Raw genomic sequence first — 57398 nt, forward strand, 5'->3', positions numbered from 1 at the left:
CAGTTGGCTAGAGCAGAGTGCGCCTAACAAGGGTGACCTGCTTTTACAAATGGATATCGAATGTGGGGAATACGATGTTCTTTTTGATAGCGATCAGTCCATACTCTCCCGATTTAGAATAATAGTCATTGAATTTCATGATTTGCCTTCGTTGCTGGACCCTATTGCCTTCAAACTTTTCTATCATATCTTCAGGCGGCTGTTAGAGAACTTTGAAGTTGTCCATATTCATCCGAATAATTGTGCGTTACCTGTTCGATCCAAAAATGGATTTGCTATACCACCGGTAATGGAATTTACATTTCTGCGGAGAGACAGAATAGAGAACTCCCGCCCTGCAAATACTTTTCCGCATCCACTTGACGAGGCAAGCACAGCAAAATCCGACTATGCTTTACCGAGTTGCTGGTATGATTTTTGATGTGATTAATAATAGGCTTTTCTTAGGAAGATAAAATGAGATAGCAGGTGCGCTGTCACAAAGTTTTCTGGCAAAACCACTTAAGCTAGAAAAACGAATTCAAGTTTTACCGCCATGACAAATCTCTGCACGGGATTATCAATGCAGAATGAATATTAATAAGTGCGGTTGTCGAATTTTTCAAACTTTGCAGGTCGGGTTCAACGGACGGTGACTGTGCTGATGGTGATGTGCGGGGTTTGGGTCAGTTCTGTGGGTGTTATTTCCAGGAGTTTGCAGCGTGATGTGGTTGCACTGAAAACAGCACTGCGGCATAAGCGTGGATCGAGTTTACTTTTGAGAAGCGTTGCTGGAAGACAGAGCATGGATGAACGTTTAAGACCCTTCCTCGGAACCTGGATTCTGGATCCTGATGTCTCAAATTATGAGCAGGGGTCTGTGCCGTGGGGCGGCAGCATGAAGATTATCGAGAAGGACGGCGAGATCGGCTTCTTCATGAAAACCGTCGAGAGCGAAGGTGAGACTGTTGAGGCGAACTTCTCCGGTATTCCGGATGGGGAAGATCGTCCGATGCCGCAAAACCCATTTGCTGACACGCTTTCTCTTTCATTGAACACGGACGGTGATCTGGTGTCTGAGGCAAAGCGCGGTGGGCTGACCATCATGGTCGCCAAGCGTGAGCTGAGCGTAGACGGTTCTCAGCTGACGATCTATCAGACTGTCCACCTGCTGGATGCAGGGTCGTTTACCAACGAAGCGGTGTATGTGAGAGCGCAGTAGGTGGCGTAAACCTGCTGGGTTTTGATGATTGAGTGAGCCAGACAGCATGGGTGTGCTGGACTGGCTCTCTTTGTTTCAGGCGGTGGGTGAGGCTTTAGAGATAGCCAAACATTCTGCCGCAGGCGAGCACGCCCAGCCAGCTAACTAGTGAGATAAAGCCGGCGGATTTGAAGCGCGGGATGGTGCCGCGGGAGTCCACCTGTGCCAGGTAGCGCCAGGGTTTGTTGAAGCGCAGGAACAGGGCGTTGAGCAGAGCGAGCGTGAAGAAGCCTGCCTTTGCCCAGAAGATCGGGGCGTTGATGTAAACGCTGGCTTTGACCGAGAGCAGGAATACGCCGGTTGTAATCGCGATCAGGGCGCCCAGCAGAGCAATGCGGGTGAGGGGGCGTGCCAGATCGTAAAGCGGGATGGAGCGCCATAGGCCCATCATGCGCAGATCCAGCGGAACAATGGAGCCGAACAGCAGGGCCAGACCGATGATGTGGGTTGTGTTGACAGCTGGATAGACCCACCATGCATACTTGAAGATCTCGGGAAGCTGTGAGCGTTCGAGATCGGCAGCAAGTGCTTGCAATTGAACTAGTAGATCCATCATTATTCCGTTGTGTTTGATTGCTGCGCTCAGACTGGGTGCAGACGCGATGCTATGCAAGAATAGATTGGCACTCTTTTTCAGGTGCCCACGGTTTTATCGGTTGGGGTGAGTATGGTTGATTTTGTGCATATGGAATGGGGTAGGAACGCGAGTAGTGATGGTTTTGCCGCCACTGTGATTGTGGACTGCCTGAGCTTTTCGACAGCGACCTCCGTTGCTTGTGGCAGAGGGGCGCTGGTGGTGCCGTTTGCGGATTGGGACGAGGGGAAGGCGCTGGCGACGGAAATTGGCGGGGTTTGTGCGGGGAAGCGTCGCGAGGGTGGTTATTCTCTGTCGCCGCCAACGCTTGTGGGGCTTTCTGCTGGTGATGTGCTGGTGTTGCCCAGCCCCAATGGCTCGACGCTTTCGGCTTTGCCAAGAGAGGGGCGGGTGTTTGCCGGGACGCTTCGCAATGCGGCGGCGGTTGCGGGTTATCTGAAGGAGATTTCCGGAAAGGTTCTGCTGGTTGCTGCCGGGGAGAAGTGGCCGGATGGTAGTTTGCGTCCTGCGCTTGAAGACCAGCTGGCGTGTGGAGCGATTGCACATTTGCTTGGGTGTCCGATGTCGTCAGAAGCTGCCTTTGCCAAGGCTGGGTATCTGGCCTGTTCTGATGATTTGCCAGAGGCATTGCAGGGCTGTGCAAGCGGGCAGGAGCTGACGCACTATGGTTACGCTGCTGATGTAGAATGGGCGGCGGAGATGGATTCGGAGAGCTGTGTGCCCGAGTTGGTGCAGGTGGAGCGTGGTGAGCAGACACTTGTAGCTTTTGCGGATGTTGAGCAGGTGCGTGAGGCGGAATCAAAAGTTGAGCTTACATCAGGGTTTATTTTGTCTGAATGAAGCTTCTTGTGCCAGACCTCCTGTAATTCCTCGGTTTTGCTGGTGCGGTGCCGCCACGTCTTTGGGATGCTATCGTTCCCCCAGCGCAAAGAGTATTGACAAATCTTTCGTGTGAAGGCATGAAACTCGCAATCTATTTATTGGGAAAGAGTTACGCGGAATGTTCCTTCGCAAGACCGACACAACGAAATTCATGCGCACTGCGGCGAAAACCGCAGGTATGATGTCGGCTGCAAAAGTGATCGCGAAGACTACCAAGACAATCACCACGAAAACGACCAAGACCACCGTCTAAGGTGCCTCTCTTTCCCGCGCTCTCCCCCGGGACGGAGGGCGCCAGAGGGCTCACCGGGTGCAGTCAGCCTCCGGAGCCAGCGGGGGAGACGAAGAGGACAAAACCAATGGGTTATAAGATTGCGATTGCAGGTGCTACCGGCAATGTAGGTTCGGAGATGCTGGATATTCTGGCAGAGCGTGGGTTCCCGGCAGATGAAGTGATTGCATTGGCATCTCGCCGTTCTCAGGGCAAAGAGATTTCCTTCGGTGACAAAACACTCAAAGTTCAGGCGATGGAGAATTTCGACTTCTCTTCCGTTGATATCTGCCTGATGTCTGCTGGCGGTTCCATCGCCAAAGAGTGGGCGCCGAAGATTGCTGCTAAGGGCTGTGTTGTCATCGATAACTCATCCGCATGGCGCTATGATGCAGATGTTCCGCTGATCGTGCCTGAAGTGAACGCGGATGACATTGTTGACTTCAAAAAGAAGAACATCATAGCAAACCCGAACTGTTCCACCGCGCAGCTGGTTGTAGCTCTGAAGCCTATTCACGAGCAGGCTGGCATCAAGCGCCTTGTCGTGTCCACTTACCAGTCCGTATCCGGCGGCGGTAAAGAAGCGATGGACGAGCTGTTCAACCAGACCCGCGCTGTATATGTGAATGATCCGATCGTGCCTGAGAAGTTCACCAAGCGCATTGCGTTTAACGTGATTCCGCACATCGACGACTTCATGGAAGATGGTTACACCAAGGAAGAGTGGAAGGTTCTGGCCGAGACCAAGAAGATGCTCGACCCGACCATCAAAGTTACTTGTACTGCTGTTCGTGTGCCTGTGTTCGTTGGTCACTCTGAGTCAGTTAACATGGAGTTGGAGAACCCGCTTTCTCCTGAAGAAGCACAGGACATTCTGCGTGAAGCACCTGGTATTCTTGTTGTCGATAAGCGTGAAGACGGTGGCTACGTCACTCCTTACGAATGTGCTGGTGAAGACGCGACTTACGTTTCCCGTATCCGCGAAGATGCAACCGTTGAGAATGGCCTGAACATGTGGGTTGTTTCCGATAACCTGCGTAAGGGTGCTGCTTTGAATGCTGTTCAGATCGCTGAGGTTCTGGTGAACCGTGGCCTGATCACACCAAAAGCAAAAGCAGCTGCATAATCTAGTCTGTTACTGACATGATGATGAAGGGCACCTTTTCAGGTGCCCTTTTTGTTAGAGGCTGCTGAAGGTAATGCTGGTGAGGTGGCCATTCCAGAACGGCAGTATTTTGCCTTTTGCCGCGCGGGCGATGATGAACTTGTGGGGGATCATCATGCCGGAAACTTCCTTATAGTCTGTGCGGTAAACGTGCTCTCCTGAGCCGTGATAGGGCGATGTGAGATCGCCGTCTTCTTCTGCATCAAAGCGTTCCAGACTTCCGTCTTCTCTGAAGGTTGCAACAAGAGAGGCTGAATATCCGCTCATGGTGACGGTTGCTCTGGCTCGGGTGTCATCGATGGCTTCCCACGTTACCGGACCGCCCGGCATCAACGCGACGGGGTAAAGCGGGCTTTCCAAAAGCCAACGGCGCAGCGAAGTGGCGTTGAGTTCTGGTGTTTCCTTTTCGTCGACAACAGTGATCGTGGAGAGGATTTTTGCTTTCATCTCCATTCTGACATCGGCGTAGGCATCATAGGCCCTTGCCCAAACTCCCGGAATGATTGGGGTTGTTGCCGAGAACGCCAAGGCAGGAGTGTTTGCTGCCACGACCTGCTCTGCTGTTGTTGCTGCAAAGCCTTCCGTCTGAGGTCGCCGGAACTGGCCTTCCATTTCCATTGAGACGTGGGAGATGTTTGTCGGGCCATTGGGGAAGGAGAACTGGAGATACCGTTGAACGACTTTGGGTAGCGTTGACAGTGCAGCGTTATCCCAGTTCGGACCTTCGGTCTGTTGGGCCAGTGCAATGACGTTTTGTCGGTGGGCCTTGATGTCAGCTTCTGTCTGCCAGGTGGAGTAGGCGACATAGGTTGAGGTCAAAGCGATGGCTGAAAGGGATAGGGCAAATGAAATTTTGAGTATGCGCATTAGGGTCTCCGTGAAAATAGAAAAGCGTAATTATGTGTACGGATTGATTGCAACCGTATTCTTGTGTACGCTTTATGTCAACCAGGAGGCCTGACGTGCGGAATGAGAAGAAAACTGAGCGGCAGAAACAGATCACTGAAGCGGCCTATAGCGTGTTGGCTGAGAAGGGGTATGTGGGTGCCTCCATGCTCAGCATTGCTAAGAAGGCAAAGGCTTCCAACGAAACACTGTATCGCTGGTACGGCAATAAGCAGGGGCTGTTTCGGGATCTGGTAGCGCAGAATGCAGAACTGGTTGCCGCCCAGTTGGAAGAGGAGTTGGGCAAGACAGGGCACTCCCTCAAAGTACTTGAGGTTGTTGGCGAAAGGTTGCTTGCCATGTTGCTCAGTCCACGTGCAGTGATGCTGAACCGGGCAGCAGCGGCTGATGCTGAAGTTTCCGGCGAGTTAGGGCAAGCACTGGCTGAGGCCGGACGGAACCGTGTTTTTCCGCTGCTGGTGCAATTGCTTGAGCAGCTGAAGGAAGATGGTTTTCTTTGCTTTGACCATGTGGTGGAAGTTGCTGAGCTTTATGTGGCCTTGCTGGTTGGGGATATGCAGATACGCCGGGTGACTGGTGTTCTTGCTGAGCCGTCTCCTGACGATATCCGGAGGCGCGCGCTCCGGGCCAGTGAGCGACTGGCTGCGATCTATGGGCCAGTTGCGCGCGGTGCCTCCTAAACTTATCCCCCTCGTTTTTCCTCGTTACAGTGAATGCATACCTACGTAACGGGCTGCTGGCGGACCGTCCGTCAGTTGGTCGTAGGTTGGGCGGAGCTACTTTGAGAGGTAACGTATTTCGCAGTAGGTCTGTAGAGATTGCCCTGGATCCCTGATCAAGTCAGGGATGACGGCGGTAACGGAAGCGATACAATAAGAACCTCAACTACGTCATGCCGCACAAGCGCAGCGCGATGCGGTATCCAGAGCCAGCAATACAGGCATTAGAGCGTATTCCCGAAAAGCGGGTCCGGTTTTCGGAGAAGAATACGTGTGAAAACAAACGCTTAGAGCTTGGCGCGTGAATTCATATGAACGCAGCATGCTCTAGAAATCTTCGCCCTGTCCCTACAACACATTGCGTTCTAGCAAGAAGACTAATCCTTCTTGCCAAAAACTTATCCCCCCACATCAAAACACAGGTCATACTTTCTCCCATGCCTACGTTACGGGCTGCTGGTGGACCGTCCGCCAGTTGGGCGTAGGCTGGGTGGGGCTACTGTGGGAGGTAACGTATTTCGCAGCAGGTCCGTGGAGGTTGCCCAAACGCCATGAGTGTTGGGGCGGGAGGATGCGCGGCCAAACCAGAGGGCGTCAGCACTGGGAGATATTCTGTAACAGGAGTGCCTTCTCAAAGCGTCTTTTGGAGCTTGGCCATAGCCTCCTACAAAAACGCCCGGGCAAGGCGACAGCCAATGCCGAAGAAACTAATTTAACAAGTAGCGCAGGCACTGCCTGCTCGCCTTGCTCATCCCGTTCCTCGGGACACTCTGGTTCAACACTGCATGGATGCCATGCGGTGCTCTTCGTGTTTGCTGGATACTTTTTGCAGGGGCTATGCTAGGTTTTTGCCAAAATATGGGGGGACTATGCAGAGGTTTGAAATCAGAGCGGCGCGGCATGATGAGTTGCCGGAAGTTGCGCGCATGTATCGGCATTCACGGGATCAGTGCCTTTCGTTTTTACCAAAACTGCATACACCGGCAGAAGACCTTTGGTTTTTTCAGAATATTGTTTTTAAGAGCAATGAACTGACAATAGTCATAGGAGATGAGCAAATCATCGGTATGATGGCCACCAAAGATGACTGGATAGAACAGCTTTATCTGGATCCGCGACACCTGCGGAAAGGCATTGGCTCCAAGCTCTTGGACCTGGCAAAAGCTCAATCTTCCGGGAATCTGAAGCTTATGTGCTTTGTTGAGAATACGGATGCCAGAGTATTTTACGAAGCGCATGGCTTTAAGGAAGTGAAGCGGACAAGCGGTTCAGAGAATGAAGAAGGCGCACCGGATATCTTGTATGAGTGGCAGGCCTAGTCTGCCCAGCAAGGTTGATGGTTCCGTGTGTTGGTCAAAGGCGGAAGCGGGATAATACCCCCAAAATATCAGGGGGCATATACGGTGAGTTCCGTCTAGCACAGCATGACTCTGAGTGGCATTGTTCAACGTAGATGTACTCTAGGACCATGTGTTGGGAGGCGCACGAGAATGCTGAACACTGCAAGTTATGCCAATTACAAGATCACGCATACGGATGAGACTTTTACGGATTGGCTTGTGAAATCCGCAGGGCCCAAGTGGGATGCGGCAGTCAATCATCCATTCACGGTTGCGATTGGCGATGACACGGTCAGTTCCGAGGCGGTTAAGCGCTATCTGCTGGAGGACTATCACTATATCCTGGATCTTGCGTCTGCGCTTGGCTTTCTCATTGCCAAAGCACCAACAATGACGGCAAAAGCGCATTTGGCAAAGTTTGTTGATGGATTGACCTCGAATGAACTCAGTTTTTTCCAGCGGGCTTTCAAGGAGTTGGGTGTTGAACCCGAGGTCTACGAGAACACGGAACCGAACTCCGTTACTCGTGCGATTGGGTCAATGCTTCTGTCCACGTCAGGTAAGGGCCATTACATTGATGGTATGGCTGCGCTGCTGGCTACAGAGTGGATCTATCGTGAATGGGGACATCGTGAAGCTGCGAAGCCGACCCCCAAGCGCCCCTACCTTGCTGAATGGGTTGAGTTTCTGGCTTGTGATGAGTTTGGTGAGTTCATAGAGTGGCTCAAGCAGGAAGTGAATGTGCATGGCGAAGAAGAGCGGGCGCAACGCCAGAGCGAGATATCAGAAAGCTTCACTTACATGTGCAAGTTGGAGGCGGATTTCTTTGATATGGTGAGCTGATTAACAGGCCATATTTTTGGTGCGAAATGCTCTCTGTTTTGCAGGGAGCATTTTTTTCCAGTTTAGTGAGTCCTGACCCAGACCTTTCGCCTAAAATCAGGGGGCAAGTACACGTTTCCATGTATCTGCTCTGTGATTTTGCCCGATAATTGAAAGAGAGCGCAAACTGTTCCTAAACTAGATTTTGTTAACCTATCCCTTCTGGGAAGTATTTTTTATTCAATTGGTGTTTTTTGATGATGTTTTCTAATGCTGGCTGCTTTTAGTAGTTTATCTGACTTAAATGGGCTTTTTGCCCGCTTGATTGTAGAAAATTTTCCTCATTCTGGTAAAACACGGTCAACAAAGAAACACGAATAAGGAATAGATATGTTCTCTCGTTCTACTGTTGCTGCCCTTGCCCTTCTCGTGGCTGTTCCTGCTCAGGCTGAAACAATCCGCGTGGGCATGTCTGGTGGGTATTTCCCATTCACTTTCGTCAAGCAGGATGTTCTGCAGGGCTTTGAAGTTGACGTTGCTCGTGCAATTGGTGAGCAGACCGGTGATGACATCGAATTCGTCACCATGAGCTTCTCCGGTTTGGTTGGTGCTCTGGAAGCTGACCGTATTGACACTATTGCGAACCAGATCACGATTACACCTGAGCGTGAAGCGAAGTACGTCTTCTCCCAACCGTACGTTTACGATGGTGCGCAGGTTGTTACTAAAAAAGGCAACGACGACGTCAATGGCGTTGAAGACCTGAAAGGCAGAAGCGTTGCGGTTAACCTCGGTTCCAACTTTGAAGACCTGATGCAGGATCTGCCATACGCGAATGAAATCGACATCCGCACCTATGAAAGCAACCTGGCTCAGGATACTGCTCTTGGCCGTGTTGATGCGTTTGTGATGGACCGCGTTAGTGCTACTCAGCTGATCAAAGAAACGCCACTGCCGCTGGAGCTGGCTGGTGCACCGTTCTCTGAAATTCGTAACGCAATGCCGTTCCGCAATGATGAAGAAGGTAAAGCTTTGGCTGCTAAGGTAGATGCTGCTATCACTGAGCTGAAGGCTTCTGGCAAGCTTGCCGAGATCTCCGACAAGTGGTTTGGTGCGGACATCACTAAAGCTGACTAAGCCGTCTGTTTTTAAATAACTATAATAAGACCTGAATATGCGCGCCTTAAATCTGGATTATATGCTCGGCCTTGTGCCGGTCCTCTTAAAGTACCTACCCCTAACTTTGGGTATGGCAAGTTTGTCCATGATTTTGGCGCTCATACTTGCATCGCTGTTTGCGATTATCCGTGTGGTTCGCTTCCCAGTTCTGGATGCGGCCACGCGGCTCTTTATCAGCTTCTTCCGTGGCACACCGCTGCTGGTGCAGCTGTTTCTGTTTTACTACGGCCTGCCGCAGTTGTTCTCGTTTCTCACCGCGATTGACGGGGTTACGGCAGCGATTATTGGTCTGACGCTGCACTTTTCCGCCTATATGGCAGAGAGTATTCGTGCTGCGATCCTCGGCGTTGACCGCAGCCAGTGGGAAGCGGCAAAGTCGATCGGAATGTCGACCGGTCAGATGATGCGTCGGATTATTCTGCCGCAAGCGGCGCGTGTTGCTGCGCCGACTCTGATCAACTACTTCATTGACCTGATCAAGAGCACCAGTCTGGCCTTTACACTAGGTGTGACCGAGTTGATGGGCGCTGCGCAGAAAGAAGCTGCGGGAAGCTTCCTGTACTTCGAGACATTTATTGTTGTTGCAGTGATCTATTGGGCTGTGGTCGAAAGCCTCGCTTTCATCCAGACCCGTATTGAAAACCGACTTTCAAAGGCTGTTTCCAGATGATCCAGATCCGCGGGCTCACAAAAATCTATAATGGTGTTCCTGTGTTGAACGGGATCGACCTGGATATCGAAAAAGGCGAACGTATCGCCATCATCGGACCGTCCGGAACCGGTAAGTCGACCTTGCTGCGCTGTCTCAACTTTCTTGAGACGCCTGAAAAGGGCGAATACATTCTTGATGGCAAAACCATCGATGTTCAGAAGGCTAATGCGGCTCAGATCAAAGAGATGCGTCTGAGAACGGCGTTTATCTTTCAGAACTATGCGCTATTTGCCAACAAAACTGCTCGCGAGAACATTGCTGAAGGGCTGATTACTGTTCGTGGTGAGCCCAAAGAGGCTGCGTTTGAGCGTTCGGATGCGATCCTCCGGGATATCGGCATGGCAGAAAAAGCTGATGCCTATCCGGCTTCCCTGTCGGGCGGTCAGCAGCAGCGTGTGGGTATTGGCCGGGCTATGGCCAGCGACGCAGAGCTGATGCTGGTAGATGAGCCGACCTCAGCGCTTGATCCAGAGTGGGTGGATGAAGTGCTGCAGTTGCTGACGCGGGTAGCGCAGGCTCATCAGACCATGCTGATCGTGACCCATGAGATGGCGTTTGCAAAAGAGATTGCCGACCGTGTTCTGTTCATGGAAGGTGGCCGGATCGTTGAGCAGGGTCCGCCTGAAAAGATCTTTACCAGTCCGGATGACCCGAGGACCCGTAGCTTCCTGCGCAAAGTCCTATAAGGAATTTCGAAAGCGGTACCTCTTGATGGAAGTACCGCTTTTCTTTTATCGGCCTTTCAGGGCATCATTGACCTGAATGAGTTCTGCATTGCCGCCGCAGAGTAGGACACCGACGCGCTCGCCGTCTGCTGGCTTGTAGGCGCCGGAAATGAGCGCTGCCAATGCGGTGGCTCCGCCGGGTTCCACAACCAGCTGCATCTCTCTCCAGAGGCAGCGTTGTGCGGCCAGGATGGCGTCGTCTTCCACCAGAACGGATTGTGCAATATGCTTGCTTGCCACCTCAAAGGGGTATGTGCCGCACCGCTTTGCACCAAGTGCATTGGCTGCAATGCTGTTGAGCTCCACGTCTACCGGCTCTCCGGCTTTGAGGGCTGCGTGCAGGGAGCATGAACCAGTTGGCTCCACGGCGATAATCTTGGTTGGGGTATCGGCGTAGTAACTTGCAATGCCTGCGGCAAGGCCGCCGCCACCAACAGCGACGAGGATAGTATTCAGATCAGGGTTTTGCTCTGCCCACTCCAGCGCCACTGTGCCCTGACCATTGATTGTATCAATCGCGTCGTAGGGGTGAATATCAATTGCGCCGGTCTGCGCTTGGTATTGAGAGCAAAGAGCTGCAGCGTCTGCATAAGTTGCGCCTTCTATGTGAAGATCAGCCCCAAAGCTGCGGATCTTGTCGACCTTTGCCGGGTTTGAGATCTCAGGCACGAAGATCTTGGCAGTGAGCCCGAGTGCATGAGCTGCACACGCGACTGCGGCACCGTGGTTTCCGCCAGATGCGGCTGTAACTCCAGCCTCGGGAATACGGCTGTTCAGTAGTGAATTAAAAGCTCCACGGGCTTTGAAAGAGCCAGAGTGTTGCAGATGCTCCAGTTTCAAGGAAATGGAGTATTTCAAGCCGAAGGTTCCGTTACCGCTCACAATACACGGGGTCTTGCGAATGTGTTTCTGGATCCGTTCGTAAGTGAATTCAATTTGTTGCTTCGATATTTGCACGCGAATGGCCTAATTTATTTTTTGATATTGAGAACCTCGGGAAACCTCGAGGCTCTGGAACTTGTGGCAATGACCTCAGGTCGCAGGCATTGCGGTTTCAACCAATTTGATGAAATAGGAGCAACCGTAGGGTATTACTTCGTCGTTGAAGTCATATTCTGGGTGATGTAGGCCAGCGCTATCGCCGTTTCCGAGGAAGACAAAAGCCCCAGGCTTTTCTTCCAGATAATAGGAGAAGTCTTCGGCTCCCATGATTGGTGCTAGGTTCTTGTCTACCTTATCTATGCTACCCGAGATTTCTGTAGCAATTCGTGTTGCGAAGTTGGTTTGCTCCGGGTGATTAACTGTGGTCGGGTAACCCTCTGAAAACTCCAGCTCCACGTCCGCGCCGTTTGCTGCACATATGCCTTCAACGACTTGCTTTATGCGTTCGGCAGCCTGTTTGCGGGTTCCTTTGGCGAGCGTTCGGATTGTTCCGCCAAGTTTTACGGTCTCCGGAATGATGTTGTATGCGGTACCGGCCTGAAAGAAGGTCACGGAAACTACGATGGATTGCAGCGGATCGACATTTCGGGATGCGATTGATTGCAAGGCGGATACGATTTGTGAGCCAACAATAATCGGATCGATTGTCTTGTGTGGGTAAGCAGCGTGACCTCCCTTACCTTTCACGGTGATGGTAAACTCATCGGAAGAGGCCATTAATGCACCGGGCCGGGTCCCAAAGTGGTTGAGCGGTGTGCCTGGCTGGTTGTGCAGGCCGTAAATTTCGTCAACGTGCCAGCGTGTGAACAGGCCGTCGTCCATCATTGTTTTGGCGCCCCCACCACCTTCTTCAGCCGGTTGGAAAATGAGGATAACGGTACCGTCAAAATTACGGGTTTCAGTCAGGTATTTTGCGGTTCCCAGCAGCATGGCGGTGTGCCCGTCGTGGCCACATGCGTGCATGGCGCCTTCGTTTTTGGACGCATACTCCTTGCCGGTTTCCTCGGTCATGGGAAGGGCGTCCATGTCCGCACGGAGGGCAATGGATTTTCCGGTACCGCCGTTGCGGCCTTTGATGACACCGACGACGCCTGTGCGGCCTACGCCTGTTGTGACTTCATCAACGCCGATCTCAGTAAGGATTTCGGCTACTTTTGCTGATGTGCGGTGGGTTTCATAGAGAACTTCGGGATATTCGTGAAAATCGCGGCGCCAAGCGGTGATTTCATCATGCATTTCTGCAAGCCGATTAATGGTTGGCATCAGACTGCTCCCTCAAATACTTCGGATTTTTATTGCTATGAAATAATGCGTCTCACTTTGGCCCAGTGCAGTGAAATATTGCAAGAGCAAATCAATCGCAAAAAGGTCAGTTGAGTAAATTTAAATGGACTGCTCGTCGCGTTTGTTTACCAACCCCAAAACTGCTTCATCACGACAGAGTATAGCTGTCGTCAGAACACATATTGCACTTGGTTCAACTTTAGCAACAGCGAGGCAGTATGGCGATTTATCTGAGTGTTTTTCGGAATGTCACTGAAGAGAAGCAACACTGGATGTTTCTTAACAAAGCCAATCGATATGTCAGCCTTTTGCCTGCTCGCTCTGAGTTTGAAACCGGGCCTTTTGACTTCCGCCGGAATGCCTCAATCAATCTGCTTGTGAACGGTGGCTTGTACGGTACATCGCTGCGTTACAACTCGTTGCGTGACAGCTGGAGCCTTTGGCCTTTGACCAGTGACTTTTCGCTGCAGGTAGAAAAGCGCACCGTTGTTGTCGAATGTGCTCTGACCACCCCTTATGCTGCTGACGCGAATGTGGCCTCTCTTACTCGGTTTTATGAGGAAATGAGCAGGCCGGGCGGTTGAGCCTTGCTGCTGGTGGTTACGCGAAGGCGTAGACGGCGGTCTTTTTTGTCTCGTTGTCTTCCAGCTCTCGCTGAACCGGAATTTCGTAGGTTTGCAGGTGTGTGAGTCGTGATGCGGGGAAGTAAGAGCGCTGTGGATCGCCAACCAGTACGGGAACCGGTTTGATTTGGCGGTTTGCATCAAGCCAACCTAATACACTTGCTGTCATCTCCGGATCATAAAAGACGTCACCGCAACAGATCAGGTCATATTGGGCAAGAGAGCTTTTAAGAAGGTCTTGTGTGGTGACTTCAATTGTAACCTGATTCAGGTCTGCGTTGATAAGTGCAGAATCTGCAGCAAACAGGTCAATGTCGGCAGCGACGGCAGAGGCTGCGCCAGCTTTCATGGCTGCGATGGCGACGAGGCCGGAGCCGCTGGCAAAGTCAAGGATGTGCTTGCCTCTGACCGTTTCCGGGTTGTCCAGAATGTAGCGTGCCAGTGCTTGCCCGCCTGCCCATGCAAATGCCCAGAAGGGGGAGGGAACACCGAGCTTTTCCAGCTCCTCTTCTCCCATACGCCACAGATCGACGCTTTCGTCGGCCAGGTGGAGGGAGAGGGACGGCGCATGTGGGACAGGGTGAATGCGTGTCTGTTCCAGAATAAAGCTGCGCCGATCCGTAATTGCCATAGCAGATCAGACCTCGGAAGGGTCCATGCCTGCCATCTCCAGAACCACAGCCCATTCTTCTGGCTTGACCGGCTGAACGGACAGGCGCATGGAGGTTACTAGAGCCATGTCGGAGAGGCGTTCCTCGGCCTTGACCTGCGCCAACGTGACTGTCTGCGGCAGGTCTTTAACGGCTTTGATATCAACGCATTCCCAGCGCGGATCGTCGGTTGTGGAATCCGGATGCACCAAGGCACACACTTCTACAATGCCGACGACTTCCTTGCCGATATTGGAGTGATAGAAGAAGCCGCGGTCGCCGATTTTCATATCGCGCATGAAGTTGCGGGCCTGATAGTTGCGTATGCCGTCCCACTCTTCGCCTTCTTCGCCCTTGGCTTTTTGTTGTTCCCAAGACCATTTGTTAGGTTCGGATTTGAACAGCCAGTATTGCAACGCTTCCTCCATGTAAACTGTATGTGTGTTTTGATCGAAGTGATCGAGTCGATGTTTCGGGAACACACAGTAAATGGAGCACCAGCTTTTCGAAACATGGCGTGTGCTCCAGTTTAGATATGTTGTAAAACGTAACTTACAGCAAAATTACATTTCCGGGTTCTTTAATACCCAGTTCCATGGGCGGATCTCAACAGATTCAAACAGGCCTGCGAGAGCGTATGGGTCTTCGTTCGCCACTGCCAGTGCTTCGTCGCGGTTTGCAGCTTCAATAATGACCAGCGAACCGGTTGGGGACACAAGATCATCACACATGAATGGACCAGCACCTTTCAGCCGATCACCAAGACCGTTCAGGAAGTTGAGGTGCTCTTCGCGGGTCTTCTGACGAAGCTCTACCGAATGGGGCTTGTCTGTGCAGATGAGAGCGTACAGCATATTGGATACTCCAGTAGCGGGATTTCAACCCAACCTTTAAAACCCTGATTTCTAATCAGGTAAATCTGACTTTATGTGGATTCTGTTAGGGGTGGGTCTCTCGTTTGAGGGGGCGCGTCATTAAGTCGCTTAGTGCTTGTGCGACATCGATCTTACCGGCCACAATCTGAGAAACCGCTCTGGCAATTGGCATTTCGACGCCGTGTTTGTCGGCCAAGTCTACCGCGATATTGGCTGAGTGTGCGCCCTCTGCAAGCTTTTGGCCCGGTGCGACGAGCTCTTCCGGTTTTCTGCCCTGACCGATCTTGAGGCCGAACGCGAAGTTGCGTGACTGTGTAGAGGAACAGCTCAGTACGAGATCGCCCAGACCGGACAGACCGGTGAGGGTTTCACTTCTTGCGTTCAATGCCATGCCGAGACGTGTTAGTTCTGCAAAACCACGTGCGGTGAGGGCTGCCTGTGCGCTGGCGCCGAGGCCGTAGCCGATGGCAGCGCCACATGCGATGGCCAGAACGTTCTTGAGAGCACCGCCGATCTGGACGCCGATGAGGTCATCGGTTGCGTAGGGGCGGAAACTGTTAGACGCCAATGCTGCGGAAAGCTGATCTGCGACTGCGCCATCTTCCGCTGCGATTGTCACGGCAGTGGGCAGGCCTTTGGTCACATCGCTCGCGAAGCTTGGGCCGGACAGGGCTGCTGGAATTGCGTCTGGTGCGACGGACTTGATGATTTCGGAAAGCAATCGGCCAGTCTTTTGCTCGATGCCCTTCGCGCAGAGCACAATGGGCGTTTCCGGTTTGAGAAACGGTCTGATTGCCTCGGTCATTGCGCGGGTTGTCTGTGCTGGTGTGACGAGCAGCAGAGCGTCGGCGTCTCTGACAGCTTCTTCCAGGCTATCGGTTGCCGTGATCTGCTCTGTCCACTGGATGCCGGGCAGGTATTTCGGATTTTGCTTGCTGGTGTTGATTGCGGTGACAGTCTCCGCATCACGCGCCCATATGATGGCGTCACGACCTGCTCTTGCAGCTGCCAGAGCGAGCGCAGTTCCCCAAGATCCTCCGCCAATTACAGCGATCTTGTTCAGAGCAGTGGTCATGTTGTTTTCCTTATCGGATAATGTTCAATCGTTCACAGAGCTGTTCGAGAGGGAGACCGAACCCGCCTAGCATTGTTAAGCTGGACTTAGTTGTGTTGTCTGCCAAATCAACCCAGAGGAAGCGAAAGAGTATGGGATCTCCACCGTCATTTGGGCTCATTTCGTAATGATCCCATGTTTGCTTCGCCTTATGGGTGACCTTGACGTGAAAGAAAGCGCTACGATGTAGTTCCTGACCCTCTGTTCGGTCATCTTCATAAAGGTACTCACGCTTGTCAAACTGTTCCAGCGCACCGGTCACTGCCAGGCCGGTTTCTTCTTCAAACTCGCGCTTTGCGGCAATGAGATAACTTTCGCCGGGGTCCACCGTTCCACCAGGTACCTGGAACTCTCCTGAAAGGTCTGTTTCCGGTTCCTTGAATACGAGGAGGTGTGTGCCGCAGGTCATGTAGACGTAAGCTTTGTGCCGAGGCTGTAGTGCTGTTTTTTCCATGAGTCAATCAACGCAATGCTTTGAATATTTGGCGGATGTTATGCGGAGGACTTTGTCTCAGGCAAGGCGTGAAGCGGTTTTGTACATGATAAGCAGCAAGACGTTGGTACTATTGAAACGCCGTTTAGCACCGCATGGCATTCCATGCAGTGTTTGACCAAGATTTCCCGAGGAACGGGATGGGCAAGGCGAGCAGGCAGTGCCTGCGCTACTTTTTAGTTTAGTTTCTTCGGCATTGGCTGTCGCCTTGCCCGGACGTTTTTGTAGGAGGCTATGGCCAAGCTCCAATAGGCGCTTTGAGAAGGTGATCCCGACTGATGCAGGTACCTCCCAGTGTTGACGCCCTTTGGTTTGGCCGCGCATCCGCCCGCCCCAACACTGTTGGCGTTTGGGCAACCTCCACGGACCTGCTGCGAAATACGTTACCCTCCACAGTAGCCCCATCCAGCTCGCACCAGCTTGAGGGACGTTCCCCCAAACTGCCCGTTGCATGAGCTTGATACACAGTTTGCACGTGTCTTGGGGGAGGGGGATAAGTTTTTGACCGAACGACATAAAAAATCCCGCAGGTGCTGCGGGATTTCGAAAGTGCGTTCGTGCTGATTGGCTCTATGGCGGTGGTTAGACCTTCGCGCCTTTGCGGCCAAAGCCGACGACGCTTTCGGATTTTTTGTCGAGTGGCCAGCGAGGACGGGGGGCTTCGTTCATGTCGTCGCCAATCCCGTTTTGCTCCAGAATGGACGGGTCTTCGGCTGCCAGCTGTCTCAGGCGCTCGGCACCGGCCCATGCGATCATGGCGGCGTTATCTGTGCATAGTTTGTGTGGTGGGGCGATCAGTTCTGCATGTTGCTCTGCTGCAACCTGATTGAGACGCGTGCGAATTGCTTCGTTTGCTGCCACACCGCCTGCGATGACCATCTTTGGTGGTGTATCCGGATAGCGGTCCTTGAACAGCTGGAAGGCACGTGCGCTGCGTTGGCCGACGACATCCGCCACGGCTTCCTGAAAGGATGCGCACAGATTGTTGACGGTTTGCTCGCTGACTGGTTCTTCCTTCAGCGCTGCGGTGCGCACGGCGGTTTTGAGACCAGCAAAGGACATGTCGAGGCCGGGGCGGTCAAGCAGTGGGCGCGGCAGTTTGTAGACGGTTGGGTCACCAAGTTTTGCAGCTTTTTCTACAGCCGGGCCGCCGGGATAAGGCAGGCCGAGGAGTTTGGCTGTTTTATCGAAAGCTTCGCCGATTGCATCATCGATCGTGGTGCCGAGTCGCTCGTATTCCCCAAGAGCTTTTACGAGGAGATACTGCGTGTGTCCGCCGGAGACGAGGAGTAGCAGGAATGGGAACTCAACCTGATCCGTCATGCGGGCTGTCAGGGCGTGACCTTCCAAATGATTTACTGCAATCAATGGTTTGTTGATCGCCATCGCAATGGATTTTGCTGTCATCAGGCCCACAATGACGCCGCCAATGAGGCCGGGGCCTGCGGTTGCGGTGACTGCGGAGAGATTGGAGTAATTCACATTTGCCGTTTTCATCGCCTGTTCTACGATACCATCCAGCAACTGAATATGGGCGCGCGCGGCAATCTCTGGTACAACACCGCCGAACGGTGTGTGCTTATCGATTTGAGAATGCACCACGTTGGACAAAATTTCGCATTTGCCATCTTGATCAATCTCAAGGACAGCGGCGGCAGTTTCGTCACAACTCGTTTCGATGCCGAGGATGGTCAGCACGTTTTGGTCTCCTTTGGCCGCATGGTTTTTGTCGTTCTCTCATGCGAAAAGCATGGTTGATTTCGCGGGCCGATGATTTTATGTCGCTCATCTAACATGAGCCCCTAGCATTGGGAATGTGATCCTTGCAAACAAAACCTATAAGAATTGGTACACGTGGAAGCGCCCTGGCACTGGCTCAGGCGCATGAAACACGCGCTCGTCTCGCGAAGGCACACGGGTTAACCGATGATGACTTCGAGATTGTTGTTATAAAGACAACGGGAGACCAAATTCAAGATAGGCCTCTTTCCGAAGCTGGCGGCAAAGGCCTGTTTACCAAGGAAATTGAGGAAGCTTTGCTGGATAAGTCCATTGATTTGGCGGTGCACTCTTCCAAAGATATGCCGACAGTTCTTCCTGATGGTCTGGGCATGACTGCTTACCTTCCACGTGAAGATGTGCGTGATGCTTTCATTTCGCCGAAGGTGGAGAAGCTGACTGATCTTCCACAGGGAGCCGTGGTTGGGTCTTCCAGCCTGCGTCGTCAGGCACAGATTAAACGTCTGCGTCCTGATCTGGACGTCGTGATGTACCGTGGTAATCTGCAAACCCGTTTGCGTAAGCTGGATGAAGGGGTGGTTGATGCAACTTTCCTGGCTTATGCTGGCCTGCGCCGTCTGGGGCAGGGGGATCTGGTGACATCGCTAATGGATCTGGAGCACTTCCTGCCAGCGGTTGGTCAGGGTGCCATTGGCATTGAGGCGCGTCTTGGGGATGAAGAGACGGCACGCATTCTTGCGCCGATCCATCACGCCGAGACTGAAAGCCGACTTCTGCTGGAGCGGGCTTATCTGGCCGAGATGGATGGGTCGTGCCGGACGCCGATTGCCGGTCTTTCGCACGTTGAAGGGGATCGCATCCGCTTCCGTGGGGAGGTGATCAAGCCGGATGGCAGCCAAACACACACGGTGGAAGGTGAAGGCCTGTTGAGTGATGCGGAAGAGATTGGCCGCGAACTGGGCAAAGAGCTGAAAGCCAAATCCGGTCCAAACTTTCTGGAGCTCTGATGAATATACTCGTGACCCGTCCTCAGCCACAGGCAGGTAAAACTGCTCAGAAGCTGATTGCTATGGGACACGATGTAATTGTTGAGCCGATGCTACGTTTCCAGCCGCTGACCGTTAACAGGGATGTGGCTGGGGATGCCAAAGCGATTGCTGTGACGAGCGCCAATGCGATTGAGGCTCTGGCCGTCAATGGTCTGGTTGATCAGTTGCAGCACCTTCCTGTCTATTCTGTGGGTGAGGCGACAGCCAATGCTGCAGAGACTTCCGGTTTCCAAAATGTGTTCAAGGCAGAAGGGGATGTTGGTTCCCTTGGCCGACTGATCGCGAGCAGTGGTCAGCAGGGGCCTGTCTTCTATCCTGCTGCGGTTGATCGTAGTGGAGACCTTGCCGGGCAACTTAAGCAACAGGGGATTGCCTGCCATTTGACGGAAGTTTATCAAATGGCGGCTGTGACGGGTTTTTCTGAGACGACCCGTGAACAGATTCATGCTGGAACAGTGGATTGTGCATTGTTTTATTCTCTGCGAACAATTCAAATTTTTCTCATGATTGCAAAACTTGAAAAAACCACAGTGTTTCTTAACTCTATGAAAGCATTATGTGTTTCTAAGCGGGTTGCGGAACAAGCTGCGGTGTTCGGGGAAGTTTTGACTGCAAAAGCGCCTAGTGAGGATGGTTTGTTTGAACTTCTTTGAGCTGCCATAAGTTGAGAGGAAGTGATTTGGACTTTTCCGGCCCCACTGGAGGAGTTATCGTTTTTTGGCAAGGTGCTAATTCTCCCTGATAGTAGTTTGCTGATGGGATGCTTATGTTAGTGAAAAGGCCTCTTCGGATGCCTTATCAAGTTTGCGTGCGTATAAAACTTGGCGCGGCTGGAAACTGCTTGAAACGCGCCATTCTAGGAGGTTTTGATGGCTGCTGATGATAAAAAGGGTGGGAACTCCACCGGGGCAGGCTCGGGTGGTGGCAACTCATCACGGAAATCTCCACTCTCTGGCGGGTCTCGTAAGCCAGTGGTGATTGATCTGCCTGCAAAAGACGTTTCCAAGAGTGACAAGCCGGCCGCAAATGCTGGTGGCGCCGGAGCCAAGCCAACCGCGAGCAAGACGGCTTCATCCAAGCCGGGTTCTGTTCCGCCGACTGGTAAACAACAATCACAAACATCCGCGAAGAGTGAAAAAACTGAAGCGACTAAAGCTGGCGATGCGAAGCCTGCAACAGGTGCAAAGCCAGCTATGGGCGCTAAGTCTTCCTCAACCTCAACCTCAACCTCAACCAAGCCAACTGCCGCTGCTACTAGCGCGAAGGCTGCGGGTGATGAGAAAAAGACTGCTGCTGAGGAGAAGAAACCAGCAGCGGGTGAGAAGGCGACAACCGGAACAACTGCGACCAGCGCTGCAAAGCCTGCTGCAGGTGCAAAGACCGGCACGTCCAGTGCTTCTGACAAGACAGCTGCTGCCGGTAAAACTACGGCCACATCGGCTGGCAAGGAACCTGTGAAGGGCAAAGATGGTGCTGGATCAGGGGGTGGCAAGGATACGCCTCCACCGCCGCCTCCATCTGGTAAGGGACCAGGAGGTCCTTCTGACAAGCCTCCGCGCCCGCCTAAACAAGGTGCTGGCTTTGGTGCCATGCTTGGTGCTGGTGTGATCGGCGCGTTGATCGTTGTTGGCGCTGGGGTTGGTTTGCATCAGGTTGGTGCGCTGCAGATGATCGGGGCAGGTTCCCAGCAGAATGCTGAGGAAATTCAGACGCTCTTGCAGACTTCTCAGACCCGATATTCGCAGCTGGAGCAGCAAAATTCCCAGCTAGCGCAACAGGTCTCTGATCTACGTGAACATGCAACAGGCACTTTTGCGGCGAAAGAGACGCTTGATAACCTGAGTGCGCAGCTTGCGACGATCCAGCAGGAAACCAGCAGTAAGCTGAGTGATGCGACTGCTAGTGTGACCAACCAGGTGCAGGAGCAGATTTCTACGCTGGATGCGGAGATCAAAGAGCTCAATGACCTCATCGCAAACGGTGCAGCAGGTGATGGTGCGGCTGTTGCGAGCCTGAAGAATACTCAGGATGAGCTTGCTAAGCAGGTTCATGATCTGGCGACGACCACGCAGCAGAACACCCAGCAGGCTCTGGAAAGTGTGCAGGGTAGTCTGACAGATCTGCAAGGGCAGTTTCAGGCATTACAGGATGCACCGACGCAGCTGAAAGATCTGGGTTCTCAACTTGCTGTGACAAGTTCCAAGGTGGATGAAGCCCTTGCACAGATTGGCAAGGTGACCGCGGAACAGCAGGTTCTGGATGGTAAGATCACAGCTCTCTCCGAGACAGATGCCCAGACGACACAACAGATGACCGCGCGGGTTGACCGGATGGAACAGGCTCTTGGCACTGCAAGCGCTCAAGAACGTGCTGCTCGCGCCATTGCGATTGCTTCGTTGAGCAATGCGGTGGACTCTGGTGAAAGCTATGAGGCCGAACTTGCTGCCGTTGAAGCTGTGTTGCCGGATGATGCTGCTGAGCTGGCACCACTGAAGGCGACTGCGGCGACTGGTATTCCTACTTCTGCTGCATTGATCGCTGGTTTTGGGCAGGTTGCGCGTGACATGAGTGCTGTGTCGCTCACCAGCGCGGATGATGGTGTGGTCGACCGCCTGTTCTCCAGCGCCAAATCGCTTGTTTCTATCCGCACGCCAAACGACAGTGAAGGCACGAGTTCGGGTGCTGTGCTTGGCACCATGGAAGCGCGGGTTTCTGCGGGCGATCTTACCGGAGCAATGACTGCTTATGATGCTTTGCCAGAACCTATGCAGCAGGTTGGGGCGACATGGGCAGAGCAGGTGAAAGCCCGTTTGGCTGCAGATGAATTGGTGAAGAAGATCACCGCGCAAGTTTTGAAGTCGCTTGTTTCTGAAAACAAGTAGTATCGGAAAGGAGCGAAGGACATGGTCCGCGTTCTCATCTTTTTCGCGTTTGTGTTTCTTTTGGCGCTTGGCGGCGCCTGGATGGCAGACCGCCCCGGTTTGGTTACGCTTGATTGGCAGGGGTATGTCGTTCAGGTAAGCCTGCTGACGACCGTTGTCGCCTTTGGTATTTCCATTGTGGCGTCCATTGTGATCTGGGGCTTCTTGCGACTGGTTTGGAAGTCGCCAACGCTGGTTTCGCATTTCATGCAGCGTCGCCGTAAGGACAAGGGCTATGATGCTCTGTCACAGGGCCTGATGGCGCTCGGCTCCGGTGACACCTTGCATGCTCGCAAGTTCGGGCTAAAGGCTGATAAGTTTTTGGACGGCAATGAGCCTGCAGCGCGTCTGCTGTTGGCACAGGCCTCGCAGCTGGATGGTGACCACGCCGAAAGTCGTCGCCGGTTTGAGGCGATGATTGAAGATGATCGTTCCAAAGCAGTTGGTCTGCATGGACTTTACATTGAAGCAGAGCGTGAAAACGAACCTGCAGCTGCGCGCCACTTTGCAGAGGAAGCGTTCAATCTGGTGCCGGGTCTGCATTGGGCAGGCAATGCGGTGCTTGGGTATCAGGCGGTCTCCGGTGACTGGGAAGAAGCCATTGCAACGCTTGAGCGCAACTATGCTGCTCGCATGATCGACAAGAAAACCCTTCGTCGCCAGAAAGCGGTTCTGCTAACAGCGCGTGCGCTTGAGTTGGAGAACGAGAATCCGGATCGTGCACGTACGTTGGCTGTTGAGGCGCATGGTCTTGCACCTTCGCTTGTGCCTGCTGCGCTCGTTGCAGCGCGTTTGCGCATCCGCGCTGGCGAAATTCGCAAGGCGAGCAAGATCCTTGAAGCAACCTGGAAGCTCAGCCCACATCCAGACCTTGCAGAAGCTTACGCGCACGTTCGCCCGGGTGATTCTGTTACGGACCGTATGAGCCGCGTGAAAACGCTGGCTGGCATGCGTGCTTACTCTGCTGAAGGGGCGATTGCGGTTGCGGTTGCTGCCATTGAGGCACAGAAGTTTGATGAAGCGCGCGAGCAGCTCAAGCGCGTTCTGCGCTCCGAGCCAACACAGCGGGCCTTCCTGCTGATGGCTGATCTTGAAGAGCGTGAGCATGGGGATCAGGGCCGTATTCGTGAGTGGCTGTCTCGTGCGGTGCGTGCGCCTCACGATAAGGTCTGGATTGCGGATGGTGTTGTTTCTGCGAACTGGGCGCCGGTTTCTCCAAAGACTGGCCGAGTGGATGCCTATGAATGGGCAACACCGGAAAGCGCAATTGATCAGGACCAGACTATCGAAGTCATTGATGACAAGTTGTTTGAGCCACCAGAGCTGGCTGCTCCTGTGCAGGTGCTGAACGAGCCGGTTGCAGCTGATATTGTGGTGTCACCATCGCAAGAGGCGGAAAAGTCTGCAGCTGCGGACAAACCTGAGCCTGCGGAACCTGTTGTTGCGACGGAAGCTGCAAAGGAACCAAAGGACGCGCCTGCTCCTGAGAAGAAGTCGAAGGAAACCACCAAGGCTGACAAGCCACGGGCAACTGTTATGCCTGTCGGGTTTTCAGGCTCTGCGCCGGCCAAGGCTGATGAAAAGGGCATGAAGAAGGTAGCGGAGCCGTCCAAAGCGACGCCGGATGCTGCAGCCAAGACCGGTAAGAAGTCGAAGGCGGAGAAGGAGACGCTCGTAGAATTCCCGCTTCCTCATCTTCCTGATGATCCGGGGCTGGAGTCTGAAGAGGATGATCCGAAAGCGCCGAAGGAACAAGGTTTTAGGTTCTTCCGCTAGTTGAATTGCATGGGCAGAAGGGCTTTCGGGTTTTCGACCTCTTCTGCTCATGTTGATAGGTGGTGGATGCACCTTCTATCCTTGCAAATCATACTTGCATCTTTTCGGGAGCTTGGGTATCAAGCTTCCACTTTCCAGCACATCCCTTGTGCTTGTTGGTAAGCCGCTGTAGCTCAGATGGTAGAGCACGTCATTCGTAATGATGGGGTCGAAGGTTCGAGTCCTTTCAGCGGCACCACACACACTCTCTGATACTTCATAATCCCCCAGAAATTTGTCGGTTTGGCTTTGTCTTATGGCTTACTCGTCGTAGGTTCTGAGTTGTGTTTTTTGGGCCATTGGTCGAACTTTTGAACATGCCGATCTCTTAGGGTGCGTTGCGGTTGTTATTAGTCACGCATCGTTCTCTAAGTCCTTTTGTTTTTTGCGTAGATGGAGGCCATTGTGGTTTCGTGGGAGCGGGCCGCTGATGGTGTGGAGTAGCGGACGTGATTGTCGATCATCTGAATAAGTTGCGCACATGGTTGTTTGATGATGCATTGCCGCTTTGGCTGAAGGCGGGTGAGGATGCTGCGAACGGTGGTTTTGCAGAGACCATTACGCTGGAGTGCCAGGGCAGCACCGATAATAGGCGTGGTCGGGTAAATCCGCGTATGGTGTTTGTGTATTGCGAAGCTGGTCGTTTGGGCTGGGATGGCCCATGGATGGACGTTGTGCTGCGCACGCAGGCTTATGTGGAGCGGGTTTACGGGACTTCCGACGGGTATATTGGCGCATTGTCGACGCCTGAGGGTGAGCTGGTTGATCCGTCCTTTGATCTTTACAATCAGGCGTTTGCGTTACTGGCACTTTCCAGCATTGCTGATGTGAATAGTGAGAAGCGCGAAGAGGCCTGTGCGAAGGCCAAGGCGCTGCTTGATGTGCTGAACAGTCGCTTCAAACATCCTACCGCTGGTTTTCAGGAGGCTGAGCCTGCGCGCGCGCCGCTGGGTGCTAACCCGCATATGCATTTGTTCGAGATGTGTCTGGAATGGGAACGTTCTGACAATCTAAGCGCTGAGCAGAAGGCTGTTTGGTCCGCTTTGGCCGATGAATTGGGTGAGCTTTGCCTCAAGCACTTCATCTGCGAGAAGACGGGTGGTTTGCGTGAGTTCTTTGCGCTGGACTGGTCGCCGATGCCGGGTGATGAGGGCAGGGTGCTGGAGCCGGGGCACCATTTTGAATGGGCCTGGCTTTTGACCCGCTGGAGCAAGTTGCGCGGGGATCGGCGGGCCAAGGCTGCTGCTGTCCGTCTCTTTGAGATTGCGGAGACATATGGTGTTGACCGTGAACGCGGCGTTGCGGTGATGGGGATCAACGATGATTTCTCCATGCGTGACCCTCTGGCGCGTCTGTGGTCGCAGGCGGAGTGGCTTAAGGGCTCTCTGGCGATGCTGGAGAGTACGCCGGAGAGTGAATGGCCGCGTTATCGCCAGTCCATGCTGGATGCTCTGGCGGCGCTGGAACTCTTCTTTGAGGATGTGCCAGCAGGCCTTTGGAAAGATAAGCTGTTGCCGGATGGCGATTTTGTGCAGGAAGCGGCTCCGGCAAGCTCGCTTTACCACATCATTTCAGCAATCTCCGAGCTTGACCGGTTTTCGCAAACCGTGGTTGGGCAGAAGGTGATTGCGCTTGAGAATACCAAGTAGCGTTCCGGGCAGGATAGATAGGGAGTATCATAATGGTTAGGTGGGGTGTTCTATCCACTGCACGGATTGGCCGCGAGAAGGTCATTCCGGCTCTGCAGAAAGCCAAGAACCTTGAGGTTGCTGCGATTGCCTCACGCGATGAGGAAAATGCGCAGAAGGTTGCTGCTGAGCTGGGAATCGGGAAAGCTTACGGGTCCTACGAGGCGTTGCTGGCAGATCCTGATATCGATGTGATTTACAATCCTTTGCCAAACCACATGCATGTGCCGATGACGGTAGAGGCGGTGAAGGCCGGAAAGCATGTACTTTGTGAAAAGCCGATTGCGCTGGATGCGAAGGAAGCTCGTCTGCTGCGGGATATGCCGAGTGATCGCTTTGTTATGGAAGCTTTTATGGTGCGGGCACATCCGCAATGGCAGCGGGCTCTGGAGATTGTTGAGTCCGGCGAGCTGGGCAAGTTGCAGAGCATTCAGGCGTTCTTTTCCTATAATAATCAGGACCCAGATAACATTCGCAATAAACCCGCGTTTGGTGGTGGGGCGCTGATGGATGTGGGCTGCTACCCGATTGTGGCGGGGCGCTACTTTTACAATGCGGAGCCTGAGCGGGTTGTGAGTCTGATTGACCGTGACAAGAATTTTGGCACGGACCGTCTGACATCTGCAATGATGGACTTTGGTGAGGGACGTCAGGCGCAGTTTACGGTTTCCACGCAGTCGGCTCCGTATCAGCGGATCAATCTGGTTGGGACCGCCAAGCGGCTGGAAATCCTTATTCCATTCAACGCGCCTGCGGGTGCAGAGACCATTTTGCGTCTGGATTCCGGCACTGCGCTGGGTGATGGCGGGCTTGAAGTGGAGCGCATTCCTGCCTGTGATCAGTACACGTTGCAGGGGGAGTTGTTCTCCCGCGTGGTTCGGGGCGAGGAGAAGCTGCCTTATGGCGTTGATGATGCGATTCAGATGATGGACATCATTGATGCGATGTTCCGTTCTGAACGCAGTGGCAGCTGGGAGACCATTGGGTCTCCCGACTGAGTGTCAGTGAGCGTTACACCTTAACGCCATTGATGGAATACAGGTTGTCGCGATTGAGTGTATTGAGATCGCGGCGGCCACACAGCGCCATGGTGATGTCCAGTTCTTTCTGGATTACCTCCAGTGACTGCGTTACGCCTTGCTTTCCGCCAGCGCCCAGACCGTAGAGGAATGGTCTGCCGATGTAGGTGCCTTTTGCACCGAGGCAGATGGCTTTCAATACGTCCTGTCCCGAGCGAATGCCGCCGTCGAAGTGGATTTCCACCTTGTCTCCGACCTCGTCAACGATTTCCGGCAGGACTTCTATGGAGGATGGTGCGCCGTCCAGCTGACGTCCGCCGTGGTTCGAGACGATGATCGCATCACAGCCATGATCGACTGCGTGGCGGGCATCTTCTCTGTCCAGTATACCTTTCAGGATCAGCGGGCCGCCCCACCGTTCTTTGATCCACTCAATGTCATCCCAGCTCAGCCGCGGGTCAAATTGCTCTGCTGCCCATGAGGAGAGAGAAGAGAGGTCTGCAACGCCCTTGGCATGACCGACAATGTTACCGAAGGAGCGGTTCTGTGTGGTGAGCATATTCATGCACCACATTGGGCGTGTTGCCATTTGCCATATGTGCTTTGGGGTGAACTTTGGCGGGGCAGACAGGCCGTTGCGTAGGTCTTTGTGACGCTGGCCGAGGATCTGTAGGTCAAAGGTGAGCACCAGTGCAGAACAGCCAGCATTCTTGGCGCGGTCAATGAGCGCGTTGATGAAGTCCCGATCCTTCATCACGTAGAGCTGAAACCAAAACGGCTTTGTTGTTTTGGCTCTGACCGCCTCAATAGAGCAGATACTCATGGTTGAAAGGGTGAAGGGAACGCCGAATTCTTCTGCTGCCTGTGCCGCGAGGATCTCGCCATCGGCATGCTGCATTCCAGTCAGGCCGGTTGGGGCCAGCGCGACAGGCATTGAGACATCCTGTCCGATCATCTTGGTGGCTAGGGTCCGGTTGGTCATATCAACCGCGATGCGCTGTCGCAGTTTGATCTTGGCGAAGTCACTCTCGTTGGCTTTGTAGGTGCTCTCGGTCCATGAGCCGGAATCTGCATAATCGAAAAACATTTTCGGAACGCGTCTGCGAGCGCGTTCTTTGAGATCATTGATTTCTAAAATTGGTGCCATGTACGGGCCTCCCCCCGAAACATTCGATCTATCTATAAAGGGATTGCACGTATCGGTGATATGTCAATAAGCGAGGCTTTAGACTTGCGTCTACAGGTATAGCTGGGGGTGGTTTTCTTATGAGATCGGGAGACACATATGTAGCTCACGCTTTTCATGCGTAAGATGATTGATATGCGTTTGCTGGAAAGCTGGTGACCCCGACAGGATTCGAACCTGTGACCTGCCGCTTAGGAGGCGGCCGCTCTATCCAGCTGAGCTACGGGGCCTTTGGCTGTGCTTTGTTAGCCGAGATTTCTTTAGGCTACTCGCATCAGATCTTGGCAGCTGAAGATGCTGCGTGTTTTCAAATATCATGAAAATCGGAGGTATGCGAGACAGATTGAGCAGCTGTGAACAGGCTAGGCGTCGGTTTAAACATGGGAATTTTTGTGGTCCGTGTTTCTCTGCTTTTTTTGCCCGAGAGTTCTGAGGGGCGTTCATGGGCAGGTGACCTGATATAATTTTCAATTGTATCTTGAAGGGCGAGTTGCAGTGTCCGCGCGATCCATGGGCCTATTTTTAGTATTGCTGTTTTGCACGGGGAGAGCGTTTGCCGGGCCGTGTGATGAAGCTGTGTCAGCTGAGCAAGGCTTGTCCGTGATCCTGCTGGAGGAAGCGCTCAGTAATCCGGTGAGTTTTACCGCCAGTGACGGGCACGCTTATTATCTTGCTGACTTGATGGTTCCGGAGCCGTTTGGGGAAATGGGAGCGGAGCTTCTTGGGGGCGGTGAGGTTTATGTTCAGGCATTGGCTACAAAGAGCGACCGATGGGGGCGGAAGCCCGCGATTCTGCTCGACCGTGACCGGCGGGATTTGTCTGCCAGACTGGTAGAGGCCGGAGTGGCCATTGTTAAGCCACAATTGAGAGCTTTCAATTGTCTGAAATTACTTATTAAACTTGAAAGAGACGCTCGTAAGACAACCAGTGGATTATGGGTCGTTAAAAATGTAATTATCGATTATAAGTCAATAGGCTACGCGCAAATTGGACTTTACGGGATTGTGGAAGCCAAGCTGGTTTCTGTGGGGCAAACACGATCCAGAACATACTTGAACTTTGGTGAGCGCTGGACAGAAGATTTAACCGGGATTATTCAAAGGAGAAAGCTAGCGGATTTTTCGGAGTTCGGGCATGATCTTTCAATGATTGAGGGTCGCAGAGTTCGTCTCAGGGGCGTTGTGCAACTGGACGATGGACCCCAAATAGAGCTCAAACATCCAGCGCAGTTGGAGCTTCTGGACTAAGGCAAAGAGCCGGAAACGCGAATGACTTTGAGTAGTGCATTGTCTGGATTACGGACGAGCCTAAGAATTTTATCGGTATCTGCAGTGGCCGCAGCCCTTGTTGCGTGTCAGCTGACGGGCTCTGCCAATCAAAGCACTCCAAAACCCGGTAGTTTGCGTAGCGGGCTTGGAAGCGACGTGGGGGCGAAGGAGCATCCGCGTGTCGTTGCCACTTACGGCGGCGTCTACAATGATACCAAAGCTGAAACGGCGATTGCGCGGGTTGTTGGCGGCCTTGTTGCGGCCTCTGAAGATCCTGAGGCGCAGTACCGTGTAACTCTGCTCAACAGCCCTGCGGTAAATGCTTTCGCGCTTCCTGGTGGTTATCTTTATGTCACCCGCGGCTTGCTTGCGCTTGCAAACGATACTTCTGAACTGGCTGCCGTGCTTTCCCATGAAATGGCGCATGTGACGGCTCGTCACGCCATTAAACGTCAGCGTCAGGCTGAGGAAGCCGAGTTTGTCACCAAGGTGATGACCAATATCGGCAAGGATCAGGAGACGATTGATGCGGCTGTGAAAGAGAAGCAGCATCAGTTTGCGCGGTTCTCGCAAGAGCAGGAGCTTGAGGCGGATGATGTGGGCGTGAGAACGCTCGCAGGGGCGGGATATGATCCTTATGCCGCTGCCCGGTTCTTGAACACGATGGGGCAATTTGCGCGTTACCAGCAGCTTGGTGGAGAGACCAGTTCTGCGCCGGACTTCCTTTCTTCACATCCCAACACACCTGAGCGTATTCGCCGGGCAGTGTTGAGTGCGCGGCAGATTGGGGCGCCGGGGATTGGGCTTAACGGTCGTGCTGAATACCTGCGCAGTCTGGATGGAATGCTGTTTGGGGATGATCCGCTGGAAGGGTATGTGCGTGGGCGTCAGTTCCTGCACAAGGGCCTTGGCATCTCCTTTAGTGTGCCAAAGGGGTTTGTGCTTGAAAATGCCGCTGAAGCCGTTCTCGCCAGCAATAAATCCGGCACAGCCATGCGATTTGATGGCGCTGATCTGACCGGATACGCCAGCTTAACCGATTATATGTTATCAGGCTGGATCAATGGCCTGATCGACAACAGTGTCCGCCCGACCACAATTAACGGCCTGCCAGCGGTTATTGGATCAGCAATTACAGATGGTTGGTCGTTCCGCATTGGTGTGGTCCGGATTGGATTAACCGGATATAGGTTTATCTTCGCAAATCGCTCGCCAACCGCTGTATTTACTAGTGATTTTGAAAAGTCGCTTGGAAGTTTCAGGCAGCTTAGCCCTACTGAACAGGCGAGGCTTAACCCACTTCGAGTTAAGATCATTCAGGCTAAGGGTGGGGAGACAGCGCGTAAGCTGGCTGTTGGTATGAGCGGCGTTGAGCCGTCCCGTCGTCTGGAGTTGTTTACGATCCTCAACCAGGTGAAGGCGAACCAGCGTTTCAAGCAGGGCGAGCTGCTGAAGGTGATTACTGACTAAGATCAGTCGGCCGTGTTGTTCTCTGATTGGGTAAGTGCGTCTTTGAGCTTTTGCATTGCGCGGGATTCAATCTGACGAACACGCTCCTTCGAGACGCCTAGTTTTTCGCTAAGCGCTTTCAATGTAATGGTCTGCTCATTGAGTTTGCGCTCTCTAATGATGCGTTGCTCACGTGGTTTGAGACTTCTGAGTGCGCTGTAAAGACGTTTTTGATCGCGTGCACCGTCCACTCGCAGTTCCACAAGTTCATCAGGGCGCGGCTCGTCTGCGGGAAGTGTATCCTGAAGCTCCAGGGCTGTTTCGCTGCCGCGCAGTGTTGCGTTCAACGAGGCATCTTTGCCGCTTAGTCTACCTGCCATCATGGTGATGTCCTGCAGCTTTGCGCCGGTTTGGTTAGACATCTGCTCGTGAAGCTCAGCTTCGCTCAGGTTCGGGTGTTTGTTAGCGAGTTCCGTCCGCATGCGCTTAAAGCCGAAGAACAGCATTTTCTGGCGGGAGGATGTGCCGCCGCGCACGATGGACTGGTTGCGCAGGACATAATCCTGAATGGACGACTTGATCCACCAAGATGCATAGGTGGCAAAGCGCACATCTTTTGACAGTTGGAACCGATTAGCCGCCTCCATCAAGCCGATGTGTCCTTCCTGAATGAGATCAGAGAGCGGAACGCCATAGGACTTGAACTTTAGGGCGAGTGCGATCACCAGACGTGTGTGGGAAAGGGATAGCTTATCAAGCGCGCGGTTGTCTCGCCGGGTGATCCAACGATCCAACAGAGCGTATTCTTCTTCTTTTGACAGATATGGGGCTTTTCTTGCCAAGCGAGCAAGAGGCCCGAGACTTTGGTCTCTTTCTTGGTGAGCCATAATCGCCTCCCGTTGTTGAATGGGATACGGCGCTGGCGCTCCATTGGATCTGTTAACCCAAAAAGAAAGCCCCGCTCAGGGCGGGGCCTCTTAGAAAGAGTTAGTTAGAAGAGGCTGATTAAGCAGCTTCTTCCTGACTTCCGTCTTCACCGTCCGTTGTCGCAGCAACTTTTGCTGCACGCCCTGGAGCCGTGGACAGAACGCCTTCGATCTGACGAATTGCTTCCGTGTCAGTCTGTTTCTGAACGGCTGCAATCTCGCGTGCCATACGGTCCAGAGCAGCTTCATAAAGCTGGCGCTCGGAGTAGGACTGTTCTGGCTGAGAATCAGAACGATAAAGATCGCGGACAACTTCTGCAGTAGAAACAAGATCGCCCGAGTTGATCTTTGCTTCATATTCCTGTGCGCGGCGGCTCCACATGGTGCGCTTTACACGAGGCTTGCCTGCAATGGTTTCAAGAGATTTTTTAACGGTGGATGCATCAGAAAGCTTACGCATTCCAACAGAAGCAATTTTTGCGACTGGAACGCGGAGCGTCATTTTATCCTGTTCGAATTCAATTACGAGAAGTTCAAGAGAGTATCCAGCTACGGTCTGCTCTTCAATCGCAGTAATCAAACCAACGCCGTGAGATGGATAAATGATGTGCTCGCCTGTTTTAAACCCCTGACGCTGCGCGGTCTTTTTTGCGGGTGTGGCCATACGCTATACTTCTCCTGCGCAGTGGTTACTTTTGTCTGGCAGACACAAGCAACCTAGATGCAGCGAGTTCGCTGCATCTTTCTCTGTAGAAAAACGTGAAAAGTCCAACTTATGCGAAAAGTACTTTCTCGCACCAATTGGTTTCGCGTTCAAATGTGATCAGTCGAATTCACTGTTTTGGCGACTTCGGCGAATGCTGGAATAGATTAATCTTCGCCGCTCTATAGAACTGCGATCATAAAAAAACCTCCGATTGGGGAGGATGCACCAGACTGCCAAATAACTGTAACAAAGTGTATAGCACATTATCCACGGATTTCCAACCTCTCTCAAGCAAGAGAGGATTTAAGACATCCGTGGATACTGTTTGGCAAATAATAAATGATTGGTAATTCTAGGCTTTCGGGATCTTAGTCTCCGGCGCCCGGCTTTTCAGAGAAATACTTATCAAGCTTTCCTGCAACACCATCAAATTCTGCAGCTTCTGGTAACTGATCTTTCTTGACGGTGAGATTCGGCCACTTCTCTGAGTACTCGGCGTTGAGCTCAACCCACTTTTCCAGGCCGGGCTCAGTGTCAGGGAGAATTGCGTCTGCTGGACATTCCGGCTCACACACACCACAGTCGATACATTCGTCCGGGTTAATGACGAGCATGTTCTCGCCCTCGTAGAAACAATCGACCGGGCAAACTTCAACACAGTCGGTGTATTTGCATTTGATGCAATTGTCCGTGACGACGTATGTCATCGCAATCCTCTTAGTCTCTGGCTTTGCAGTTTTGTCTGGAGACAAACGGCATGGGCTCTTGCGGCCCTGACGATTTTTCGTCCATTAAACTTTGAACTCTTTGCTACCGGTTTTCAGTGGGTAGCGCAAGCGGTGTCATAGGCGAAGAGTTGGCTATTTTGGGGCAAAATTTGCCTAAAGTCGCCGCTAAAAAGGATCAATTTCGTTGAAGCCCCGAATCCGGGCAATCTGGCGTCGATCCCGCTTTGTCGGGCGGCCTGCACCAGCCTCTCGCTTGGCCACCGGAACCTGTGTTTCCTTGGGTGGAGGCGGGGGGGACATGTCCTCATAAAGCTCTTGTGCTTCAGGGGCTGGACCGCGCCGGGTTCCAAGTTTTAAAACCTTAAGGATCAAAAGGCGCCGCGGCATTGTGATGGTCAGTACATCACCGGGCTTTACAGCGGTTTTGGCGGCCGCAATCTTTTCTTTATTGAGTCGGACGTGGCCGGACACTGCCAGTTTTTGTGCCAGTGTCCGGGATTTCGTGATGCGCGCATACCAGAGCCACTTGTCAATACGAATTGAGCCTTGTGGTTCTGGTGCTGCCATCTGCGTTATCCTGAAGGGGCGACTATTTGTCGCCCTTTTCCAAGTTCTGTTTTAAAGACATCAGCGCTGCGAATGGAGAATCCGGATCCAACGGCTTGTCTTTGCGCGGAGCAGGCTTTGCCTGATGGCCGCGGTTCTGCTGGCCTTTGTTAAAGCCACGACCTTTGCCGCCAGGTTTACCCGGGTTACGACGCTGCTGATTGTTGTTGCTGCGCTGACCGCCACGACGTTCGTTGCCACCGCGTGCGTTGCGCTGACGTTCGTTGTTGTTGCGGTTTCCGCCGAAACGACCCGGACGCCAGATTTCAACGGTAACCGTTTCCATCTCTTGTTCGGCAGCTGGTTCTTCAGAAGCTTCTGCTGGGGCCTCGTCGAGGACTTCAGCGACAACTTCTTCAGAGACAGCTTCTTCTGCTGCGGGTGCAGCTGCTACGCTTTCAGCTTCAGCAGGAGCTGCTGCTTCGCCTTCAACCGGTTCTGCTTGCGCAGTTTCGGTTGTCTCAGCAGGAGCTGCTTCAGGCTTCTTGGCAACTGGGCGCTGTTCTTCGCGTGTTTCCAGACGGTAGCCGAGAGACTTCAGGATGTTGGTGAAGTCTTCGCCTGCGCAACCGAGCAGGGAGGTCATGGAAACAGTGACGGTGAACGCGCCGCCCTCAGCCATGGCACCTTCTGGCGGCTCGACGCCTTCTTCCAGAGGTTTCCAGGCAACCAGCGGACGAATGATGTCAGCAAGGCGCTCCAGAATATCGACACGTACGGCGCGTGGGCCGCAAACGCGGAAGCCGACGACGCGGTAAAGCGCGTGTTCGATTTCCGGATCGACAGGAACAGAGGTACGACCAGAAGCGGACAGCTGAGGAAGCTCAGTCAGGCCTTTGATGCCGCTCTTGCCTTCTTTCAGCGCCCAGAGCTGTGCGAGCAGCTGGCTTGGGGCTGGTTTCAGAAGAGCCGGGACATAGACATGATAAGCACCAAAGCGAACACCGAGCTTGCGGAGGGAACCGCGCATTTGCTGGTCGAGCTGGCGAATATCATCGGCAATCTCCTGACGCTCAAGGATACCGAGGTTCTCGGTCAGGCGGAATGCCACGCCACGAGCGATGCCTTCAACCTCTTCGGCCTGTTCCAGGTCGAAAAGCGGCTTCAGGAGAGTTTCGATGTGTGTCTTGATCCATAGATCAAGGCGCTCCTGCACCATATCGCGTGCAGGTCCCGTCAATTGCTCATCAGCAAGAATGATCAGGGATGGGCGCAGGGTCTGTTCACTAGCCGCCAGGCGGGCGATCGCTTCGCCCTGCCATCTTAGTGTGCCATCATCGGAGAGGATGAACTCTTCGTTAGGCGCGCGAGACAACCGTTCTGCACGGTTTTCAATCTCACTAGCTAGTGCTTTTTGGGCCGCAGCACGGACAGCTTTTTCTTCCTGTCCTTCTGCCGTTGCATCCGGAGCAAACCGGAAGCCATGAAGCTGGCCAATGTGCTGTCCTTCTACAAGGACATCTCCGGTTGCGGTGATCTCCGCTTCGAGCATTTTGTTCTCTCTCAGACGTCGCATCAATACGCTGGTTCGCCGGTCCACAAACCGCTGGGTAAGCCGTTCGTGAAGGGCATCTGATAATCGATCTTCTATGCCGCGCGTCACGCCCTGCCAATGAGCAGGATCATTCAGCCAGTCGGCACGGTTTGCAACAAAGGTCCACGTTCGGATATGAGCAATCCGGTTCGCCAATGTGTCGATATCCCCATCGGTCCTGTCCGCCAGTTTGATCTGACTATTGAACCAGTCATCAGGAATGGCTCCGTCCTGGACCAGATGTGAATATATCCCTGTAACGAGATCTGCATGGTTTGCCGGAGCAATCTTGCGATAGTCTGGAACCTGACAGGTATCCCACAGCAATGAAACTCGCTCCTGCGTTGTCGCAAGGGAAATAATGTCCCTGTCACGATTAGCAAGTTCGAGAACACCGATATCCTCTGCCGGAGGGGCTTTGGTCAAGCCCTCTTCGCGCGGAGAATGCTCCAAACTGCGCAAAAGTGCACGAATCGAGGAAAAATCTAGGTTTGGGTTGCGCCATTGCAGCACTTTTAGTGGTTCAAACTCATGAGATTCGAGTTGGTGGACCAGTTCCTCATCAAAACCGGGGACTCGGCCAGTTACGCCGAAAGTACCATCTCTAAGGTGTCTGCCAGCGCGTCCGGCGATCTGGCCGTTCTCTGCCGGGGTTAATTGACGGTACTGATAGCCATCGAATTTGCGGTGCCCGGCGAACGCGATGTGGTCCACATCTAGGTTGAGGCCCATGCCTACAGCGTCGGTGGCGATGAGCCAGTCAACGTCGCCGTTCTGGAACAGGTCAACCTGCGCGTTGCGCGTTCTTGGAGAAAGGGAACCGAGGACGACAGCAGCGCCGCCGCGCTGGCGCCGGATCAGTTCTGCGATGGCGTAAACTTCATCGGATGAAAATGCGACGATGGCGGAGCGGCGAGGGAGGCGTGTGATCTTCTTGGAGCCTGCGTATGTCAAAATGGACATGCGCGGTCGGGTGATCACATTCAGGCCCGGCATCAGCTTTTCGAGAAGTGGGCGAATGGTCGAGGAGCCGAGCAGCAGAGTTTCTTCTCTGCCGCGCAAATTCAAAATGCGGTCGGTGAAGACGTGGCCCCGTTCCAAGTCACCTGCAAGCTGGACTTCATCGATGGCGACAAAGTCCACGTCCAGATCTTTTGGCATGGCCTCGACGGTGGAGACCCAGAAGCGCGGGTTCTTCGGGATGATCTTTTCTTCGCCGGTGATCAGTGCGACGAGGTCCGGTCCCTTCTTCTCTACGAGACGGCCATAGACTTCTCTGGCCAGCAGGCGGAGGGGCAGACCTATGAGGCCAGATGAGTACGCACTCATGCGTTCAATGGCCAGATGTGTCTTACCAGTGTTCGTTGGCCCCAAGATCGCGGTGACAGACCGTGATCTTGTTGTTCGGTACAGCGTGTTCTTGTTCATCTAGAAGTGCAATTCCGTAGTCTTATGGCCAAACGTATCTCGGCACTCAATTCTTTGGCTGGGATACCGAAAATGCCCTAGCGGTGCCTCACCCAATGAAGTGGCATTTATATGGCAGAGGAAAGCGCTGTAAAGCTCTGGAATGAAGAAAGACAAAAAATGCTGATGATGAGGGCTGGAATGGGAGTCTAGTTTCACGGCGATATGTAAGCGCTTACCAGCGTATACGTGATTATCGCTCTGTTGTTTTCCATGAATATGATGAATGACTATAACGTATAGCACATGCCGCTTGGGTGAGGGTGCGTTAGGTCTAAAGGTTACGGGATACGTGTATATCTGTATATATTCGGTAACATATTGGTTATTCTTACCAGCTGATTTCATTAATGATTATCTTTAATTTGCGCGAAATCGCCACTTCTAAATCCCCAAAGGTCTACCGGTGATTAGAGTGAAATGGGGTATGCTGAGGGGCTTTTTTTGCCCCCCAAGTAGCACTTGGGCGGAGTTATCCCCGCTTTCCCCTCAGGCTTATCGTTAAGTTTTTTGCATCTATGCAGGATAAAAAGAAACGAGGAATCTAAACTCGATTGCCTGTGAAATAGTGGAATGCTTTTGCCAGATTACATGCACAATGGCGCTGAAGCCCGAAGAATACGAAGTTAACGAAACGTTAACTTGCTCCTTTCAATAGCTTTTTCCAAAGAAAAACTAGTGCTCATTTTAGGTGTAAAGTTCTTCTATACGAGTTTTTCTAAAAAGACATAGTGCAATTTAACAATGTCAATATATATGGCCGTATTTCTATTGGATAGAAAGTTAAATTGAATAGATTTCTTTCCCATTACGAAAATAATCATCATCGAATAGAAGATGGGTGATAGATACACCTTCTATAATCGGTGGAGATTGCGTAGAGTAAGGTTGTTGGAGGCATAATATGTAGGGGTGTATAAAATGAATCCGTTGACTGCTGCACTTGAATTTGTTGAATCTGTTAATAATGAAGAGACACCTGACGGTGTTTCTAAGCGTATTGCTGAGCTTGGTCAGTCTTTTGGCTTCACAAGTTTCTGTCTCGCTGCGATCCCCGAAGCTGGCGCATCCTTTGATGGGTCTATCATGTTGAGTGGATGGCGGCCTGAGTGGCAACAACGTTATCTTGACCGTGATTACATACAGAATGATCCGATTGTCGCGAAAGCGCGCACTGCTAGTCGTCCTTTCCTTTGGTCCAGCGTTGCCCGTGATCGCAATCTTACTGCAGCTGCACAGCAAGTTCTGTCAGAAGCGCGCGATTACGGAATGTATGACGGCGTTTGTGTGCCTGTACATGGCCTTCAGGGCTATCAAGGCATGCTGATTTTTGGCGGACCAGAAGTGCGACTGAATGAACGCGAAATTAGTGTTCTTCATCTGGTTGGTATCTATGCGAGTAATAAGGTGCGCGAGCTGGTTGGTGCCAACACCACTCGTCCGCGTCATCGCCTTACGCCTCGCGAACTTGAATGCCTGAAGTGGTCTGCTGCAGGTAAAACAAGTTGGGAGATCAGTCAGATCCTAAATATCTCTCAGCATACTGCGGACTGGTATCTGGCTTCTGCTGCCAGAAAGTTGCATGCTGCGAACAGAACACACGCGGTGGCTGAGGGTTTCCGGCTCGGCCTTATTCGATAAGCTTAAATGACACCTACCTATGCTCTCGGCAGGGTTCGCACCGCGAATCCTGCTGTTTGCACATGTGCAGCAGTCTCTGAATTTTCAGTTTCTATATCTTAAGTAGAACTTTTTGTTGAGATATATTAGCAAAGACAAAGTTTAACAGATTTGTGTAAATATTTTTACGTGTTTAGTTTTTCTCAATTAAGTGAAAAATTCCCTAGATTTTCCCCGTTTTCCTAATGTTTTCTGGTCCGGTAAATATAGTAATGATTCTTGTGACTATAAATTAATCTTTCCATCGGTGGAGTAGCTCGACTATAAAACCCCAAAATACATAGAAACTGGGGGACCTACTTTGGCTATTCAACGTATATTGGTTGCTAACCGCTCAGAGATTGCAATCCGCGTTTTCCGGGCTGCAAATGAACTTGGTCTCCAGACGGTTGCCGTCTTTGCAGAAGAAGACAAACTGGCTTTGCATCGCTTTAAGGCGGACGAAGCCTATCAGGTCGGCAAAGGGATGGGGCCGATTGAAGCATACCTGTCTATTGATGAGATTATCCGCGTTGCAAAAGAGCAGCGCGTTGATGCGATCCACCCTGGATACGGCTTCCTTTCTGAAAGCCCGGAGTTTGCTGAGGCGTGCGCCGCGAATGGCATCGTCTTTATTGGCCCTTCACCAGAGACCATGCGCCGTCTTGGCAACAAAGTAGCTGCTCGTGAGCTGGCAATTAAAGCTGGCGTTCCTGTAATGCCTGCGACGGACCCACTTCCGGATGATATGGAAGAAGTGAAGCGTCTTGCGCTCGAGATCGGCTATCCGGTGATGCTGAAAGCCTCATGGGGTGGAGGTGGCCGCGGTATGCGCGTCATCCATGACGAAGAAACGCTTCTGCGCGAGGTAGTTGAGGCCAAGCGTGAAGCCAAAGCAGCATTCGGCAAGGACGAGGTTTATCTCGAAAAGCTTGTCGAACGTGCGCGTCACGTTGAAGTGCAGATTCTTGGTGATCAGCATGGCAACCTTGTGCATCTGTTTGAGCGCGACTGTTCCATTCAGCGCCGCCACCAGAAAGTGGTTGAACGTGCACCCGCGCCTTACCTCGATGAGGATAAGCGCCGAGAGCTTTGTGAGTATGGTCTGAAGATTGGCCGCGAAGTTGGTTATTGTGGTGCGGGTACCGTTGAGTTCCTGATGGATGCGGATACCGACAAGGTCTACTTCATTGAGGTGAATCCGCGTATTCAGGTGGAACATACTGTTACTGAAGAAGTTACCGGTATCGACATCGTTCGTGCGCAGATCCGCATTGCGGAAGGTGGCCGCATTGGTGACGAGGCCGTGACTGGTGTGCCTGAACAGGGCGCGATTGTGCTGAACGGTCATGCGCTTCAGTGCCGTATTACCACTGAAGATCCTGAGCACAATTTCATTCCTGATTATGGTCGTTTGACTGCCTATCGTGGGGCGACCGGTTTTGGTATCCGTCTTGATGGTGGTACGGCTTACGCCGGTGCGGTGATCACCCGGTTCTATGATCCGCTGCTTGAAAAAGTGACCGCCTGGGCGCCGACGCCTGAAGAAGTTTGTGCGCGTATGGACCGTGCGCTGCGTGAGTTTCGTATTCGCGGCGTTGCGACCAACCTGATTTTCCTTGAGCGAATTATCGGACATCCGTCCTTCCAGAATAACTCTTATACAACGCGGTTTATTGATAACACGCCGGAGCTGTTTGAGAACATTAAGACGGCTGACCGCGCAACCAAGCTGCTGACGTATATTGCTGATGTGACCGTGAACGGGCATCCGGAGACCAAGGGCCGCCCCAAGCCGCCGGCTGCTGCGCCGGTACCGGTCGCGCCAAAGTTCAAACTGCCTGTGATGGATGGGACCCGTCAGAAGCTTGAGGAACTTGGTCCGAAGAAATTTGCCAAGTGGGTAAAAGCGCAGCCGCAAGTGCTGGTTACTGACACTACTATGCGTGATGCACATCAATCATTGCTTGCTACACGCATGCGCACCTATGATCTGGTGCAGGTGGCGGACAGTTATGCGCAGGGTCTGCCTGAGCTGTTTTCTCTGGAATGCTGGGGCGGCGCGACCTTTGATGTGTCCATGCGCTTCCTGACAGAAGACCCGTGGGAGCGTCTGCGTCTTGTGCGCGAGAAAGCGCCGAACCTGCTGATGCAGATGTTGCTGCGTGGGTCCAACGGCGTGGGGTATGCCAACTATCCGGATAACGTGGTTCAGCACTTTGTGCAGCAGGCTGCTGAAGCTGGTGTGGATGTATTCCGCGTGTTTGACTGTCTCAACTGGGTTGAGAACATGCGCGTTTCGCTTGATGCCGTACAAGAACAAGGCAAGTTGTGTGAGGCAGCGATTTGCTACACTGGCGACATTCTGAACAGCGGGCGTCCTAAGTATGATCTGAAGTACTACGTTAAACTAGCAAAAGAGCTTGAAGCGGCGGGCGCGCATATTCTTGGCATTAAGGATATGGGCGGGGTGCTGAAGCCTCAGGCGGCGAAGGTACTGGTGAAGGCGCTGAAGGAAGAGACCGATCTGCCGATCCACTTCCATACCCACGATACTTCTGGCATTGCAGCCTCTTCCGTTCTAGCTGCGGTCGAAAGCGGTGCTGATATTGTTGATCTGGCGATGGACTCACTGTCTGGCCTGACGTCTCAGCCATGTATGGGATCTGTTGTTGAAGCGCTGAAGGGGACTTCCCGTGACAGCGGTTTGAACACAGATCGCATCCAGCAGCTTTCCTTCTACTGGGAAGCGGTGCGTACCCAGTACCGTGCGTTCGAAAGTGACCTACGCTTCGGGGCTTCCGAGGTTTACCTGCACGAGATGCCCGGTGGGCAGTTCACCAACCTTAAAGAACAGGCGCGCTCGCTTGGTCTGGAGATGCGTTGGCACGAAGTTGCCAAGGCGTATGCTGATGCGAACATGATGTTCGGTGACATTGTGAAGGTGACGCCGAGTTCCAAGGTTGTTGGTGACATGGCGGTGATGATGGTGTCACAGGGCATCACAACTGAGGATGTTCTTGATCCGACGAAGGAAGTCTCCTTCCCGGAATCTGTCGTGAACATGCTGCATGGTGACCTTGGTATCCCTCCGGGGGGCTGGCCTGTTGATCTGCAGAAGAAAGTTCTGAAAGGGCAAAAGCCGATCACGGTTCGTCCGGGGTCCTTGCTTGAAGCTGAAGATATGGATGGGAAGCGCAAGGAGCTTGCAGGCATCTTGGGCCGCAAAGGGTCCGAGCAGGAGCTTTCTTCCATGCTGATGTACCCGAAGGTGTATACGGAGTTTGCCAAGGCGCAGGACAAGTATGGTCCGACTAGCGTGCTACCAACGCCAACCTACTTTTACGGTCTCAATGTTGGTGACGAGATCATGGCTGAGCTGGAGCCGGGGAAGACGATTGTTATCTCTTGCCTTGCGATCGGTGAGACTGATGAACGGGGTGAGAAGCGTGTGTTCTTTGAGCTGAATGGTCAGCCACGCAACATCCGTATCATTGACCGGACCCACAGTGCAGCTAACGCACCTGCGCGCCGCAAGGTGGATGAAGACAACGAGCTTCAGGTTGGCGCACCTGTGCCGGGTGTGGTTTCAACGCTGGGTGTGAAGGCGGGTCAGACCGTCAGAGCAGGGGACCTGCTGGTTTCCATTGAAGCAATGAAGATGGAAACATCGGTTCATGCCGAGCGGGATGGGGAGATCAACGAGGTTTGTGTTGCTCCAGGCGACCAGCTTGATGCCAAGGATCTGATCTGTACGTTTAAGGGATAGATCTGAAGCCTGTTTGATTTGTTGAGATTAACCAGCAATGCGTTTGGTGCATAAGCACTATGCATTGCTGGTTTTTCTATTTTTGGGGAATAAAAATTCATATTAATCAACATGTTGTATGGTTCTGACCGTAACGTTTTTCGTTAGGTATTGCTACGTTTCGTAGTAGTGCGATTGTTCCTGTCTGAGTGCTTCTGTATTGAGCGCCCCAACTAATTCATGAGTGTGTCTCCCAATTTCTGATCTTTAGGAACTGCTTTCCTACAGGGCCAGAGTTGGGTTTTTTATTGAGGGTGCAACGGTGCAAACTAAAACAGGAAACCCGGCAGTCATTGGTCTGGCTGGATTTGGTATCACGACCTTTGTTCTGCAGATGGCGAACATTGGTCTGCTTGAGAATATGGGGCCGGTTCTCTGGCTTGGCGTCTTTGTTGGTGGACTTGCGCAGATGGTTGCTGGTTTCCAGACGGGCAAGACCGGCAACAATTTCGGCTACAGCGCTTTCACGATCTATGGGGCATTCTGGCTGGCTTTTGCAGGCATTCTTGCTGGCAATGAGCTGGGCTTTTACGCAGCCTCGCACACTGACATCGGTTTCTTCCTGCTGCCGTTCGCCATCTACACCGGCATCATGTTCTACGCGGCACTGCACGTGCATACTGCGGAAGCTTCCATTTTCGGCAGTTTGTTTCTCGGTTTTATCTTGTTGGTTCTGGGGCACTTTGGTCCGGCGTTCTTTAACGTGATCGCGGGTTACGTGCTGATCCTGTGTTCCTTCTGCGCCTGGTATGTGATGGCACATATCATTTACAAGGATATCTGTGGCCGGGATGTTCTGCCGGTTGGTTCACCGGTTCTGCAACCGGGTGGGAAGGCGACTGGTGCTGGTGCTGATGCTGTTGCAGCTGAATAATCCAGCTATAAAGCGATGTGAAAAGCCCGGTCCTGTGACCGGGCTTGTCTATTTACCTGTCTGAGATGACCATTCCCTGGCAGGTTCGGATGCATAACCGATCCAGTTGTCCATGAATGCTTCCAGCCAATGCAGCACCGCAGGGTCGTATACGAAGCTTTCTCGGAAATGCTCGCCGCGTTTCTTGGCACCTGGCAGCACCAGACGATGTGCGGCACGTGTCGTCCAGCGGTGCATCATGGCGTACGTCAGTTCGGGATGAAATTGAATGCCGAATGCATTTTCGCCAACGCGGATCGCCTGATTTTCGTAAGTTGGACTCGATGCCAGAAGCTCGGCACCTGATGGCAGTGAGAAGCCTTCGCGATGCCATTGATAAACCTGTTCGGGCCACGCCATCAGTTTGGTGCCCGATGGTGTTGCTTTCAGTGGGTAATAGCCGATTTCGACCAATCCGTCGTCACGCCCTGTTACCGTACCGCCGAGGTGTTTGGAGAGCATCTGTGCGCCGAGGCAGATCCCCAGATATGGCTTGTTTTCCTTGAGTGGAACGTTGATCCAGTCGATTTCCCGTTTCACAAAGTCATCACTGTCATTGGCACTCATTGGACCACCAAAGATGACTGCGCCCGCGTGGTCTGCTAGTGTTTCCGGCAATGGATCTCCAAAGCGTGGACGCCGGATGTCCAGTTCAAAGCCGCGTTTGATCAATTGTTGTCCAACGCGACCGGGGTTTGAGGTTTCCTGATGCAGCACCACCAGCACTTTAGGCTGGTGTCGAGAAATACCTTCTTTCATTTATCTCCTAACCATTAAGTAGACTAAGAATTATTGCCCCCCTGTCGATGAGCAACTTTTTGTTTGAGCTCCATGCGGTCTCTGGACGAGACGCCTAACAGCTCGGCAACGCGCCAAATTGTATTGTCTTCAAATTCGTGAACTGACCCATCTGCGAAGCCCATCTCCCAGAGGATCTCAATAACTCTAAGTCGTTGTTCTGGCTCCAGCTTGCGCTTGAGGACAGATGTGAAGCGATAAAGATCGACAGAATCCTCGTCGCGTTCGCGTGCAAGGTCCATGAGCTCCTGAGTGTCATCGTCGCTCAAATCGTATTGCTGTTGTAGGATTCGTTTGAGCTGGTCCAGCTCCTGTTGCCCGATCTCGCCATCTACTGTGATGATGTGGAACATAAGCGCCGCCACTGCCAACCGTTCATCATCTTCAGAAAAGCGGCCTTCTTGCTCCTGTTCGCCTGACAGGCCTTTGAAGAATTTTTTCAGGGCGTCCAGCATTCATATGCTCCATGCAGTTATTTGTTTTCTTGTAGCTTTATTTAGTGCTTTTCTGAGATGCGTAAAGGTGTTTCGGCTCCAATTGGAATACTATTGATATGCAAAAATAATTTCAAATGAGAAAGAAAAGGAATTAAAATCGCCAGTTTGACACCACTTGATACTGCGACACTTGGGAGCAAATGTGTTAGAAGTCCCTGGTTCAGAACGACAGCTGGCTTTGTTCCGGGGCTTGTAAGACTTTAACTAATCATAATTTAGACGTTTTCTACGGGCTTTGTGCCCTGTATTTGTTGAGTACAAGCTGCTTACATGTGAGTCCAATTTTCGGCTTCAAGAAATCGTCCACTAGGATACTAAGACTAAATGAAACGCTCTCTTCTTATCTTTGGAGCTCTGGCTGCTCTTTTGGTTTGCGGTCTGGTGCTTGCACCGCTTCTCGTTCCGCAGCAACAGCTGAAAGCCCAAATTGCGGAAACATTTGAGACGGCAACTGGATGGAAGCTGCGTCTTGACGGACGCACGAGTGTGGATTTGTTTCCAACACTGGCTATCGAGGTTGAAAATGTTGGTGTTGCCGGTGCCGCGAGGGCTGATGGGATCGAGTTCGCCAGGGTGGAAAAAGCCCGATTTGAGCTGAACTCTCTGCGTTTGCTGACTGGCGGCAACATCATTCGGAATATTGAACTCATCGAACCCAACTGGACCCTTGAAGTTGATCAGGAAGGAGCGTCCTCCTGGCAACCGCTGTTGGCCAGTGATGAAGACGGGGAGGCTCCCATGGTTGCTGCGAATATTGCAGGCCGGGTTGCTTCCTTTATGGATCAGCTGGATCTGGATACCCTGAGTATTGAACGGGGTCAGATCTCCTACAGTGAACCTGAGCCCAAAGCCCCTCTGGTGTTTTCCAATATTGATCTTGCGTTGAACTTCGAAAGCGGCAGTGATGCCCTGACGGCTGAGGGAGCGTTTGTTCTTGGGGATGAGCGCTATGCGGTTGGTGGCCGTGTCGGGTCTGTAACCGCTTTGCAGAATGCACAGGCTACTGCTGTTGAGGCTCATGTTGTCGGACCGGCGCAGGAGAAGTTTGGCTTTGAAGGTCAGCTGGCGTTTGGTGTCCGTCCTGTTGGGCGATTGCAAGTTACTGCGGAACTGCCGGACCTTGCTGCATTTGCCGCGCAGCATGCTGTGAAGTTTCCGGAAGGTATCGGAAGCGGTGCGCTGACCAGTGAAGTGCATTTCCGTAAACGCGGTATTCGCACCAAGGGTCTTTCCATCACCTCGGGTTCCGTCGCTTTTGGCGGCGATATTGCACTCAATTATCTTGAAGACGGTTATGAGCTGAAAGGCCAGGTTACTGGCCAGTCTCTGGATTTCGAGCAACTTCTTCGTCTTGCCGGGCTGGATACAGCGGCATCAGGTTTTGCTAATGTGGATGCCTCGTTCTACGGCGTTGGGCAGTCTTATGAGGAACTGGTCGCAGGTCTGGAAGTTGAGGGTGGCGCTCTGCTGAGAAAGGGGCGTATCGCCAACATCCAGCTGCCAGAGATGCTTGCGGTAGAGGGGCGCGAGGAAGCGCTCGACGATATGGACCTCACTATGGTCTTTTCCGGGCTTTCCAATCCTCTGGAGCTGAAAGGCACTGCGCGTTGGCAGGGTGAGCCGATTGTTCTGCAGGGCGGATTACGCTCAGATGCTAATATTGATCTGGCGTTCTCCAGTGAGATGTTTTCGGGCAGTTTGACCGGCCCTTATTCCTTAAGTGATGGCTTTGACGGAATTTTCGCCTTTCAAACTATTGACTTCAATAATCTGGCGCGCTGGTACGGGCGTCCGCTGCCGCGATACCTGCGTGGCAACAAGCTTGAGCTAGCTGGGCGCTTTGAAGCTGATGCAGATGGCGTTTCCTTTGAGAATGCGCAGTTTAGACTGGATGATACCAGCTTGACGGGCAGTGGCCGGCTCGACACCGGAGAAATTCCGAAACTCAGTGGTGAGTTGCAAATTAAGCAGGCCTCCTTTGACAAGATGTTCTCTCGCAATGACGACAAGAATGCAAAGGGTGAAGGGGCCTACGACTTCTCGGTTCTGCGCAGCTTCGATCTGGATCTGGCGCTGTCTATTGAGGACCTCAGCCTTGGTGCGCTTCGCGGGCAGAATGCGGAGTTGAAAGCAGTGCTTTCCGAGGGGCGACTCGCTTTGGACGTGGCGCGGGTTGGCCTTTATCAGGGTGAGGGCGCCGGTAAGCTTCTGTTGAATGGTGCCACGATCAAGCCGGGTATTTCTGCGGAGTTTTCGCTTAAGGGTATTGATGCGGCTCCTTTCCTTGCCTCGCTTGGCGATATGCCGCGTGTTGATGGCAATCTTTACGCCGAGATGGATGTGAACACTTCTGGCAGCACCCCAAGTGATTTCTGGGTCAATATGGGCGGTGCACTCAGCTTCCAGCTTGGCAACGGGATGCTGCACGAGCTGGATGTTGATCGGCTGGTCGCCTCTGTCAGCAGTGAAGGCATTACAGGCTGGCCGTTTACCGAGGCGGACCGGACAGAATTTTCCAGCTGGGGTGCGGATGTTGTCTTTGATCGGGGCACTGCGGAGTTCCAGGCGCTGACGTTGCAGAGCAAAACGGCTCTTGTTGAAGGGCGTGGTGCGATCAACATCAAGGATGGCGAGGTTCTGTGGTATCTGCAGCCAAGCTTGCTGGATCAGAGCAAGATTGGCGGTGAAGGCACGGAAACCGCACAGTCCGGTGATGTGGCGCCACTGAAGATCCGTGGTTCGATCAATGTTCCAAGTTTCGAGCCTGTCGATAAGCAAGAATACGCGAGTGCGTCTTTTGGGGATGTGAAGCAGACTCAGAAGCTCTCTGACAAGCTTGCAGAAGATCTGGAAACTGCAAAAACCGTTGAAGAGGTGCAGCGCCTGCGTACTGCGGCGGCGAAAGACGGACAAGTCAATGCGCCGGAGCCTTCCGAGACGGTTGCCGAGGCACTGCCTGTCGCTGTGGAGCCATCTGAAGAAGAGGCGAGTGTAACGACGGCTTCAGTTGCTGCGGATGATCTGCCTCCGCTCAGCGAGGATGCTGCGCCGAATACGAATAGTGCGAAGGTTTTGGTGCCTGTTGCAAAGCCGGAGGATGTGCCAGCACCTGCTGTTGTGGCCTCAACGCCGAAGAGACCAGCCAAGAGCGGTGCACCTAAGCGTGATCTCAAACGCCGTGATGTTGTGCCTCGTGGGCCGGGCAATGTGAATGTGAAAGCTGTTGCTGATGGAACGGCAGACCCGGATGCGACACTGACCTCCCTGGAGGAGGCGTTTGGAATGCCAGCTGGCTTTCTTACTGATTGATCAAGGGACCTGAGAAAAACAAAGGCCCGGAGAGATGTCTGCTCCGGGCCTTTTTTGTGTGGTGAAGTCGATCTTTCTTAGATGAAGTCGATCTCGTTGCTGAGTGGCATTTGTCTGATGCGTTTGCCTGTCGCTGCGAAGATCGCGTTCGCCAGTGCCGGTGTTGAAGGCGGTGTGCCCGGTTCGCCAGCTCCGCCCATGCGTGGAGAGTTCTCCAGCAGCTCGACAGTGATCTTTGGTGCCTGATACATGCGCATGGCGTCAAAGCTATCAAAGTTAGCTTGTTCGACCTGGCCATCTGCCCATGTAATCTCCTGTCCCAGTGCCTGACTGAGGCCGAAGTTGATGCCGGACATGATCTGATCCTTGAACATACCCGGATCAAGAACGATTCCCGGATCAGCCACGGCCCAGACTTCCTCAATGGTGACGGTGTCGTCGGTGACATCCACCTGAACCACCTGGGCCGTCCACGTGCCGAAGGAGAGGACGTGGGCAATGCCGCGACCTTTACCTGCTGGCAGTGGTGTTCCCCAACCAGACATTTCAGCAACGCGCTTCAGTGCCTCGCGGGCGGGCAGGAACTCTTCGCTGGTCATGTGGGCCAGACGGAACTCAAGCGGATCCTTGCCTGCTTTGTGGGCAGCTTCGTCAACGAAGCTTTCATGGAAGAAGCCGTTGATGGAATTACCGACCGAGCGCCAGAAGCCAACTGGAACTTGAAGATCTGCTACGTGCGCCTGACAGCGTTGGTTTTCGACATCGAGTGGCTGGTTGTAAGCGCCATCAAGGACTGTGTTATCCGGCCCCACTGGGCTGATGGCCGGGAACGTTCTTGGCATCACGCTTTTGATGATGGACGGAGAGGCCACGTGCATGTCCATAGTCTTCAAGGTGCCGTCTGGTGTGACTTGACCTTTAAATTCACCAATCGCCATCGGGCGGTAAGTGTCATGCTGGGTGTCTTCTTCGCGGGTCCATGTCACTTTGACAGGATGTGGTGCTGTTGCCTCAGCGATGACAGAGGCATAAAGCGCAAAGTCGGCGTCGAGACGACGACCGAAACCGCCACCGAGACGAGTGGTGGTGACGTCGATGTCGGCGCTGTCCATGTCGAAATGGCTTGCGACAACGGTTTGTACGATACCTGGAGCTTGTGTCCCGGTCCAGATACGGATGGTGCTTCCGTCGTGCTGGGCAGTTGCGTTCATTGGCTCCATGGTCGCGTGCGCGAGGAAGGGAACGCGGTACTGCGCCGATACTTCTTCACTTGCCGGAATGGAGGTGTAAACTTCAGCGTCTGATCCGGTGCCGCCAAGCTCGAAGGTCGCTTCCTGTGTCAGAGCGTTCTCAAGAGCTGACCACATCTGGTCGGTGTTTTGCAGTGAGAGCGGATCATCCCATTCGATTTCCAGAACTTCAGCACCTTTAAACGCGGCCCATGTGTTATCTGCAACAACGCCAAGGCCTTCACCGGCGATTGTCCTGATTTCGACTACGTCTGTTACGCCGGGAATGGCGAGGGCTGCGGTCTTGTCATAGCTCTTGAGGCTAACACCTTTGCGCGGGGCCATTCTGACAGTGCCGTAGCGCATGTCCGGAAGCTGGACGTCGATACCGAAAATGCGGCCACCGGTGACTTTGTCTTTGATCTCGACGCGCTTTTGCGATTTGCCGAGGATCTTCCAGTCGCTGGCTTTCTTCAGCTTCATTTCGGTTGGTGGGGAGATGTTTACAGCTTTGCTTGCAAGTTCACCGTACGTGACAGTTTTGCCAGAGGTGGTGTCCGTGATTGTACCATCTGCCAGCGTGAGGTTGTCCTCAGAGGTGCCGAAGTGCTCAGCTGCGGCTTTCAGCAGGACAAATCTTGCTGTGTATCCGGCTTCGCGCATTTTCACGAAGGCATCGGTCATGGAGGATGATCCACCGGTGACATTCATACCGAGGAACTTGGCGACAATCTTCATTGAGCCGCGCGCGATTTCTGCCATAACGCCTTCATCGTAGAACGGGAAGGGGGCGGATTCTTCGAACATTGCGGCGTTGAAGTAGGCGGGGCTGGATGGGCCGTGCTCGACAACCACCTGTTCCAGCGGTACTTCCAGCTCTTCGGCAACCAGAGCGGCCAGCGTGGTGTGTGTGCCCTGACCCATCTCCGCACGCGGTGCGATAATGGTGATGGTGTTGTCCGCACTGATCATCACATACGGGTTGAACGGCGTATCGCCCTCAGCCTTGTTTGCATCCAGTGGGTTGGCATAGGGCTTCTGGTAAAAGTAGTAGCCAACGGCAAGGCCGCCTGCTGCTCCAACGCCGAGGCCGAGAAAGGCGCGGCGGGTGCATTTTCCCAAACGGCTCATCTTCAGGCTCCCAGCGTTTGTGCTGCGTCTTTGATCGCGGCTTTGATTTTCGGGTAGGTTCCACAGCGGCACAGGTTGGTCATGGCATCGCTGATGTCTTCATCGGTTGGGTTCGGGATTTCTTCCAGAAGAGCAACGGCGGCCATGATTTGACCGGCCTGGCAGTAACCACACTGGGGCACGGAATGCTTCATCCAAGCTTGCTGGACAGCGTGCAGCTCATTGCCTTGAGAGATGCCTTCGATGGTGGTGATTTCACCTTCTACATCGCCAACTGGCTGGGAGCAGGAGCGCACAGGCTCACCGTCGATCAGAACAGTGCAGGCACCGCAGGCGGCAACACCGCATCCGAACTTCGGGCCTTTGATGTCCATAATGTCCCGAAGCGCCCACAGAAGTGGCATTTCCGGATCAGCTTCTATCTCTCGGTTTTGACCATTCACGGTCAGAGGTATTTTCGGGTACATTGGTTTGGCGATCCCGCACATCTTAATTAGGAGACTTATGTTCTCTTAACTTATGTTCTTGCGGCATTTTGTCAATGCATAATGCCAGGATTTATTGACATGACGGAGAAGGGGGCATATTTCCAATTTATGACCAACCAGAGTTTTCAGCGCGCAAGATCCGCCGAAGCAAAAGCGCAGCGCCATAATGATCTCATCCGTGCCGCGACCAGTGTGCTTGAGCAGGAAGGCGTTGACGGGCTGACATTGCAGGCGATTGCCAGCCGTGCGGGGATCGTGAAGTCCAATATCTATCGATATTTCGAGACGCGGGAAGCGATTCTTATGGAATTGCTGCTGCACGACTTTGTGGAAATGACCACGGAGCTGGAGAAGCAGATTGCCGGTGAGATGACACCCGCAGATATGGCAAAGCTTCTGTCGGAGATGTTTGCTTCGCGCCGCCGGTTGTGTGAACTCATGAGCCTGATTGCGCCGACTATGGAAAAGAACATTTCCATAGACAGTGTACGGGACTTCAAGCGTGCCTTGATTGCTGAAGCTAAGCGGGCAACTGCCGTTTTGCAACGGGGGTTGCCGTGGCTTGATGCTGAAGAGGCAATGTCTGTCTTTTTCAGCATTCACGTATTCGTTGCGGGCCTCTGGCCGGTTACCAATCCACCACCAGTTCTCGTGACACTCTACAAAGAGCCAGAATTTGAAGTCCTAAAACATGACTTCGCGCCGACATTGTTTGGTATGATCACCGCTCACCTGGTTGGTTTGGAAGCGACAAAGAAGCTTAATGCTGAAAAGCTCTGATTGCTTGTTCCAGCTGATCAATGCCAGCCTCTGGGTCGCCGATGTTTTGTATCTCCACCAAGTTCGGAAGATCGGGCAGGGATAAATCCGCCCGCCTGAGACGTTGCTCGATATCCCTTGCTGTCTCGCGGCCTCTGGTCGCAAGACGCTTTGCGAGGATGTGAGCCGGTGCCGTTATGTGGATGACCAGCAGCCTTTGATATTTTGAAGCAGCCTGTGCCAAGGTTTTACGGGAGCCGTTGGCGATTGCTATTCCGCCTTTGGCGATGTGGTCATCGATGGCTTCCGGCAGGGCGTAGGTTAGTCCGTGTGCGGGCCAGAATAATGCCACGCGGCCCTGATTGATGAGCTGCTCCATTTGCTGGTGGCAGATGGTTTGGTGTGGCTCCGAGCCGGCATCGGCTGGCCGGGTAATCAGGCGGCGGGCGAACAGGATGTTTTTGTCGCCTTTACAGCGGTCCTGATAGCCGTAGATCAGCGTGTCCTTGCCAGCGCCACTTGGCCCGACAACCATGATCAGAGCGCCGGGGCCAAGCTTTCCAGCCTGTTTCCCGGCCTTGTCCAGAACCGTCATTCCAGATCCCTTTCTCTTGCGTTGGCGTCAGGCGATGCGGTTGCCTTGTCGCCAGACACCACGGACGATTGGCACGTCACCAACCATGCGCACCTGAACCAAATCCGCACGGCGGCCAACCTCGAGTGCGCCTCGATCGGAGAGGCCGACTGCTTCCGCCGGGATTTTGGTTACCTTTTGAAGGGCTTTGGGCAGGTTTAGGCTGTCGACTTGTTGGGCCAGCACAAAAGCCGCCTGGAGCAGGGAAACCGGAACATAATCGGAGGACAGGACGTCCAGATAACCGGCTTCCGCCAGTTCAAGCGCGGAGATGTTGCCGGAGTGGGATTTACCGCGCACCACGTTGGGCGCTCCCATCAGAACGGCCATGCCCGCTTCATGGGATGCTCTTGCAGCTTCCAGCGTGGTTGGGAATTCTGCCACGTGGATGCCGAATTGGATTGCCTCTTCAACGTGGGCAAGCGTAGCATCATCGTGGGTTGCCAGTATCATGCCCGCTGCTCTGGCAGCTTGGGAGATGGCGTAGCGGTTCTTCTCGGAGTTGCGGTCTGCGCGCGCCTGCATTCGCGTCGTGAATTTCTGCAGTTCCTCGTCAGAAAAGCCCCTCTTGGTTTTGTAAAAGAGTTTGTACTCAGTCATTGAGGTGAACTGGCGTTGCCCCGGTGTGTGGTCCATCAAGGAAGCAAGGCGAACGCGTGGGTCGTCATTGAACAACTCAAAGCCTTCAATGCAGTTGTCGGCAGAAACCTCGCAGCGCAAGTGGATGTAGTGGTCCGCTCGCAGGCGGCCTTCCTGCTGGCCGATCTCGATTGCGTCCGCCATGGCACGCATGTCTTTCGCAGTCAGTTCAGCGTTGGCCTCTGTGCCGACGCGAAGGGCGTCAAATACGGTGGTGATGCCGGAACACGCGATTTGCGCGTCATGCGCCTGAACAGCGGATACAGGGTTCCAGATTACGCCTGGACGCGGTTTGTAATGGTTTTCAAGATGATCAGTGTGCAGCTCGACAAGGCCGGGAATGAGGTAGTCGCCTTCGCAGTCTAATGCGTTGGAGACACTGCCCCTGCTCACGTCGTGGATGTTGCCGTTCTCGACTACCAGAGAGCCTGCCATAATTTGGTCAGGTAGGATCAGCTTTGCGTTAGTGAAGGCCATTGGGGTGTGGGGTTTGTCCTGTGTTGACGGCTGGTGTGGCGCTTCACCGACTAATACGTCGCTCATGATGCTGGTCCTTCCAATGGTTTAATTTCAATAACTTGGAATGGCGCGTCTGCTTCTGGTTCAACGCAGAGCGCGAGGTGGGAAATGGAAATTTTCTGATGAATGACAGGCTCGAAGTGTTCTTCGGCGGCGGCTTTGAGAGCTTGTCGTTCGCTTTCGTCTTCCAGTGGTTGTGACAGTGTCATATGAAAATGGAAGTGCTCAAAAATATAGGGATAGCCCCACTGCAGCATGTAAGCGTCTTGCTGAGGTGTCAGCTTTGCTTTCCGGCGGCGTTTGATGTCTTTCTCACTCAGGGGCGCACGAAGGTGATCAAACTCTTTGATGCATTGTGCTGCCAGTTGGTTGAGCTGGTCCGAAGGCTGGTTTGGGGTGAGGGCGAGAAACTTGCCGAGGAAGTTGGGGGCCAAACCCTTGATAGTAAAGGCGGGTGTTTGCTTTGCAAAAGCGGTGAAGGCTGCTTTTACATCGTCGGGTGATCGGCCTTCTGCCAATTTAAACGGCGGCTTCATGGTGGCGTGAAAGCCGTAGCGGCGCGCGTTTATTGTAAGTGATTGCAGACGTGTGGGCTCAATTCCTGTAAGTGATGGGTGTTCCATACTGTTGTTGGAGAAGGCAGAACGGCCAAGCCATTGGCTGCCCAGTTTTGTTAGTTTTGCTGATTGCGGGTGGGTGAAATAGATTGAGTAACGCATATTCAGAGTATCCCTTGGCCTCCCATGTTCGAGCGTGGCGTGTCAGTCCTCTGACACGCCACTCTGAAACTTTGCCATTATGTGGTGACGCGCTGCGGAGTGGTGAGAGAATCTGTCTACGCGTCTGAATATGGTTGCCAAGTTAGACTTAATATTGTCTAGTTGTCTATACAAATAAATTGTTCGCCAAGTGATTGGTGTTGTTTCATGACGGTGACATGACGAAGCTGATGAAATTCGATTTCTCCCCTTTGGAGCGACGTGCGGGCGTTTCCATGTGGAAGCAGATTGCTGAGGTGCTGCGCTTCGAGCTTTCGCGGACCGAGGTTTCTGAAGGTGAGAAAATACCTACAGAACAAGAGCTTGCGAGTTGTTTTGAGGTTAACCGGCATACGGTGCGACGGGCAATTTCCACGCTGATTGAAGAGGGTTTTTTGCGCTCCGATCAGGGACGGGGAACCTTTGTTGCCAAGGCTCCGTTGGTTTATCCCATCGGTCCGCGGACGCGCTTTTCCGAGAATTTGTCGGGTCAGGCGCAAGAGGTCTATGGGGATATCTTCCGCACAAGCGAAGTCGCGGCAGATGCTTACACCTCCGATTTGTTGGAGGTTGAGCAGGGCACTGCGCTGTTTGAATGTGAGACTGTGAGCTACGCAGATGGCGTACCGATTACTGTCGGAACGCGCTGGTTCGAGGTCTCACGTTTTCCGAATCTGCTCTCAGATCTGAAGGAAACTAGCTCTGTCACTAAGATCATGGAGAAGTATGGTTTTGGTGATTATAAGCGCCAGGAAACGCGGATTACCGCAGCGCTTTGTAGTGCGCGCAATGCGGAGTTGCTCAAGATCTCCGAGGGCGCGCCTGTCCTCATAATGGAGTCCATCAACGTGATTGGCGGTGGCATCCCGATTCAAGCTGGTCGGTCCTATGTGGCTGCCGACCGGATGCATCTGACTGTCAGGAATGATTGAGCCAGGGTTAAAGCCAGTACCTGGGCGCTTCTACTGCTGCGTTCCAACGTTCCTGAGCGGTCAGCCATGCATGATCTGCACGGGCCTGATGCCAGCCTGCAACGAAGCCGATGACGGCTGATACCTCGTTGTTTTGCAGGGATTGGGGAAGCTTCATGGCGACCAGCCGGTCTGCCATTGCCACGTCGTTCAGATAACCGAAGGTGTTTTGCAGGCGTTTCAAGCATTTGAGGAAGACGCGTAGGTCCTCTGGCTCATATAACGAACGAAAGAACTCAACCGTATAACGCATCTTTTTGAGCGCTTTGCGGAGCTCATGGCGCTGCTCGATTGTCAGGTCCTGAAGGTTTTCCGCCTGCTTTTCGCAGATCGTCCAGCGCTTGGTGAGTGCGTTTTGAGCGAAGGTTTTGACGGGCTGTGCGAATTTTTTTTTGCTTTTCGATAGCCCGAGGTTTTCTTTCCAAGACGGACTTTGTGCCAGTTCTCCCAGCTGGAGCAGGAAGTCGTTGAGGTTCGGATTGATCAACTCTCGTCTGAGTTCAGCTTGTGCTTCAGCATGGGCCAGTTCTATGGCCTCTAAGAGCGGCGTTACAGAGTGGGTTTCCGGAAGGAGCGGAATGACTGGCGTGATGATGTCTTCCACCAGCACATCGATATCCCGTTGATTTCCAGCAGTGGTTGCCAGTTGTTGGGCAGAGGTATCCAGTTCTGCGAACACCTTATTTCTGGACAGGGCACTTTTGTAAATGTTGATGGCGCTTCGTAAGCGGCGCAGTCCAACACGGAGTTGGTGCGGGCCTTCGGAGATGTTTTGCTGGAGCACGCAGGAACGGTTGGCGACAATTTGGTTGAGGCATTCGCCGAGTATCTTTTGCAGTGCTGAGCTGGCGCTGTCTTCCGGTGCCAGTTCTATAGGGCTGGAATGAAGTGCCTCTGCGCGCAATTCTGGCGGTTTGCCGCTTGCTAGGCGGTAGCCGATCCCTGCCTTGTTGGTGTTGGAAAACAGAATTGGCCGGTCTTTCATGAGCGCTGCTGCTAATTTGTACAGGCTTTCGACCGGGCCCTCCATAAGCTCCAGTTCTACTTCATGGATCGGGTGTTCGTCTGACTTGGTTTTGGCCGCGCCGGAATCAAAGGCGACTTCAATCTTCGCTCCGGCTTTGTCCGTGTAGTAGGCCAGCCTACGGGAAATGGCTGTTTCGAACAGGATTCCCCAGTTCTTGTCTTCCAGCAGCGCGACGAGCTTGTTCCGAATGTCTTCATCGGGGACTGCATCGAAGTCCGGCTCAATACCGTCGATTGGGAATTCCAGCTCGATCCTTTTGGAAAGGCCGGACTGCATGCCGCCACCTTGCTTGATGGTTTGCAGCCAGTTGGTGCCGTTGTAGCGTGTTCTGAGTGCGATGCGTTCGTTCTTGAGGGTATGCTCCGGTGTGTCATAATACACAGAACGGAGTTGCTTGATGGACTGCTCGCTGACCGCAAAACCCTTAGGCGGCTTTGCCTTTGCCAGTTGCTCCAGCGTTGCTTCATCTACAGAAAGCTTAAGCTCAATCTCGTGCATAATCGCAGGACCACCCTGTGCACAGCGCGCGAAGTGGAAGCTTGTTCCATCCCACTCTTGTTGATTTTACGTAGCAAACATCTCGCGAACACAACCTGTTGTAAAGGGCGTAAAACGTCTATAGGATTTTGGCAGGGAACTAATCCCCAGCGGGTAATAGCTTTATAATATATGTCTGGTTGATAGCAGTGAGCGGGATCTATCAGGGCGTGGTTGCAAAACAGCCCCTGAATTTGTCCTTAAGGGGCTAGAGTACTGATATCAATTCATGTTTTCGGCTTCCAGCGCCGGAGCAGCATGGCGTTGGTGACGACGGAGACGGAGCTCATGGCCATGGCGGCTCCAGCGATGACAGGGGAGAGTAAGCCCATGGCTGCCAGTGGGATGCCGATGATGTTGTAGATGAAGGCCCAGAACAGGTTTTGCCTGATTTTTCTGAGGGTTGCCTTGGAGATGTCGAGCGCGGCCGGGATCATCTTTGGCTCGGAACGCATGAGAGTAACACCTGCGGTTTCCAGCGCTACATCGGTGCCGGAGCCCATTGCGATGCCGAGATCTGCGGTTGCGAGAGCGGGGCCATCGTTGATGCCGTCGCCGACCATAGCTACTCTATAGCCTTGTTCTTTCAGCTTATTTACAACTTCGTTCTTGCCTTCTGGCTGAACGCGGGCGAGGAACTCGTCGACGCCAACCTGATCGGCGATATTCTTGGCCGCCAGCTCGGTGTCGCCGGTGATCATCACCGTGCGAATCCCTTGTTTCTTAAGGGTTTCTATGGCTTCCCGCGCGGATTCTCTTGCTTGATCGACAAAGGCGAGAACCCCGATGGCGCGATCTCCCAGAGTGACGGTTACAGCGGTTTTGCCAGCAGATTCGTAAGTCTTTAAAAGGCCATCACCTGTCATGGATGGGGTGATGTTGAGGTCGTTCATTAGTGCGGCGTTGCCGATGGCGACTTGCTGGCCGGTGAGCTCTGCGATGATGCCCTTTCCGGGGATAGCTTTGATAGCGCGGGGGCGTGTGAGCTTGAGGTTGCGCTCTTCGGCTGCGCGGATAAGTGGGCTGGCGAGGGGATGCTCGCTGCCGAGCTGAATGCTGGCGGCGATTGTGAGCAGGCGGTC

Annotated in this window: 52 protein-coding genes and 2 tRNA genes (2 of these 54 only partly in view); 28 read left to right on the forward strand and 26 right to left on the reverse strand. The window is 53.2% G+C overall.

The window, feature by feature from the left end; all coding sequences use genetic code 11:
* Positions 1-421 carry the 3' portion of an FkbM family methyltransferase gene (locus IE076_RS14520; protein ID WP_189437517.1) on the forward strand. It extends 380 nt beyond the left edge of the window, so the window shows 421 of its 801 coding nt (coding positions 381-801); its start codon lies off the left edge, out of view; it ends in the stop codon at positions 419-421.
* Positions 422-784: 363 nt separating this feature from the next.
* Positions 785-1201, forward strand: coding sequence for a hypothetical protein (locus IE076_RS14525; protein ID WP_189437518.1), 417 nt, complete (start codon positions 785-787; stop codon positions 1199-1201).
* A gap of 94 nt (positions 1202-1295) precedes the next feature.
* Here the strand turns inward: IE076_RS14525 and IE076_RS14530 are convergent, their stop codons facing one another.
* On the reverse strand, positions 1296-1793 hold the full coding sequence (locus tag IE076_RS14530) for a hypothetical protein (protein ID WP_209009137.1): 498 nt from the start codon (positions 1791-1793) through the stop codon (positions 1296-1298).
* A 114-nt stretch (positions 1794-1907) separates the two neighbouring features.
* On the opposite strand from IE076_RS14530, the gene IE076_RS14535 reads away from it, so the two are divergent.
* The 3 genes from IE076_RS14535 (at position 1908) to IE076_RS14540 (ending at position 4114) form a co-directional block, all read left to right on the forward strand.
* On the forward strand, positions 1908-2675 hold the full coding sequence (locus IE076_RS14535) for a 2-phosphosulfolactate phosphatase (RefSeq protein WP_189437520.1): 768 nt from the start codon (positions 1908-1910) through the stop codon (positions 2673-2675).
* 160 nt (positions 2676-2835) lie between these two features.
* Positions 2836-2970 (forward strand): hypothetical protein, encoded by a 135-nt coding sequence (locus IE076_RS23010; RefSeq protein ID WP_280514302.1) that lies wholly within the window; start codon positions 2836-2838, stop codon positions 2968-2970.
* Between the two features lie 106 nt (positions 2971-3076).
* Positions 3077-4114, forward strand: coding sequence for an aspartate-semialdehyde dehydrogenase (locus tag IE076_RS14540; RefSeq protein WP_189437521.1), 1038 nt, complete (start codon positions 3077-3079; stop codon positions 4112-4114).
* Between the two features lie 54 nt (positions 4115-4168).
* Here the strand turns inward: IE076_RS14540 and IE076_RS14545 are convergent, their stop codons facing one another.
* Positions 4169-5020, reverse strand: coding sequence for a DUF6920 family protein (locus tag IE076_RS14545; protein ID WP_189437522.1), 852 nt, complete (start codon positions 5018-5020; stop codon positions 4169-4171).
* A gap of 95 nt (positions 5021-5115) precedes the next feature.
* Here IE076_RS14545 and IE076_RS14550 point away from each other — a divergent pair, with 95 nt between their 5' ends.
* The 6 genes from IE076_RS14550 (at position 5116) to IE076_RS14575 (ending at position 10517) form a co-directional block, all read left to right on the forward strand.
* Entirely contained in the window at positions 5116-5739 is a 624-nt protein-coding gene (locus IE076_RS14550) for a TetR/AcrR family transcriptional regulator (RefSeq protein WP_189437523.1), read from the forward strand.
* Positions 5740-6647: 908 nt separating this feature from the next.
* Positions 6648-7097, forward strand: a complete 450-nt coding sequence (locus IE076_RS14555) for a GNAT family N-acetyltransferase (RefSeq protein ID WP_189437524.1) — start codon at positions 6648-6650, stop codon at positions 7095-7097.
* Positions 7098-7268: 171 nt separating this feature from the next.
* Entirely contained in the window at positions 7269-7961 is a 693-nt protein-coding gene (locus IE076_RS14560) for a TenA family protein (RefSeq protein ID WP_189437525.1), read from the forward strand.
* A gap of 369 nt (positions 7962-8330) precedes the next feature.
* Positions 8331-9077 (forward strand): amino acid ABC transporter substrate-binding protein, encoded by a 747-nt coding sequence (locus IE076_RS14565; protein WP_189437526.1) that lies wholly within the window; start codon positions 8331-8333, stop codon positions 9075-9077.
* 37 nt (positions 9078-9114) lie between these two features.
* Positions 9115-9789 carry an amino acid ABC transporter permease gene (locus IE076_RS14570; protein WP_189437527.1) on the forward strand — a complete coding sequence of 225 codons (675 nt, stop codon included), beginning with the start codon at positions 9115-9117 and terminating at the stop codon, positions 9787-9789.
* Positions 9786-10517 (forward strand): amino acid ABC transporter ATP-binding protein, encoded by a 732-nt coding sequence (locus IE076_RS14575; protein ID WP_189437528.1) that lies wholly within the window; start codon positions 9786-9788, stop codon positions 10515-10517. Before IE076_RS14570 ends, IE076_RS14575 begins: the two co-directional genes overlap by 4 nt.
* 45 nt (positions 10518-10562) lie before the next feature.
* Here IE076_RS14575 and IE076_RS14580 read toward each other — a convergent pair whose 3' ends face one another.
* Positions 10563-11513: a threonine/serine dehydratase gene (locus tag IE076_RS14580; protein ID WP_189437529.1), complete on the reverse strand. Its 951-nt coding sequence runs from the start codon at positions 11511-11513 to the stop codon at positions 10563-10565.
* 75 nt (positions 11514-11588) lie between these two features.
* Positions 11589-12761 (reverse strand): M20 aminoacylase family protein, encoded by a 1173-nt coding sequence (locus IE076_RS14585; protein ID WP_189437530.1) that lies wholly within the window; start codon positions 12759-12761, stop codon positions 11589-11591.
* Between the two features lie 239 nt (positions 12762-13000).
* On the opposite strand from IE076_RS14585, the gene IE076_RS14590 reads away from it, so the two are divergent.
* Positions 13001-13366 carry a hypothetical protein gene (locus tag IE076_RS14590; protein ID WP_189437531.1) on the forward strand — a complete coding sequence of 122 codons (366 nt, stop codon included), beginning with the start codon at positions 13001-13003 and terminating at the stop codon, positions 13364-13366.
* Between the two features lie 16 nt (positions 13367-13382).
* Here the strand turns inward: IE076_RS14590 and IE076_RS14595 are convergent, their stop codons facing one another.
* The 5 genes from IE076_RS14595 to IE076_RS14615 form a co-directional block, all read right to left on the reverse strand.
* Positions 13383-14036: a class I SAM-dependent methyltransferase gene (locus tag IE076_RS14595; RefSeq protein WP_189437532.1), complete on the reverse strand. Its 654-nt coding sequence runs from the start codon at positions 14034-14036 to the stop codon at positions 13383-13385.
* A 6-nt stretch (positions 14037-14042) separates the two neighbouring features.
* Entirely contained in the window at positions 14043-14471 is a 429-nt protein-coding gene (locus tag IE076_RS14600) for an EVE domain-containing protein (RefSeq protein WP_189437533.1), read from the reverse strand.
* Between the two features lie 147 nt (positions 14472-14618).
* The gene (locus tag IE076_RS14605) at positions 14619-14909 is read right to left on the reverse strand and encodes a YciI family protein (protein WP_189437534.1); all 291 of its coding nucleotides are present in this window, start codon (positions 14907-14909) and stop codon (positions 14619-14621) included.
* Positions 14910-14994: 85 nt separating this feature from the next.
* Positions 14995-16005 (reverse strand): NAD(P)H-dependent glycerol-3-phosphate dehydrogenase, encoded by a 1011-nt coding sequence (locus IE076_RS14610; protein WP_189437535.1) that lies wholly within the window; start codon positions 16003-16005, stop codon positions 14995-14997.
* 10 nt (positions 16006-16015) lie between these two features.
* Complete coding sequence (locus IE076_RS14615) at positions 16016-16498, reverse strand: NUDIX hydrolase (protein WP_209009138.1); 483 nt, start codon at positions 16496-16498, stop codon at positions 16016-16018.
* Between the two features lie 317 nt (positions 16499-16815).
* On the opposite strand from IE076_RS14615, the gene IE076_RS14620 reads away from it, so the two are divergent.
* Positions 16816-16992 (forward strand): hypothetical protein, encoded by a 177-nt coding sequence (locus tag IE076_RS14620; RefSeq protein WP_189437536.1) that lies wholly within the window; start codon positions 16816-16818, stop codon positions 16990-16992.
* 127 nt (positions 16993-17119) lie between these two features.
* Here the strand turns inward: IE076_RS14620 and tsaD are convergent, their stop codons facing one another.
* Positions 17120-18232, reverse strand: a complete 1113-nt coding sequence (gene tsaD, locus IE076_RS14625; RefSeq protein WP_189437727.1) for a tRNA (adenosine(37)-N6)-threonylcarbamoyltransferase complex transferase subunit TsaD — start codon at positions 18230-18232, stop codon at positions 17120-17122.
* Positions 18233-18360: 128 nt separating this feature from the next.
* Between tsaD and hemC the strand changes: the two genes are divergently transcribed.
* The 7 genes from hemC to IE076_RS14660 all read left to right on the forward strand — a co-directional run bounded on the left by hemC (position 18361) and on the right by IE076_RS14660 (position 26748).
* Entirely contained in the window at positions 18361-19284 is a 924-nt protein-coding gene (hemC, locus tag IE076_RS14630; protein ID WP_189437537.1) for a hydroxymethylbilane synthase, read from the forward strand.
* Positions 19284-19979, forward strand: coding sequence for a uroporphyrinogen-III synthase (locus IE076_RS14635; protein ID WP_189437538.1), 696 nt, complete (start codon positions 19284-19286; stop codon positions 19977-19979). Before hemC ends, IE076_RS14635 begins: the two co-directional genes overlap by 1 nt.
* A 216-nt stretch (positions 19980-20195) precedes the next feature.
* Positions 20196-22208 (forward strand): phage tail protein, encoded by a 2013-nt coding sequence (locus tag IE076_RS14640; protein ID WP_189437539.1) that lies wholly within the window; start codon positions 20196-20198, stop codon positions 22206-22208.
* A 21-nt stretch (positions 22209-22229) separates the two neighbouring features.
* The gene (locus tag IE076_RS14645; RefSeq protein ID WP_189437540.1) at positions 22230-24023 is read left to right on the forward strand and encodes a heme biosynthesis HemY N-terminal domain-containing protein; all 1794 of its coding nucleotides are present in this window, start codon (positions 22230-22232) and stop codon (positions 24021-24023) included.
* A gap of 162 nt (positions 24024-24185) precedes the next feature.
* Positions 24186-24261, forward strand: a tRNA-Thr gene (locus tag IE076_RS14650).
* A 250-nt stretch (positions 24262-24511) separates the two neighbouring features.
* Positions 24512-25711 carry an AGE family epimerase/isomerase gene (locus IE076_RS14655; RefSeq protein WP_189437541.1) on the forward strand — a complete coding sequence of 400 codons (1200 nt, stop codon included), beginning with the start codon at positions 24512-24514 and terminating at the stop codon, positions 25709-25711.
* 32 nt (positions 25712-25743) lie between these two features.
* Positions 25744-26748: a Gfo/Idh/MocA family protein gene (locus tag IE076_RS14660; protein ID WP_189437542.1), complete on the forward strand. Its 1005-nt coding sequence runs from the start codon at positions 25744-25746 to the stop codon at positions 26746-26748.
* Positions 26749-26761: 13 nt separating this feature from the next.
* On the opposite strand, the gene IE076_RS14665 is transcribed toward IE076_RS14660, so the two are convergent.
* Both IE076_RS14665 and IE076_RS14670 read right to left on the reverse strand, forming a co-directional pair.
* Complete coding sequence (locus IE076_RS14665; RefSeq protein WP_189437543.1) at positions 26762-27916, reverse strand: alpha-hydroxy acid oxidase; 1155 nt, start codon at positions 27914-27916, stop codon at positions 26762-26764.
* Positions 27917-28108: 192 nt separating this feature from the next.
* Positions 28109-28185, reverse strand: a tRNA-Arg gene (locus IE076_RS14670).
* A 346-nt stretch (positions 28186-28531) separates the two neighbouring features.
* Here IE076_RS14670 and IE076_RS14675 point away from each other — a divergent pair.
* The gene (locus tag IE076_RS14675; protein WP_209009139.1) at positions 28532-29203 is read left to right on the forward strand and encodes a thermonuclease family protein; all 672 of its coding nucleotides are present in this window, start codon (positions 28532-28534) and stop codon (positions 29201-29203) included.
* A 21-nt stretch (positions 29204-29224) separates the two neighbouring features.
* Positions 29225-30694, forward strand: a complete 1470-nt coding sequence (locus IE076_RS14680) for a M48 family metalloprotease (protein WP_209009140.1) — start codon at positions 29225-29227, stop codon at positions 30692-30694.
* Positions 30695-30696: 2 nt separating this feature from the next.
* Here IE076_RS14680 and IE076_RS14685 read toward each other — a convergent pair whose 3' ends face one another.
* The 5 genes from IE076_RS14685 to IE076_RS14705 all read right to left on the reverse strand — a co-directional run bounded on the left by IE076_RS14685 (position 30697) and on the right by IE076_RS14705 (position 36601).
* Positions 30697-31560: an RNA polymerase factor sigma-32 gene (locus tag IE076_RS14685; protein WP_189437544.1), complete on the reverse strand. Its 864-nt coding sequence runs from the start codon at positions 31558-31560 to the stop codon at positions 30697-30699.
* 118 nt (positions 31561-31678) lie between these two features.
* The gene (locus IE076_RS14690) at positions 31679-32263 is read right to left on the reverse strand and encodes a CarD family transcriptional regulator (RefSeq protein WP_189437545.1); all 585 of its coding nucleotides are present in this window, start codon (positions 32261-32263) and stop codon (positions 31679-31681) included.
* Positions 32264-32673: 410 nt separating this feature from the next.
* A complete protein-coding gene (gene fdxA, locus IE076_RS14695; protein ID WP_189437546.1) occupies positions 32674-33012 on the reverse strand; it encodes a ferredoxin FdxA in 339 nt (112 codons plus the stop codon).
* A 186-nt stretch (positions 33013-33198) separates the two neighbouring features.
* Entirely contained in the window at positions 33199-33600 is a 402-nt protein-coding gene (locus tag IE076_RS14700) for an RNA-binding S4 domain-containing protein (protein WP_189437547.1), read from the reverse strand.
* A 22-nt stretch (positions 33601-33622) separates the two neighbouring features.
* Positions 33623-36601 carry a helicase-related protein gene (locus IE076_RS14705; RefSeq protein ID WP_189437548.1) on the reverse strand — a complete coding sequence of 993 codons (2979 nt, stop codon included), beginning with the start codon at positions 36599-36601 and terminating at the stop codon, positions 33623-33625.
* Positions 36602-37561: 960 nt separating this feature from the next.
* On the opposite strand from IE076_RS14705, the gene IE076_RS14710 reads away from it, so the two are divergent.
* From IE076_RS14710 to IE076_RS14720, 3 genes are all read left to right on the forward strand, one after another.
* Positions 37562-38281 (forward strand): LuxR family transcriptional regulator, encoded by a 720-nt coding sequence (locus IE076_RS14710; RefSeq protein ID WP_189437549.1) that lies wholly within the window; start codon positions 37562-37564, stop codon positions 38279-38281.
* 340 nt (positions 38282-38621) lie between these two features.
* A complete protein-coding gene (gene pyc, locus IE076_RS14715) occupies positions 38622-42068 on the forward strand; it encodes a pyruvate carboxylase (protein WP_189437550.1) in 3447 nt (1148 codons plus the stop codon).
* A 301-nt stretch (positions 42069-42369) separates the two neighbouring features.
* Positions 42370-42981, forward strand: a complete 612-nt coding sequence (locus tag IE076_RS14720) for an acetate uptake transporter (RefSeq protein ID WP_189437551.1) — start codon at positions 42370-42372, stop codon at positions 42979-42981.
* Between the two features lie 48 nt (positions 42982-43029).
* Here the strand turns inward: IE076_RS14720 and IE076_RS14725 are convergent, their stop codons facing one another.
* Together IE076_RS14725 and IE076_RS14730 are read right to left on the reverse strand one after the other, a co-directional pair.
* Positions 43030-43779, reverse strand: a complete 750-nt coding sequence (locus IE076_RS14725) for a glutamine amidotransferase (RefSeq protein ID WP_189437552.1) — start codon at positions 43777-43779, stop codon at positions 43030-43032.
* A 23-nt stretch (positions 43780-43802) separates the two neighbouring features.
* Positions 43803-44273, reverse strand: a complete 471-nt coding sequence (locus IE076_RS14730) for a tellurite resistance TerB family protein (protein ID WP_189437553.1) — start codon at positions 44271-44273, stop codon at positions 43803-43805.
* Positions 44274-44639: 366 nt separating this feature from the next.
* Here IE076_RS14730 and IE076_RS14735 point away from each other — a divergent pair, with 366 nt between their 5' ends.
* Complete coding sequence (locus IE076_RS14735) at positions 44640-47624, forward strand: AsmA family protein (RefSeq protein ID WP_189437554.1); 2985 nt, start codon at positions 44640-44642, stop codon at positions 47622-47624.
* 77 nt (positions 47625-47701) lie between these two features.
* Here IE076_RS14735 and IE076_RS14740 read toward each other — a convergent pair whose 3' ends face one another.
* Both IE076_RS14740 and IE076_RS14745 read right to left on the reverse strand, forming a co-directional pair.
* The gene (locus IE076_RS14740) at positions 47702-49984 is read right to left on the reverse strand and encodes a xanthine dehydrogenase family protein molybdopterin-binding subunit (protein WP_189437555.1); all 2283 of its coding nucleotides are present in this window, start codon (positions 49982-49984) and stop codon (positions 47702-47704) included.
* A 2-nt stretch (positions 49985-49986) separates the two neighbouring features.
* Positions 49987-50451 carry a (2Fe-2S)-binding protein gene (locus IE076_RS14745; protein WP_189437556.1) on the reverse strand — a complete coding sequence of 155 codons (465 nt, stop codon included), beginning with the start codon at positions 50449-50451 and terminating at the stop codon, positions 49987-49989.
* A 99-nt stretch (positions 50452-50550) separates the two neighbouring features.
* Between IE076_RS14745 and IE076_RS14750 the strand changes: the two genes are divergently transcribed.
* On the forward strand, positions 50551-51252 hold the full coding sequence (locus tag IE076_RS14750) for a TetR/AcrR family transcriptional regulator (protein WP_209009141.1): 702 nt from the start codon (positions 50551-50553) through the stop codon (positions 51250-51252).
* On the opposite strand, the gene phnN is transcribed toward IE076_RS14750, so the two are convergent.
* Genes phnN through IE076_RS14765 form a run of 3 tightly spaced genes read right to left on the reverse strand, consistent with a single transcriptional unit; the run spans position 51233 to position 53742 of the window.
* Positions 51233-51826, reverse strand: a complete 594-nt coding sequence (gene phnN / locus IE076_RS14755; RefSeq protein ID WP_189437557.1) for a phosphonate metabolism protein/1,5-bisphosphokinase (PRPP-forming) PhnN — start codon at positions 51824-51826, stop codon at positions 51233-51235. The genes IE076_RS14750 and phnN overlap by 20 nt on opposite strands.
* A 27-nt stretch (positions 51827-51853) precedes the next feature.
* Positions 51854-53047 carry an alpha-D-ribose 1-methylphosphonate 5-triphosphate diphosphatase gene (locus tag IE076_RS14760; protein ID WP_189437558.1) on the reverse strand — a complete coding sequence of 398 codons (1194 nt, stop codon included), beginning with the start codon at positions 53045-53047 and terminating at the stop codon, positions 51854-51856.
* On the reverse strand, positions 53044-53742 hold the full coding sequence (locus IE076_RS14765; protein WP_189437559.1) for a DUF1045 domain-containing protein: 699 nt from the start codon (positions 53740-53742) through the stop codon (positions 53044-53046). Before IE076_RS14765 ends, IE076_RS14760 begins: the two co-directional genes overlap by 4 nt.
* A gap of 218 nt (positions 53743-53960) precedes the next feature.
* Here IE076_RS14765 and phnF point away from each other — a divergent pair, with 218 nt between their 5' ends.
* A complete protein-coding gene (phnF, locus tag IE076_RS14770; protein ID WP_189437560.1) occupies positions 53961-54713 on the forward strand; it encodes a phosphonate metabolism transcriptional regulator PhnF in 753 nt (250 codons plus the stop codon).
* Positions 54714-54720: 7 nt separating this feature from the next.
* Here the strand turns inward: phnF and IE076_RS14775 are convergent, their stop codons facing one another.
* Positions 54721-56277: a CYTH and CHAD domain-containing protein gene (locus tag IE076_RS14775; RefSeq protein WP_189437561.1), complete on the reverse strand. Its 1557-nt coding sequence runs from the start codon at positions 56275-56277 to the stop codon at positions 54721-54723.
* A gap of 266 nt (positions 56278-56543) precedes the next feature.
* Positions 56544-57398: the end of a heavy metal translocating P-type ATPase gene (locus IE076_RS14780; RefSeq protein WP_189437562.1), read on the reverse strand. Its footprint extends 1365 nt past the window's final position; 855 of the gene's 2220 nt are visible here — the last part of the coding sequence; its start codon lies beyond the right edge, outside the window; it ends in the stop codon at positions 56544-56546.

The organism is Pseudovibrio japonicus (assembly GCF_014651595.1).
Taxonomy (GTDB): Bacteria; Pseudomonadota; Alphaproteobacteria; order Rhizobiales; family Stappiaceae; genus Pseudovibrio; species Pseudovibrio japonicus.

Excerpts from the sequence above, each read along its gene's own strand:
- IE076_RS14610 (WP_189437535.1), bottom strand. The coding sequence starts at position 16,005 with ATGACCACTGCTCTGAACAAGATCGCTGTAATTGGCGGAGGATCTTGG.
- IE076_RS14585 (WP_189437530.1), bottom strand. The coding sequence starts at position 12,761 with ATGCCAACCATTAATCGGCTTGCAGAAATGCATGATGAAATCACCGCT.
- IE076_RS14565 (WP_189437526.1), top strand. The coding sequence starts at position 8,331 with ATGTTCTCTCGTTCTACTGTTGCTGCCCTTGCCCTTCTCGTGGCTGTT.
- fdxA (WP_189437546.1), bottom strand. The coding sequence starts at position 33,012 with ATGACATACGTCGTCACGGACAATTGCATCAAATGCAAATACACCGAC.
- IE076_RS14710 (WP_189437549.1), top strand. The coding sequence starts at position 37,562 with ATGAATCCGTTGACTGCTGCACTTGAATTTGTTGAATCTGTTAATAAT.
- IE076_RS14740 (WP_189437555.1), bottom strand. The coding sequence starts at position 49,984 with ATGAGCCGTTTGGGAAAATGCACCCGCCGCGCCTTTCTCGGCCTCGGC.
- phnF (WP_189437560.1), top strand. The coding sequence starts at position 53,961 with ATGACGAAGCTGATGAAATTCGATTTCTCCCCTTTGGAGCGACGTGCG.
- IE076_RS14690 (WP_189437545.1), bottom strand. The coding sequence starts at position 32,263 with ATGGCCACACCCGCAAAAAAGACCGCGCAGCGTCAGGGGTTTAAAACA.
- IE076_RS14635 (WP_189437538.1), top strand. The coding sequence starts at position 19,284 with ATGAATATACTCGTGACCCGTCCTCAGCCACAGGCAGGTAAAACTGCT.
- IE076_RS14760 (WP_189437558.1), bottom strand. The coding sequence starts at position 53,047 with ATGAGCGACGTATTAGTCGGTGAAGCGCCACACCAGCCGTCAACACAG.
- IE076_RS14725 (WP_189437552.1), bottom strand. The coding sequence starts at position 43,779 with ATGAAAGAAGGTATTTCTCGACACCAGCCTAAAGTGCTGGTGGTGCTG.
- IE076_RS14765 (WP_189437559.1), bottom strand. The coding sequence starts at position 53,742 with ATGCGTTACTCAATCTATTTCACCCACCCGCAATCAGCAAAACTAACA.
- IE076_RS14640 (WP_189437539.1), top strand. The coding sequence starts at position 20,196 with ATGGCTGCTGATGATAAAAAGGGTGGGAACTCCACCGGGGCAGGCTCG.
- IE076_RS14605 (WP_189437534.1), bottom strand. The coding sequence starts at position 14,909 with ATGCTGTACGCTCTCATCTGCACAGACAAGCCCCATTCGGTAGAGCTT.
- IE076_RS14530 (WP_209009137.1), bottom strand. The coding sequence starts at position 1,793 with ATGGATCTACTAGTTCAATTGCAAGCACTTGCTGCCGATCTCGAACGC.
- IE076_RS14660 (WP_189437542.1), top strand. The coding sequence starts at position 25,744 with ATGGTTAGGTGGGGTGTTCTATCCACTGCACGGATTGGCCGCGAGAAG.
- IE076_RS14575 (WP_189437528.1), top strand. The coding sequence starts at position 9,786 with ATGATCCAGATCCGCGGGCTCACAAAAATCTATAATGGTGTTCCTGTG.
- IE076_RS14545 (WP_189437522.1), bottom strand. The coding sequence starts at position 5,020 with ATGCGCATACTCAAAATTTCATTTGCCCTATCCCTTTCAGCCATCGCT.
- phnN (WP_189437557.1), bottom strand. The coding sequence starts at position 51,826 with ATGACGGTTCTGGACAAGGCCGGGAAACAGGCTGGAAAGCTTGGCCCC.
- IE076_RS14735 (WP_189437554.1), top strand. The coding sequence starts at position 44,640 with ATGAAACGCTCTCTTCTTATCTTTGGAGCTCTGGCTGCTCTTTTGGTT.
- IE076_RS14525 (WP_189437518.1), top strand. The coding sequence starts at position 785 with ATGGATGAACGTTTAAGACCCTTCCTCGGAACCTGGATTCTGGATCCT.
- IE076_RS14745 (WP_189437556.1), bottom strand. The coding sequence starts at position 50,451 with ATGTACCCGAAAATACCTCTGACCGTGAATGGTCAAAACCGAGAGATA.
- IE076_RS14540 (WP_189437521.1), top strand. The coding sequence starts at position 3,077 with ATGGGTTATAAGATTGCGATTGCAGGTGCTACCGGCAATGTAGGTTCG.
- IE076_RS14705 (WP_189437548.1), bottom strand. The coding sequence starts at position 36,601 with ATGAACAAGAACACGCTGTACCGAACAACAAGATCACGGTCTGTCACC.
- IE076_RS14620 (WP_189437536.1), top strand. The coding sequence starts at position 16,816 with ATGCAGGTACCTCCCAGTGTTGACGCCCTTTGGTTTGGCCGCGCATCC.
- IE076_RS14685 (WP_189437544.1), bottom strand. The coding sequence starts at position 31,560 with ATGGCTCACCAAGAAAGAGACCAAAGTCTCGGGCCTCTTGCTCGCTTG.
- IE076_RS14555 (WP_189437524.1), top strand. The coding sequence starts at position 6,648 with ATGCAGAGGTTTGAAATCAGAGCGGCGCGGCATGATGAGTTGCCGGAA.
- IE076_RS14595 (WP_189437532.1), bottom strand. The coding sequence starts at position 14,036 with ATGGCAATTACGGATCGGCGCAGCTTTATTCTGGAACAGACACGCATT.
- IE076_RS14750 (WP_209009141.1), top strand. The coding sequence starts at position 50,551 with ATGACGGAGAAGGGGGCATATTTCCAATTTATGACCAACCAGAGTTTT.
- IE076_RS23010 (WP_280514302.1), top strand. The coding sequence starts at position 2,836 with ATGTTCCTTCGCAAGACCGACACAACGAAATTCATGCGCACTGCGGCG.
- IE076_RS14570 (WP_189437527.1), top strand. The coding sequence starts at position 9,115 with ATGCGCGCCTTAAATCTGGATTATATGCTCGGCCTTGTGCCGGTCCTC.
- IE076_RS14590 (WP_189437531.1), top strand. The coding sequence starts at position 13,001 with ATGGCGATTTATCTGAGTGTTTTTCGGAATGTCACTGAAGAGAAGCAA.
- IE076_RS14645 (WP_189437540.1), top strand. The coding sequence starts at position 22,230 with ATGGTCCGCGTTCTCATCTTTTTCGCGTTTGTGTTTCTTTTGGCGCTT.
- IE076_RS14775 (WP_189437561.1), bottom strand. The coding sequence starts at position 56,277 with ATGCACGAGATTGAGCTTAAGCTTTCTGTAGATGAAGCAACGCTGGAG.
- IE076_RS14560 (WP_189437525.1), top strand. The coding sequence starts at position 7,269 with ATGCTGAACACTGCAAGTTATGCCAATTACAAGATCACGCATACGGAT.
- IE076_RS14680 (WP_209009140.1), top strand. The coding sequence starts at position 29,225 with ATGACTTTGAGTAGTGCATTGTCTGGATTACGGACGAGCCTAAGAATT.
- IE076_RS14730 (WP_189437553.1), bottom strand. The coding sequence starts at position 44,273 with ATGCTGGACGCCCTGAAAAAATTCTTCAAAGGCCTGTCAGGCGAACAG.
- IE076_RS14535 (WP_189437520.1), top strand. The coding sequence starts at position 1,908 with ATGGTTGATTTTGTGCATATGGAATGGGGTAGGAACGCGAGTAGTGAT.
- IE076_RS14615 (WP_209009138.1), bottom strand. The coding sequence starts at position 16,498 with ATGGAAAAAACAGCACTACAGCCTCGGCACAAAGCTTACGTCTACATG.
- IE076_RS14665 (WP_189437543.1), bottom strand. The coding sequence starts at position 27,916 with ATGGCACCAATTTTAGAAATCAATGATCTCAAAGAACGCGCTCGCAGA.
- IE076_RS14700 (WP_189437547.1), bottom strand. The coding sequence starts at position 33,600 with ATGGCAGCACCAGAACCACAAGGCTCAATTCGTATTGACAAGTGGCTC.